Here is a 56,596-nt window from a genome sequence, read left to right on the forward strand (position 1 = left end):
GATGCCCAAAGTGTCAACCATGTCCCCGCCAAATCTGTCAACTATGTCCCCGGTCTATACACAGCAGCAAAGAAAGTTACCCCCGCCCCGGGGAGGGGCAGTGCTAATAGACCGATGCGAAAGCAGGATTTCATAGAAGCCCAAAACCAAAACCCCTCTCGCGGGCCACCGCGAACCATTTCGGCTATGATCAAACCCTACCCGCAGGAGTCAAAAAATGTTACAGATCGCTGATCCGGCGAATCTCGAAGTCCCATCGACCTCGTCGCAAAATAGCCCGATTTCCCTGCCGTGGATCGAACGGCTCATTTCCATCGATACGGTCAGCCGCAATCCGAATCTCGGCCTGATCGAAACCGTCCGCGACGAACTGCGCAAATCGGGCATCGAAGCAACCATCACCACCGACCCGCGCGGTCAGTGGGCGAACCTCTTCGCCACCGTCCCGGCACACGACGGCGAGACCCACGGCGGCATCGTGCTTTCGGGTCACACGGATGTGGTTCCCGTCGACGGGCAGGACTGGCAGAGCGATCCGTTCAAACCCGAAGTGCGCGACGGTCTGCTCTACGGACGCGGCTCGTGCGACATGAAAGGCTTCATCGGCGCCGCGCTTGCGATGCTGCCGAAGATGCAGGCGACGAAGCTCGCGAAACCCATCCACTTCGCGCTTTCCTACGACGAAGAAGTCGGCTGCGCAGGCGCGCCGATCATGATCGCCGACCTGCAAAAGCGCGGCCTGAAACCGGATGGCTGCATCGTCGGCGAACCGACATCGATGCGCCCGGTCATCGCGCATAAAGGCATCAACACGTATCACTGCTGCGTGCGCGGCTTCGCGGCGCACTCGTCGCTGACGCCGAAAGGGCTGAACGCGATCGAATACGCCGCGCGGCTCATTTGCCATATCCGCGATCTCGTCGACGAATTCCGCGCCAAAGGCCCCTTCGACGAGTTGTACGACGTGCCCTTCACCACCGGTCAGACGAGCACGATCAAAGGCGGTAACTCCATCAACACCGTGCCCGCCGAATGCAATTTCGAGTTCGAATTCCGCAATCTGCCGACGATCGATCCGGACCAGATTTACCGGCGCATCGAAGCGTATGCGCGCGAAACGCTGCTGCCGAAGATGCTGAAGGAGCACGGCAGCGCGGCCATCGAGTTCACGAAGCTCGCGTCCGCGCCGGGCCTCGACGCTACCGAGCAGGCCGCGATCACGCAGCTCGTGCGTGCGCTCACGGCGAATCAGGAGAAGCGCAAGGTCGCGTACGGCACCGAGGCCGGCCTCTTCGCCAACGCGGGCGTGCCGAGCATCGTCTGCGGGCCGGGCAATATCGAGCAGGCGCACAAGGCGAACGAGTACGTGTCGCTCGAGCAGCTCGCGCAATGCGAGGCGTTTCTCGGCAAGTTCATTCACAGCATGTCAGTCGAAGCTCAACCGCGCTGATCCACGCCCATGTCCACGTCCGCCCAGCATTCAGACAATACGATCGACGGCACGCCCATCCCGACGCTCGATGAAATCGCAGAGCAGCACATGGTGCTCACGCCCTGGGTTTCGCGCACGCCGACCTTCGAGCGCCACGACTTTCCGACGCTCGAAGGCACGCGGATCACGTTCAAGTTCGAGCTGCTGCAAGCGAGCGGTACCTTCAAGGCGCGCGGCGCGTTCTCCAACCTCCTCGCCTTGAGCGACAGCGAGCGTTCGGCGGGCGTCACGTGCGTGTCCGCAGGCAATCACGCGGTGGCGGTGGCGTACGCGGCGCAGCGCATGGACGTGGGGGCGAAGGTCGTCATCATCAAGAGTGCGAGCCCGGCTCGTGTCGCCCTGTGCCGACGATTCGGCGCGGAAGTCGTGTTCGCGGAGAACGTCGCCGAGGCGTTCGATGTCGTGCGGCGCATCGAAGCGGAAGAAGGCCGCGTGTTCATCCATCCGTTCAATGGCTATCGCACGGTGCTCGGCACGGCGACGCTCGGCTACGAATGGACATCGCAGGCGCCCGATCTCGAAGCGGTGATTCTGCCGATCGGCGGCGGCGGGCTGGCCGCGGGCGTATCGACGGCCATGCGTCTCGCGAATCCATCGTTGCACGTGTACGGCGTCGAACCCGAAGGATCGGACGCGATGCGGCGCAGCTTCGATGCCAATCACACGATCAAGATGGGCGCGATGCACGGCATCGCCGATTCGCTGATGGCCCCGCACACCGAGCAGTACAGCTATGAGCTATGCCGACGGCATATCGACGAGATCGTCACCGTGTCCGACGACGCGTTACGCCGCACCATGCTGCAGCTCTTCAGTGAGCTGAAGCTCGCGGTCGAGCCCGCGTGCGCGGCGGCCACGGCGGCCCTGCTCGGCCCGTTGCGCGAGCGTCTGCAAGGCAAGCGCGTCGGCGTGCTGCTGTGTGGCACGAATACCGATCCGGCCACGCTCGCGAAGCATCTGTCGAACGCCTGAAGCGAAAGCGGCCCCATTAGGGGCCGCTGTCTTGCAATCGCGCGGGTTACATCACCTCGGCCAGCCGTCTTCGTTCACTGCGCTGCATGAAGTAATTCGCAGCGATCACACCGATCGTCACGAGCGCGATGAACAGTGTCGCGAGCGCATTCATCTCCGGATTCAGACCGAGCCGCACGCGCGAGAACACGACGAGCGGCAGCGTCGTCGAGCCGGGGCCGGACAGGAACGCCGACAGCACCAGATCGTCGATCGACAGCGTGAACGACAATAGCCATCCTGCCACGAGCGCCTGTGAGATCAACGGCAGCGTGATCGAGAAAAACACGCGCAAGGGCGTCGCGCCGAGATCGAGCGCCGCTTCTTCCAGCGACGGATTCAGCTCCCGCACACGCGACTCCACGATGATCGCGACATACGAAATGCACAGCATCACGTGACCGATCCAGATCGTGAAGAAGCCGCGATCCGGCCAGCCGATCAGCTTCGACATTTCGACGAACAACAGCAGCAGCGAGATGCCCTGAATGACTTCGGGAATCACGAGCGGCGCGTTGATCATGCCCGTGTAGAGCGTGAAGCCCCTGAAGCGCCCCATGCGCGCGAGTACGAAACCCGCCCACGTGCCGATGACGACCGACGCGCACGCCGTGAAAAACGCGATGCGCAGCGAGAGCCATGCGGCGTTGATGAGCTCGTCGTCGGAGACGAGCGCGCGATACCACTTGAGCGACGGCTCGGTCCAGACCGTGACGAGCGGTGAGTCGTTGAACGAATAGACGATGAGACTCAGGATCGGGATATACAGAAACGCGAACCCGAGCCCGAGCGCGGTGATCTGCAACGGACGGCTGGGCTTGATCATCGCTTCTCCTCCAGTTGCTTCGCCTGGAAATGCTGGAAGAGCGCCATCGGCACGAGCAGCAGTAGCACCATCGCGCAGGTGACGGCGGAGGCCATCGGCCAGTCGGCGTTGTTGAAGAACTCGTTCCACATGACGCGGCCGATCATCAGCGTGTCCGCGCCACCGAGCAGCTCAGGAATCACGTACTCGCCCACCGCCGGAATGAACACGAGCAGACACCCGGCGATGATGCCGTTCTTCGACAGCGGCAGCGTGATCTGCACGAACGCCTTCCACGGTTTCGCGCCGAGATCATAAGCGGCTTCGAGCAAGGTCAGGTCCATCTTCACCAGATGCGCGTAGAGCGGCATCACGAGAAACGGCAGATACGAATACACCATGCCGATATATACCGCGATATTCGTGTGATACAGCTCGATCGGCGAATGCAGCAGGCCGATCGACATCAGGAAATTATTTAGGAGGCCGTTGTTCTTCAGAATGCCGATCCACGCATACACGCGGATCAGGAACGACGTCCAGAACGGCAGCATCACGGCCATCATCAGGATGTTGCGCGAGGCCGGATTCGAGCGCGCGATGTAATACGCCATCGGATAGCCGATGATCAGGCACAGCAAGGTGGACACCGCCGCGACCAGCAGCGAGTTCATGTAGGTCGCGAAGTACAGGCTGTCCTGGATCAGGAACGCGTAGTGAGCGAAGTCGAGCGCGATATGCATCACGCCCTCTTCCATCTTCACGAGATCCGTGTACGGCGGAATGCCGAGCTGGCTGTCCGAGAAGCTGATCTTCACGACAAGCAGGAACGGCACGAAGAACAGCAGCAGGAGCCACAGATACGGCCCGCCGATGACCAGCGAGCGCCCGCTCACGCCGAAACGATTGAGCAGCTTCATCATGACGTCAGCACCACGCCGGCCGATGCACTCCAGCGCACGTAGACTTCGTCGCCGAAGGTGGGCGAATCTATCTCGCCGATCGCGAGGCTCGACAGATTCGCGACGACCACTTTCCCGGAATCGAGCGTCACGTGATAGAGCGTGTAGCCGCCCATATACGCGATGTTCGTCACTCTGCCGCGGCCCCAGTTGTATGCGCCTTCGGGCGGCTTTCTCGTCAGCGCGATGCGTTCGGGGCGCACGGAAATCGTCACCGGCATGCCGAGCGGCCCGGTGATGCCGTGGCTCACATAGAGCCGCACGGGCAGCTCGGACGATTCGACGAACACATGATCCGGCTCGTCCTCTACGACATTGCCATCGAAGAGATTGGTCGAACCGATGAACTGCGCCGAGAAGCGCGTGTTCGGATATTCGTAGACTTCATGGGGCGTGCCGAGCTGCACGATCTGCCCTTCGCTCATCACGGCGAGGCGATTGGCCATCGTCATCGCCTCCTCCTGATCGTGCGTCACCATAATGCAGGTCACGCCGACCGTGTCGAGAATGTTCACGAGCTCGATCTGCGTGCGCTGGCGAATCTGCTTGTCGAGCGCGGACATCGGCTCGTCGAGCAGCAGGAGCTTCGGGCGCTTGACGAGGCTGCGCGCGAGCGCGACGCGCTGTTGCTGGCCGCCCGACAACTGATGCGGCTTGCGCTTCGCGTACTGCGCCATCTGCACGAGCTGCAGCGCGTTGTGTACGCGGTCCTTCAGCTCGCCGCCCTTTACGCCTTCCTGCTTCAGCCCGAACGCGACATTCGACTCGACGCTCATGTGCGGAAAGAGCGCGTAGGACTGGAACATCATGTTCACGGGCCGGTTGTATGGCGGCATCTTCGCGAGGTCTTCGCCGTCGATCAGGATCTGCCCTTCCGTCACCGACTCGAGTCCTGCGAGCATACGCAGAAGCGTCGACTTGCCGCAGCCGGAACTGCCGAGCAGCGCGAACAGCTCGCCCTTTCTCACCGACAGGTTGACGCCGCGCACGGCCGTCGTCTCGCCGAATTTCTTCACGACATCGACGATCTGCACGAAGTTGTCGTCCGTGGCCGGGGCCGCACCGGAACTGCCCGGCTCGCGCCGGCCGGAATTAGGCGCTGCCTTCAATGCGCTCGACTGCTCACTCATGATTGCCTGTTCGACTCCTTGCTTCCATATGTTTCGGGTGACTCGCCCGGCCCTGCGCCGCGGTCACGAACAAAGCCCCCGGAGGTCCGAGGGCTTCGTCGATTCAAAAGAATAGCCAGCTTGCCAGTTTCATCGGCCGGACTTGAATTCCGTCCAGAGCCGCGTCTGCAGGCGCTGGATTTCCGGCGGCAGCGGCTTCAGCAGGAACAGCGTCTTGATGACATCCTGCGGCGGATACACGGCCGGATCGTTCGCGACGTCCTTGTCCACGTACTTGCGCGCTTCGAGGTTCGCGCTCGGGTAATACACCGCGTTCGTGATGGCCGCGTGAACCTGCGGCGTTTCGATGTAGTTGATCCACTCGTGCGCGGCGTCCTTGTTCTTCGCATCCTTCGGGATCGCCATCACGTCGAACCACACCGGCGCGCCGCCCTTCGGAATGTAGTACTCGATCTTGAACGCCTTCTTCGCGTCGACCGCGCGATGCTTCGCGATCACGACATCGCCCGACCAGCCAAAAGTGAAGCAGATATCGCCGCCGACCATGTCGTTGATGTAGCCCGACGAGTTGAACTGCGTGATGTACGGGCGGATCTTCTTCATCATCGCGAGCGCTTCGCGATAGTCGGCCGGATTCGTGCTCATCGGATCCTTGCCGATGTAATGCAGCGCGGCCGCGAACATCTGGTCCGGCGCGTCGAGCACCGAGACACCGCACGCCTTCAGCTTCGAGATGTTCTCGGGCTTGAAGAGGATGTCCCAGTTGTTCAGCTCGGCGTTGGCGCCCAGGATCTGCTTCGCCTTGTCGACGTTATAGCCGAGGCCGGTCGTGCCGTACGCCCAGGGCACCGTGTACTTGTTGCCGGGGTCCGCGCCCTCGACGAGCTTCATCAGGTCGGGATCGAGATACTTGAGGTTCGGGAGTTTCGACTTGTCGAGCGGCGCGAAGATGTTCGCGGCAATCTGCTTGCCTGCATAGTTCGACGTCGGCACGACGATGTCATAGCCCGAGCGGCCGGTGAGCAGCTTGGCCTGGAGGGTATCGTCGCTGTCGTAGTTGTCGTACTTCACCTTGATGCCGGTCTGCTTGGTGAAGTTGGGAATCGTGTCCTTGGCGATATAGTCCGACCAGTTGTACACGTTCAACTGCGTGTCCTTCGCCGTTGCTGCGAGCGGAGTCAACATCGCGGCGCATGTCAGGGCGCCCGCCAGCTTGGCCATACGGCTCGCCAGTTTCTCGTTCATTTCGATTCTCCCTTGTTCCTGCTTGTTCCTGCGTGTCACGGCGTCGTGCCGCGCGATCTCTGCGCGTCGTTTCACGCCCCGATCGGGCTCGCGACTCCCCTTGAAACCCGGAAACTACCATTAAACACAAGCGCGACAAAAATTAATGCGCCGCCTGTCGCGCAAAATGTACACGCCCTTGCGTTGCACGGCCGGCAAGCCTCGCAGCACTTGCGGCGGGCGCGCACCCGCATCGCGGGCCGTCAGAAAGAGCGCGCATTTTAGCCCCTAATCGCTCCCGGCGGCACCTGATAAAACCACACTCGCATCGTGGCGCGCGGGCGCGTAAGGCCGATGCAATGTCATTATTCGTGATCGGCCGCCCGAAGCCCCGCAAGACGGCGTCCGAGCCTGACGAATAGCCAGCGGAACAGTTGTTGCGAGCCAATTCGACGTGCGCCGCGAACGGCGGCGTTTTGTGAACCGGCAACCCGTGCGCACGACTGATCGACGCCGCCGTTGCATCGCTATTCGAGGCCGCTTTCCGCATGAATACCAATCCGTCCGTGCTCGCCCAGCTTTCCGCCGCGAACTCCGGCGCGCAGTCGCCCGCGGCCGGCCGCGAGGATCGGCCGCGGGCGCCGCGTCCGCGCGGGCGGTGGTACTCGTTCGCGGGCGCGGGCGCGCTCGTCGCCGTGGGCTACATGGACCCCGGCAACTGGGCGACGGCGCTTTCGGGCGGCGCACGCTACGGCTACTCGCTGCTCTTCGTCGTCCTGCTCGCGAGCCTGATGGGCATGCTGCTGCAATGGGTCGCGTCGCGCGTGGGTGTCGTCACCGGGCGCGATCTCGCGCAACTGTGCCGCGAGCGCTACAGCCGCCGCACGACGCTCGTGCTGTGGATCGCGTGCGAAATCGCGATCATCGCGTGCGATGTGGCCGAGGTCGTTGGCAGCGCGGTGGCCTTACAGATGCTCTTCGGCCTCTCGCTCACTGCGGGCGTGCTGATCTCGGCGGTCGGAACTTTCGCGATGCTCGCGCTGCAAAGCCGCGGACGCCGACCGCTGCAGCGCGCCGTGACGACGCTCATCTTCTTCGTGAGCTTCTGCTTCGTGGTCGAGCTCGCGCTCGCGCATCCGGTCTGGGGCGAGGCGATGCGCGGGCTCGCGCCATCGCGCGAACTTCTGCGCGACGCCGGCATGCTCTGGCTCGCGGTGGCCATCCTCGGCGCGACGGTGATGCCGCACAACCTCTATCTGCACTCGGCGCTCGTGAAGGAGCACGCGGGCGTCCGGGACGATCCGAGCATCGGGCGCGCGCTGCACGGCGTGAACATCGACACGTTCGCGTCACTCGGGCTCGCGTTCATTGTCAACGCGTCGCTGCTGGTGGTCGCCGCGGCGGTGTTTCACACGAGCGGTCACATCGAGGTCGATGATCTCGCCGATGCGCACCGGCTCATCGCGCCGCTCGTCGGCAGTCATTGGGCGGGCGTCGTGTTCGCCGTCGCCCTGCTCGCTTGCGGCCTGAACGCGACGGTCACAGGCACGCTCGCGGGCCAGGCGGTGATGGAAGGCTTCCTGCGCCTGAAAATGGCCCGCTGGGCGCGCGCCCTGCTGACCCGCGGCCTCGCGATCGGGCCGGCGCTCGTCGCGGTCGGGAGCTTCGGCCAGCACGGCTCGAACGCGCTTCTCGTCGCGACGCAGGTCGTGCTGAGCCTGCAATTGCCGCTCGCCGTCATTCCGCTCGTGCGCTTCGCCTCCGACTTCGGACTGATGGGCCGCTGGCGCGTTGCACGCTTGCCGCTCGCGCTGGCGTGGGCTTGCGCGGGCGTGATCGTCGCGCTGAACGGCGCGATGTTGTGGCAGGCGATGTTTTCGGGCTGAGGCAGGCGATTCGGCGCCGATCTCGGGATCACGATGCCGGTTTCGCTGTCACACCGGGTTGCCGCCCGAAACAGGACACGAACTACATGGCTCAAGGCCCACGATCGATCTGGCCGAATTCCGGCTGCGCACGCACGTTCACGCTTCTTTTTGCGTTGCTCGGTTCAAGCGGCGCGGCCCACGCGACCGTCGCCGTGCTCCAGCCCGCGCGCGAAGCCGCCGCTTCGCAACCGCTGGAACTGACGCTGCTCTATACCGCCGACGATCCGACACCGCTGAGCGTCGAACTGCCGAAGCAACTCACGGTGAACCTGACCAACGGCGATCTGCCGCCCGCGCCGCTCACGCTCGCGCGCGATCCGAGCGTGCCCGACCGCCTGCGCCTCGCGCCCGGCCAATATCGCCGTGTGCGCTTTTCGGCGCCGTGGCCCGACGCGGCGCGCGGCACGGTGAAGATCGACCCGGTCGGTTTCGATGCATCGCCGATGCTTGTCACGATCAATCGCGGCGAATCGCAGACGGAGGTCGCCGCAGCCGAGCGGCGCGAAACGCAGGCCACGACGCCCGCACAGGTCGCGAGCGCGAGCGCCGCCGCGAACGCTGTGCCTTTGCCGATGTCCACCAGCGACACGATGCTCTCGGGCCGTTTCTCGACGTTCGATCCGATTTATTTCGCCGACGGCAAGAACGGCGACAACCTCGCCAAATTCCAGTTCAGCTTCAAATACCGTCTGCATCTGCCCGACGATCCGCGCTCGCGCGGCTTGCTGGACAATCTCTACTTCGGCTACACGCAGACGGCGATCTGGAATCTTTCCGCGGAGTCATCGCCCTTTCGCGACATCAGCTTCCAGCCGCAATTGTTCTATTACGTCGAGGACACCGGATGGAAGAGCCCGCTCTTCACGCGCATCGGCGTTTCCGCGGGTTTCGGGCACGAATCGAACGGCAAGAGCGGCGACGAATCCCGCTCCATCAATATCGCGTTCGTGCGTCCGACCTGGGATTTCGGCGATCTGAACGGCAATCACCTGACGCTCTCGCCGAAGTTCTATTACTACCTGTCGAAGGCCGGCAACGAGGACATCGCGGATTATCGCGGCTATGTGGACTTTCTCGTGAAGTACGGCAGCCCGGACGGCTGGCAGCTCGCGACCACGCTGCGCAAGGGCACGAAGCACTGGTACGGCAGCGTCGAGTCGCAGCTCACCTATCCGCTCGCGAAGCTGATCGGCAGCGCATGGGGCGGCTATTTGTTCGTGAGCTACTTCAACGGCTACGGCGAGGATATCCTCGATTACAACCAGCGAAATCACTGGATCGCGCGAATAGGCTACAGTATCGCGCGCTGAACTTTTTTACGATTTCGACCGCCCTGTTATCGCCCCTTTTTCGGACGATGACGCGGTCACGAGTGAATCCAATGTCTTCGAATCTTCACGATCTTCCCGACAGCCCCTGTATCGGCGTGTGCTCCACGCTTTTCGACGATGTGTGCAAGGGCTGCGGCCGCACAGCCGGCGAAGTATCCAACTGGGTGTTTCTCAACGATGAGGAGAAGCGCGCGATCTGGGAGCGTATCAAGCGCGAGGGCACGGCCATGCGGTTTCGCAACGACAGGCTGTGACCCGGCGCGTACCAATGAAAAAAGCCGCATACGCGGCTTTTTTCCATTCTGCTGGGTGACGGAGCGAGGTTACTGAATCCCCTGACTCGACAAGAAATCCTCGTAATTCCCGCCGAAGTCGCGCAGCGTGCCGTTCGTCTTCACTTCGATGATCCGATCCGCCAGCCCGCTCACGAATTCGCGGTCGTGCGAGACGAAGATCAGCGTGCCTTCGAACTTCTCCAGCGCGATCTGCAGCGACTCGATCGACTCCATGTCCATGTGGTTCGTCGGTTCGTCCATCAAGAGCACGTTGTGGCGGCCGAGCATCAGCTTGCCCCAGATCATGCGGCCCTTCTCGCCGCCCGACAGCACCTTCACGTTCTTCTTGATGTCGTCCGCATTGAAAAGCAGGCGGCCGAGCGTGCCGCGCATCATCTGCTCGTCGTCGCCTTCCTTGCGGTATTGGTCGATCCAGTCGGTCAGTGTCTCGTCCTTCGGAAACTCTTCGTAGGTGTCCTGCGGCATGTAGCCGACGTTCGCGTTCTCGGCCCACTTCACGGTGCCGTGATCGAGATCCAGCGCGCCCTTGAGCGACTTGAGCAACGTGGTCTTGCCGGCGCCGTTCTCGCCGATGATCGCGATGCGCTCGCCCGGCTGCACGGAGAGCGAGAGGTTCTGGAAAATCGTGCGGTCGTACTTCTTCGTGATGTCTTCCGCGACCACTGCGATGTTGTGCAGCTTCTTTTCATACTCGAAGCGGATGAACGGGTTCTGCCGCGACGAAGGCTTGAATTCCTCGATCTTGATCTTGTCGATCATCTTCAGACGGCTGGTCGCCTGACGCGCCTTCGACTTGTTGGCCGAGAAGCGGCGCACGAAGTCCTGAAGATCGGCGACACGTTCCTTCGCCTTCTGATTGGCGTTTTGCTGACGCTCGCGCGCCTGCGTCGACGCGAGCATGTAGTCGTCGTAATTGCCCGGCCAGATCTTCAGCGTGCCGTAATCCATGTCCGCCATGTGCGTGCAGACCTGGTTCAGGAAGTGCCGATCGTGCGAGATGATGATCATCGTCGAGTTGTACTGGTTGAGCACGTCTTCCAGCCAGCGGATCGAGTTGATGTCGAGGTTGTTGGTCGGCTCGTCGAGCAGCAGCACGTCGGGCTTCGAGAACAGCGCCTGCGCGAGCAGCACGCGCAGCTTCCAGCCAGGCGCGACGTTGCTCATCGGGCCATTGTGATCGTTGATGTCGATGCCGATGCCGAGCAGCAGCTCGCCCGCGCGCGCCTCGGCCGTGTAGCCGTCGTACTCGGCGAATTTCGCTTCGAGGTCGGCGGCGCGCATGTAGTCGTCGTCCGTCGCGTCGGGGTTCGCGTAGATCGCGTCGCGCTCGGTCATCGCGGCCCACATTTCCGTGTGGCCCATCATGACGACGTCGAGCACGCGCATGTCTTCGTATGCGAACTGGTCCTGGCGCAGTTTGCCGAGACGGATGTTCGGCTCCAGCATGACGTTGCCGGAACTCGGCTCGAGATCGCCGCCCAGGATTTTCATGAACGTCGACTTGCCACAGCCGTTCGCCCCGATCAGTCCATAGCGGTTTCCTTCGCCGAACTTGACCGAGATGTTCTCGAAGAGGGGCTTGGGCCCGAATTGCATGGTGATGTTGGCGGTAGACAGCACGGCGCGTCCTTTTGAATGGGGTACGACGAAAAACCTGAGATTTTAGCAGCTTTTGGCGGGGTTTTCCCGCGCTTCACCGGAGGCGGGCGCGCTCCGCGAAATCATCGCCCAGAAAAAAGGGCGCGGCCATACGGCCGCGCCCCGTGCGTTTCGACGAAGCTCCGCACGAGGCGGATGCGCCTCTCGCGTTATGTTCGATCGGCGACGAACGCCTTCACCACGCCCGCATCCGCGGGAACGATATCGAATCTTTGTGGCAGGTTTTCAAGTCCCACGAACGCCGAAGGCCGTTCCGGCTCGCGATTGAGCGCCTCGCGGATCGTCTCGCCGAACTTGATCGGCTGCGCAGTTTCCAGAACGATCATCGGCACGCCGGGTTTGAGGTTCTCGCGCGCAACCTTCACGCCATCGGCGGTGTGCGTGTCGATCATCGTCTGATAGCGCTCGAACACGTCGCGGATCGTTTTCACGCGATCGTCGTGCCCGCTCTTGCCCGACACGAAGCCGAACTGCTGCACGCGCGCGAAATCGCCGCTCGCCGCCAGATCGAAGCCGCCCTTCTCCTCGACATCACGGAACAGTTGCAGCACGCGCGCCGGATCGCGGCCCAGCAGGTCGAACACGAAGCGCTCGAAATTCGACGCCTTCGAAATGTCCATGCTCGGACTGGTCGTGTGATACGTCTCCGTCGCTCCGCGAACGCGATACACGCCCGTCTTGAAGAACTCGTCGAGCACGTCGTTTTCGTTGGTCGCGACGACGAGCTGATCGATCGGCAGACCCATCATGCGCGCGATGTGTCCCGCGCACACGTTGCCGAAGTTGCCCGACGGCACCGTGAACGACACGCGCTCGTCGTTGCTCTTGGTCGCGGCGAAATAGCCCTTGAAGTAGTACACGACCTGCGCGACGACACGCGCCCAGTTGATCGAATTGACGGTGCCGATCTTGTGCTTCGCCTTGAACGCATGATCGTTCGACACGGCCTTGACGATGTCCTGGCAGTTGTCGAAATTGCCCTCGACCGCGAGATTGAAGATGTTCGGGTCCTGCAGCGAGAACATCTGCGCGGTCTGGAACGCGCTCATCTTCTTGTGCGGCGACAGCATGAACACGCGCACGCCCGCCTTGCCGCGCATCGCGTATTCGGCGGCGCTGCCGGTGTCGCCCGAGGTTGCGCCGAGAATGTTCAGTTCCTCGCCGTGCTTCGCCAGTGCGTACTCGAACAGGTTGCCGAGCAGTTGCATCGCCATGTCCTTGAAGGCGAGCGTCGGACCGTTCGACAGTTCCAGCAGCGACAGCGTCGCGCCGTTTTCCACGCCGAGCGTCTTCAAGGGCGTGATCTGCGCCGCGCTCTCTTCGTGACGCACGTTGCTGTACACCTGAGCGGTGTAGGTCTTGCGCGTGAGCGAGCGCAGCTCGTCGGCGGGAATGTCGTCGCTGAATTTCGACAGCACTTCGAACGCGAGATCCGCGTACGACAGCGCACGCCAGCGCGCGAGTTCATCGGCGGATACACGCGGATAGTCCGCGGGCAGATACAGGCCGCCGTCTTTCGCGAGACCGCCCAGCAGGATGTCGGAAAACGTGTGGCGCTCGTTCTGGCCGGCGCCGCGCGTCGAGATGTAGTTCATCGTGCTAACCCGTGCTTAGTTGAGCGCTTCCATGCGCAGCTTCGTCACCTTCGAGACGACCGTGGAGAGCGCTTCGATGTCCGCGATCGCCGCGTTCACGTTCTTCTCCAGCGTCTCGTGCGTGATGAGGATGATGTCCGTTTCGCCCTTGTTCGCGCCGTCGACTTCTTCCGATTCCTTCTGCAGCAACGCGTCGATGGAGATGGCCTTGTCGGCGAGAATGCGCGTGATGTTCGCGAGCACGCCGGTCACGTCCGCCACGCGCAGGCGCAGGTAGTAACCGCTCGTCACTTCGTCGATCGGCAGGATCGGCGTGTTCGACAGGCTGTCCGGCTGGAACGCCAGATGCGGCACGCGATGCTCCGGATCGGCCGTATGCAGGCGGGTCACGTCGACGAGATCGGCGACGACCGCCGACGCCGTCGGCTCCGCGCCCGCGCCCTTGCCGTAGTACAGCGTGGTGCCGACCGCATCGCCGTGCACGACGACCGCGTTCATCGCGCCCTCGACGTTCGCGAGCAAGCGCTTCGCCGGAATCAGCGTCGGATGCGTGCGCAGTTCGATGCCCTTCTCCGTGCGCCGCGCGATGCCGAGCAACTTGATGCGGTAGCCGAGATCCTCGGCGTAGCGAATGTCGATGGCCGCGAGCTTGCTGATGCCTTCCACGTAGGCGCGATCGAACTGCACCGGCACGCCGAACGCGATCGCGCTCATGATCGTGACCTTGTGCGCGGCGTCGACGCCTTCGATATCGAAGGTCGGATCGGCTTCGGCGTAACCGAGCTCTTGCGCGGCCTTCAATGCGGTCGCGAAGTCGAGCCCGCGGTCGCGCATTTCCGAAAGGATGTAGTTCGTCGTGCCGTTGATGATGCCCGCGATGTACTGGATCTGGTTCGCCGTCAGCCCTTCGCGCAGCGCCTTGATGATCGGAATGCCGCCCGCCACCGCCGCTTCGAACGCGACCATCACGCCCTTCGCGCGCGCGGCTTCGAAGATCTCCGTGCCGTGCACCGCAAGCAGCGCCTTGTTGGCCGTCACGACGTGCTTGCCGTTCGCGATCGCGCGCAGCACGAGTTCGCGCGCGAAGCCCGTGCCGCCGATCATTTCGCACACGATGTCGATGGAAGGATCGTCGACGACCGCGTTGAAGTCGTCGGTGACGGCGATGCCCTGGGAAGCGGCAGCGTCGGCCTTCGCCGGCGTGCGCACCGCGACGCGCGCGATTTCGATGCCGCGTCCCGCGCGTCGTTTGATTTCTTCCTGGTTACGGCGCAGCACCGTGAAGGTGCCGCTGCCGACCGTGCCGAAGCCCAAGAGTCCTACTTTGATCGGTTCCATGCAGCGCGAGTCTTTAAAGAGAAATTAAGCGGAATGCCGTTTGCGATAGCCGTCGAGGAAGCGCGCGATGCGGTTGATCGAATCCGCGAGATCGTCGACGTTCGGCAGGAAGACCACGCGGAAGTGATCCGTCGTCGGCCAGTTGAAGCCCGTGCCCTGTACAAGTAAAACGCGCTCTTCGAGCAGCAGATCGGTGATGAATTGCTGGTCGTCCTGGATCGGGTACATCTTCGGATCGAGCTTCGGGAACATGTAGAGCGCGGCCTGCGGCTTCACGCAGCTGACGCCCGGAATGGCGGTGAGCATGTCGTACGCGAGCTCGCGCTGCTTGAAGAGACGCCCGCTCGGCACGATCAGGTCGTTGATGCTTTGATAGCCGCCGAGCGCCGTCTGAATGGCGTACTGGCCGGGCACGTTCGGGCACAGGCGCATCGACGCGAGAATGCCCAGCCCTTCCAGATAATCTTTCGCGCGGCGGCGGTTTTCTTCGATCAGCCCGGAAATCGCCATCCAGCCCGCGCGATAACCGCACGAACGATAGCTCTTCGACAGACTGTTGAACGTGACCGTGATCACGTCCTCCGAGAGCGCGGCCATCGACGTATGCGTCTTGCCGTCGTAGATGATCTTGTCGTAGACCTCGTCCGCGAAAATGATGAGGCCGTGCTCGCGCGCGAGCGAAATCAGGCTGCGCAGCAGCTCGTCCGAGTACAACGCGCCTGTGGGGTTGTTCGGATTGATGACGACGAGCGCCTTCGTGTGCGGCGTGATCTTCGCGCGGATGTCGTCCAGATCCGGCATCCAGCCGTTGCTTTCGTCGCACATGTAGTGGCGCGGCGTGCCCGACGAGAGGCTCACGGCCGCCGTCCACAGCGGGTAATCCGGCGCGGGCAAAAGCACTTCGTCGCCGTCGTTGAGCAGCGCCTGCATCGCCATGACGATCAGCTCCGACGCGCCATTGCCGATGTAGATATCGTCCAGCTCCACGCCCGCCACGCCCTTTTGCTGCGTGTAATGCATGATCGCCTTGCGCGCGGCGAACACGCCCTTCGAGTCCGAATAGCCCGAGCTGCCCGGCAGATTGCGGATCATGTCCTGGATGATCTCGTCCGGCGCGTCGAAGCCGAACGGCGCCAGATTGCCGATATTGAGCTTGATGATGCGATGGCCTTCTTCCTCGAGGCGCTTCGCGTGTTCGAGCACAGGCCCGCGAATGTCGTAGCAGACGTTTTGCAGCTTGTTGGATTTGAGAATCGGTTTCACGGCTGGCGCTCTGGGTCTGTTGTGAATGCGGACTGGTTTTCGGTAGCGGTCGGTGCGGCTCGGTATTCTGCGCAGCCAGCCACGCGCGCGGGCAGCCGACGGGCGTGATGCGAAAACCGAGGGTGAAGCCTGAAGGTGGCTCGCCCGGACGACTCGCGCGTTCCCGAGCGCCGAACGATGCATTTTAGACGCCGCGCCAGGTAAGGCATGGGCGATGCGGACCGGATTGCGTGTCGGAGGCGGCTTGTGGCTGGCACGCGAGCGCAACTGACGGCGCACGAGCAAGCCCGGCAGCCGAAAAGTTATAATTTACTGATTATGACTCAGTTCCGCAATGCACCAAAGGAACGCGGTTTTTCGTCGCGAAAGCGGGCGCAAAACGCCTGGCGCCGCCCGGAACCGCTTCTGCACCGAGTCTTCACTCTCTCCCTTGCCGGATCACTGTTTTGAAATTGCACCAGGATTCCAACAGAGCGCTCAACACCATAACAAGCTACGGAGACGGTTTCGTGGCGGTCAATCTCGAAAGACACGAAGGCAGTGTGATCGTCATGCCCGAGACGCCCGTCGCGACGTGGCCGGTGTCGTCGTTCGACGCGCTCACGCCCGAGCACTTCGCGGCGCTCGTCGAGGCCGCGCCGGAAGTCGTCATCTTCGGCAGCGGGTCGCGGTTGCGCTTTCCGCATCCGCGTCTCACCGCGCAACTCGCGAAGCACCGCATCGGCGTCGAGACGATGGATTTCGGCGCGGCGTGCCGCACCTACAACATCCTGATGTCCGAAGGCCGCCGCGTGGCCGCCGCGCTTCTTATCGAAGCCTGACAACCCGCCTAAGGGAGCGTTAAGGAAGCGCTGGCAGACTTCCGCCGACGCCAATATCTGCGCGCCGGCGCCTGCTTCTGGTCAAATTTGACAAACGTCAGCCGGGCGTGCGCTACACTCCCGCCCGCGTGCGTCTTTCCGGACGCCGGACTGGCATGTGAATGACCCGGCACGCCGGCACGGGCGAACTCGCAGCGAAAATGCGTGCCTGAGCATGCGCACGACGTCTCTTCGCGCCGCCCGCATCCAACGCCCATTTCGTTTCACTAGCGCCGCGCATCGCGGCATCGGACAGGTCGACTTCATGAACGATAAGCCTTCGCGGCTACCGCTCACGCATCTTTCGCTCATTCTTCTGGTTCTCGCGCTCGCGATCGTCTGGTTCGCGCCGCTCGGTTATCGTCATCTCATTCCGAGCGACGAAGGCCGCTACGCCGAAATGGCGCGCGAGATGTTCGTGACCGGCGACTGGATCACGCCGCGTTACAACGGCTACAAATACTTCGAAAAGCCGCCGCTGCAGACCTGGGCGAACGCGCTCACCTTCGCCTGGTTCGGCATCGGCGAATGGCAGGCGCGGCTCTATACGGCGCTCACGGGCTTCGCGGGCGTGCTGCTCGTCGGCTACACCGGCACGCGCGTGTTCAATGCGATGACCGGCTTCGCCGCCGCGGTCATCCTCGCGACCTGCCCGTTCTGGAATCTCATGGGGCACTTCAACGTGCTCGACATGGGCCTGTCGTTCTGGATGGAACTGACGCTCTGTGCGCTTCTGCTTGCCCAGCGCCCCGGCCTGCCGACGCGCGAAGTGCGTCTGTGGATGTGGCTCTGCTGGGCCGGCATGGGCGCCGCGGTGTTGTCCAAGGGGCTTATCGGCCTGATCCTGCCGGGCGCGATTCTCATCCTCTATTCGCTCGTCTCGCGCGACTGGGCGCTCTGGAGAAGGCTTTATATCGGCAGCGGGCTGATCGTGTTCCTGATCGTGACGGCCCCCTGGTTCGTGCTCGTGCAGATGAAGAACCCCGAGTTCTTCAACTTCTTTTTCATCGTCCAGCAGTTCAACCGCTATCTGACGCCCGAGCAGAACCGTCCCGGCGCGTGGTACTACTTCGTGCCCGTGCTGATCGTCGGTTTTCTGCCGTGGCTGTCGATTGCCTTTCAGAGTGTGCGACACGGCCTCAAGACGCCGCGTCAACCCAACGGTTTCGCGCCGGTCACGATGCTGCTCGTCTGGTCGGCCTTCATCTTCCTGTTCTTCAGCGCGTCGCACTCGAAGCTGCTTTCCTATGTCCTGCCGATGGCGCCCGCCCTCGCGCTCGTGCTCGGGCTTTATTTGCCGTCGCTGACGAAGACGCGCTACCGCATGCATCTGATCGGCTACGCGGTGTTTCTGATCGCGGCGGCATTCGGCGCGATTTTCATCGGGCGGGCGGGCAACGCGAGCAATCCGAACGCACTCTATCGCGAGTTCCAGGTGTGGGTGTACGCGGGCATCGCGGTGGCATTCGTCGTGACGATCTTCGCGATCTGGCTGAACCGGCGCAGCGTGCTCGCGGGCGCGGCGGGCCTGGGCGCGGCGTGGCTGTTGCTCGGCACGATCGCCGGCTCGGGCCATGATGTCTTCGGCACGCAGAGTTCGGGTGTGAAACTCGTGCCGGCGGTGAAGGCCGCGATGGCCAAACTGCCGCCCGACACGCCCTTCTATTCGATCGCGAAGCTCGATCACACGATGCCCTTCTACCTCGGCCACACGATGATCATGGTCCAGGAAGCCGACGAACTGACCTTCGGCGTGCAGACCGAGCCGCAAAAATGGGTGCCGAGCATCGACGACTGGGTGAAGCGGTGGGATGCGGAACGTTACGCGCTCGCGCTGATGCCGCCGAACCGCTACGACGAACTCGTGGCACGTCATGTGCCCATGCAGGTGATCGCACGCGATTACCGCCGCGTGATCGTCGAGAAACCGCAGCCTTGAGCGACACTGCGCCGCACGATCGTTCGGTATATCGAGATGAACCGAGTATCCTTGTTCCGTATTTGAAAAACGCGCGATGAACCCGATTTCCTTTATTTGCATCGTCATCGGCGTATTGTTGAACGCATGCGCCCAGCTTCTGCTCAAAGCCGGCGTGAACGCGGTGGGCCATTTCGATCTGACGCCCGCCAACATCTGGCCGGTCGGCATCAAGATCGCGACACAGTTGCCCATCATCGGCGGGCTCGCGTGCTATGTACTGAGCGTCGTCGTGTGGATCGTCGGGCTGTCGCGGGTGGAAGTGTCGATCGCGTATCCGATGCTCTCGCTCGGCTACGTCGTCAATGCGTTCGCGGCGTGGTATCTGTTCGGCGAAGTCTTGTCGATGCAGCGGCTCGTCGGCATCAGCATCATTCTCGTGGGCGTCGTGGTGCTCGCACGCGGCTAGCGGCACGCAGTCGAACGTTCGACCGGATCAACTCATTTTTAAGCGCATAGTCCATGACTCAAACAACGCGGCCGTTTCTGCCTTTCGTGAAGCCGGAAATCGACGAAGAAACCATTCAGGGTGTCGTCGACGTGCTGCGCTCGGGCTGGATCACGACCGGCCCGCAGAATCAGCAGTTCGAAGCCGAATTGTCCGCGTACGTCGGCGGTCGGCCCGTGCGTGCGTTCAACTCGGGCACCTGCACGATGGAAATCGGCCTGCGCATCGCGGGCGTCGGTCCCGGCGACGAGGTCATCACCACGCCGATGACCTGGGTGTCGACCGCGAACGTGATTCTAGAAGTCGGCGCGACGCCGGTGTTCGTCGACATCGACCCGGTCACGCGCAATATCGATCTCGACCTGCTCGAGCGCGCCATCACGCCGCGCACGAAAGCGCTCATGCCGGTGTATCTGGCGGGTCTGCCCGTCGACATGGACAAACTCTACGAGATCGCACGCGCCCACAAGCTGCGCGTGATCGAAGACGCCGCGCAGGCGTTCGGCTCCAGCTGGCACGGAAAACGCATCGGCGCGATCGGCGATATCGTGTCGTTCAGCTTCCACGCGAACAAGAACGTCACGTCGATCGAAGGCGGCGCGCTCGTGCTCAATAACGAAGACGAAGCGGAGCTCGCGCGCAAGTACCGGCTGCAGGGCATCACGCGCACGGGCTTCGACGGCATGGACTGCGACGTGCTCGGCGGCAAGTACAACCTGACAGACGTGGCGGCGCGCGTCGGCCTTGGCCAGTTGCGGCAGATCGAGCGCTTCACCGAAAAACGCCGCGAACTCGCACGCACCTATTTCGATGCGTTCGAAGGCGGCGCGGCCGTGAAGCTCGGTGTCGGCCTGCCGCTGCGCAACTTCAGCGACAGCAACTGGCACATGTTTCAGATCACGCTACCGCTCGACAAATTGAAACTCACGCGCGCGGAGTTCATGGCCGAGATGAAGGAGCGCGGTGTCGGCACGGGCCTGCACTATCCGGCGCTGCATCTTTTCACGCTGTATCGAGAGCGCGGGTTCAGGGAAGGCATGTTCCCGCACGCGGAGAAGCTCGGCGCGTCGACGGTCACGCTGCCGCTCTTCACGCTGATGAGCACGGACGATGTCGCGCACGTCGTGAAATCGATCGATGAAATTTGCGAACAGTTCGCGCACAACGGGTAACCAGCAAGGACACTCAGCCCAACATGAGTCATTTGGATTTTCCGGCGACCTCTCCCGAGCTTTCGGTGATCATCCCGGTCTACAACGAGGAAGACGGGCTCGCCGCCCTCTTCCAGCGCCTCTATCCGGCACTCGATGCGCTCGCCACGTCGTATGAGGTGATCTTCATCAACGACGGCAGCCGCGACAAATCGGCCGCGCTGCTCGCGCAGCAGTTTCACGTGCGGCCCGACACCACGCGCGTGATTCTGCTCAACGGCAATTACGGGCAGCACATGGCGATCCTCGCGGGCTTCGAGCAATCGCGCGGCGAGATCGTCGTCACGCTCGACGCCGACCTGCAGAATCCGCCCGAGGAAATCGGCAAGCTCGTCGAGAAGATGCGCGCGGGTTACGACTACGTCGGCACGATTCGTCAGCAGCGCCAGGACAGCCTGTGGCGCAAGAAGGCGTCGCGCGCGATGAACCGCCTGCGCGAGCGCATCACCAAGATCAAGATGACGGACCAGGGCTGCATGCTGCGCGCATACAGCCGCCATATCATCGATACGATCAACCGCTGCGGCGAAATCAACACGTTCATCCCGGCGCTTGCGTACACCTTTGCGCAGAATCCGATCGAAGTCGATGTCGCGCACGAAGAGCGCTTCGCGGGCGAATCGAAGTATTCGCTCTATAGCCTCATCCGCCTGAACTTCGATCTCGTCACCGGTTTCTCGGTCGTGCCGCTGCAATGGCTGTCGTTCATCGGCGTGATTCTGTCGGTAGGCTCGGCGGGCCTGTTCCTGCTGCTGGTGATTCGGCGCTTCATGTTCGGCGCGGAAGTCCAGGGTGTGTTCACCCTCTTCGCCATTACGTTCTTCATGCTGGGCGTGATCATCTTCGCGCTCGGGCTGCTCGGCGAATATATCGGGCGCATTTATCAACAGGTGCGCGCACGGCCGCGCTATCTCGTGCAGACGATCCTCGAGCAGCGCGACGGCCTGCCCTCCGCGGTCAGGCCGCCACAGGAAGCGCTGCACGTGGCGGTCGTCACGCGCGAGGAAGACGGCCGATGAAGCCGCGCGCAGTCGTCTTCGCCTATCACAACGTCGGCGTGCGCTGCCTGCAGGTTTTGCGTGCGCGCGGCGTCGACGTCGCGCTCGTCGTCACGCACGAGGACAGCGCGAGCGAGAACATCTGGTTCGGCAGCGTCGCGCAGGTCGCGGCGGAATACGGCATCGAAACGATCATGCCCGCCGATCCGAGGTCGCCCGAACTCCACGACACGGTGCAACGCATCGCGCCGGATTTCATCTTCTCGTTCTATTACCGGCACATGCTGCCCGTGTCGCTGCTCTCGCTCGCGAAGCGCGGCGCGTACAACATGCATGGCTCGCTGCTGCCGAAGTATCGCGGCCGCGTGCCGACGAACTGGGCCGTGCTCAACGGCGAAACCGAGGCCGGTGCGACGCTGCACGAAATGGCCGAGAAGCCCGACGCCGGCGCGATCCTCGCGCAGACGCCGGTGCCGATTCTTCCCGACGACACTGCGGCGCAGGTCTTCGACAAGACCGTCGTCGCCGCCGAGCAGACGCTCTGGCGCGTGCTGCCCGCGCTGCTCGCGGGCGAGGCGCCGCATCTGCCGAACGACCTCGCGTCGGGCAGCTATTACGGCGGACGCAAGCCGGAAGACGGCCGCATCGACTGGTCGCAGCCGGCGCAACGTGTCTACAACCTGATTCGCGCGGTGGCGCCGCCGTATCCGGGCGCGTTCACGGATATCGGCGCTGACCGTTTCATCGTCGCGCGGGCGCGGCTCGTGCCGGAAACGGGCGCGCCGGGCATCGTGCCCGAAAGACTCGGTGAGCTGCGACGTTTGCCCCCGGGCCTGAGCGTGACGGATAATGCGCTGTTTGGCGTCTGCGGCGACGGCCGCGTCATTGCCATCCACGAGTTGCGTCACCGGCCGCTCGATGCCGGGGGCGTCGCGTCGAGCGAAGCGCGCACCGTCGAACCCGCCGAATTCGGCCGCATCATTCAATCCTCTCGTCATTCATGAAAAAAGTCCTGATCCTGGGTGTCAATGGCTTCATCGGCCATCACCTGTCCAAGCGCATCCTCGAAACCACCGACTGGGAAGTCTTCGGGATGGACATGCAAACCGACCGCCTGGGCGACCTCGCGAATCACGAGCGGATGCATTTCTTCGAAGGCGACATCACGATCAACAAGGAGTGGGTCGAGTATCACGTGAAGAAGTGCGACGTGATCCTGCCGCTCGTCGCGATCGCCACGCCCGCGACCTACGTGAAGCAGCCGCTGCGCGTCTTCGAGCTCGACTTCGAAGCGAATCTGCCGATCGTGCGTTCGGCCGTGAAGTACGGCAAGCATCTGGTGTTTCCGTCGACGTCCGAGGTGTACGGCATGTGCACCGACGAGCAGTTCGACCCGGAAGAGTCCGTGCTCTCCTACGGCCCGATCAACAAGCCGCGCTGGATCTACGCGTGCTCCAAGCAGCTGATGGACCGCGTGATCTGGGGCTACGGCATGGAAGGCCTGAACTTCACGCTGTTCCGTCCGTTCAACTGGATCGGCCCGGGCCTCGACTCGATCTACACGCCGAAGGAAGGTTCGTCGCGCGTCGTGACGCAGTTTCTCGGCCACATCGTGCGCGGCGAGAACATCAGCCTCGTCGACGGCGGCGCGCAGAAGCGAGCGTTCACCGACATCGACGACGGCATCGGCGCGCTGATGAAGATCATCGAGAACAAGGGCGGCGTGGCGTCGGGCAAGATCTATAACATCGGCAACCCGACGAACAACTTCTCGGTGCGCGAACTGGCGAACAAGATGCTCGCGCTCGCGAACACGTTCCCCGAGTACGCGGACAGCGCGAAGAACGTGCAGCTCGTCGAGACCTCGTCGGGCGCGTACTACGGCACGGGCTATCAGGACGTGCAGAACCGCGTGCCGAAGATCGAGAACACGATGCAGGAACTCGGCTGGGCGCCGCAAGCCAGCATGGACGACGCGCTGCGCAAGATTTTCGAAGCGTATCGCGGGCATGTGGGCGAGGCCCGCAAGCTCGTGGAACAGGCGTAAAGAGGCGCGCGTGGCCCGCATCGTTCTCAAGATCGACGTCGATACCCTGCGCGGCACGCGCGAAGGCGTGCCCAATCTCGCGCGTCTGCTCGACAAATACAGCGCCCGCGCGACCTTCCTCTTCAGTCTCGGCCCCGATCACACCGGCTGGGCGCTACGGCGCGTCTTTCGGCCGGGCTTTCTGAAGAAGGTGTCGCGCACGTCGGTGGTCGAGCACTACGGCGTGAAGACGCTCATGTACGGCGTGTTGCTGCCGGGACCGGACATCGGCCGCGAAGCCGTGTCCGAAATGCGCGCGATCCACGAGGCCGGCTTCGAATGCGGCATCCATACGTGGGATCACGTCTACTGGCAGGACAACGTGCGTGCGCGCGATCGTGCCTGGACCGTCGCGCAGATGGAACAGAGCCACGCGCGCTTCATCGAGATATTCGGCGGGCCGCCTGTCACGCACGGTGCGGCTGGCTGGCAGATGAACGGCTATGCGTTCGAACAGATCGACGCGTGGGGCATGCGCTATGCGTCCGACGGGCGCGGCCACACGCCCTACATCCCCGTGCTCGACGGCCGCACGCTGAACCACATCCAGATGCCGACCACGCTGCCCACGCTCGACGAAGTGCTGGGCGTCGATGGCGTCGACGAGAGCAATGTCGCCACGCATCTGCTGCGTCATACGGCGAACAATCCGCACGATCAGGTGTTCACGCTGCACGCCGAGCTCGAAGGCCAGAAACTCGCGCCGATCTTCGAGCAACTGCTTGCCGGCTGGCGCGCGCAGGGACACAGCTTCGCCACGATGGGCGATTACCATGCGGCGCTGGACCGCACGACGCTGCCCACGTACCCTGTGACGTGGGGCGAAATCCCCGGCCGCGCGGGCGAGCTGATCGTCCAGCCGGGCTGAAAACGGCGCTTGGCCGCTGCCGGGTCTCGCCGTAGATTTCGTCGTCGTCTCACCAACGAACCATAACAATCGGAGAAACCTTCGTGTCAGTTGCAGTCGACCAGCCCGTACCCGACTTCACCGCACCCGCAACGGGTGGCGAGTTCACGCTTTCGAGCCTGCGCGGCACGAAAGTCGTGCTCTTTTTCTACCCGAAGGACAACACGCCGGGCTGCACGACCGAAAGCCTGCAATTTCGCGACCACTACGATCAGTTCAAGGCGGCCGGCGCGGAAATCGTGGGCATCTCGCGTGACAGCGTGAAATCGCACGACAACTTCAAGGCCAAGCTGGAGCTGCCTTACACGCTGGTTTCGGACGGCGACGAAGCCATCTGTTCCCTCTTCGATGTCATCAAGATGAAGAAAATGTATGGCAAGGAAGTGCGCGGCGTGGAGCGCTCGACCTTCCTCATCGACGCGAAAGGCGTGCTTCGGCGGGAGTTCCGCGGCGTCAAGGTGCCAGGCCACGTAGAGGCCATCGTCGAGGCTGTACAAGCGATTTGAGGCACGTTATATTGGACCGCAATGAACGCCTGTCCACCCCATTCCTGTTGTCTTTGCGTGAGCCGCCGTGTGCCTGTCGGCGCGGTCGGCATGGACCCGGGCTATGTGGAGTCGGCAAGGGAAAGGCGCTCTGAAACAGAAGTCAGCCGCTGGTTCCGCTAATCGGAGCAGCGGCTTTTTTATTTGGCGTCGCATGAAAACCACGCTGCTTCGGCTCATGCGCGACGCCTTGCACGCAACCTCCAAGGAGCAGATCGAAACTTAGGCGAACCGGCGATTTCGACAACGAAGCGCGCCACCGGGCGCAAACTGCAGGAACCGTATTGCTTCGAGGGCGTACGAGCAGGATGCGACAGGCGGCGCACGATACACGAACCCGATTCCTTTCGAGGGAACACCATGCCTTTGCCTACCGCCCCGGCCAAGCTCGGCCATCTCCTTCCGGCTGAAGAATACAAGGCCAAAGCCCGGCCTTCGAAACAGTCGAAAAAACAAGCCGCGGCGAGCGATGACGACGCCTTCGGCGCGGTCGACACCGTCGCCGCCGAGCGTCCCGCAGCCAACGCCGCGCACACGCTGCGCTCGATCGCGAGCGAAGTGCTGACCCAGATTCCTGCCGAAGCGCATGTCGAAGCGGTCGTGCCGCCGCCCGCGCCCGGCACCGTGCCGACGCGCGGCCGAAAATCGAAACAGACCGCGGCGCTCCTGCAGCCGGCGCCGTCTGCGCGCGAGACGCCCGACGAGGTCGTTGCCCGCGCGGAACGCGCGGAAACGCCCGTGGCGCCCGCACCAGCCGCCGCAAAGGACGAATCGCGCGTGCAGAGCAAACGCCGCAAGGGCGCGACCGCCGAAACCGAATTGCGCAAGCTTTTCGTGCTCGACACCAACGTGCTGATGCACGACCCGAGCTCGCTCTTCCGCTTCGAGGAACACGACGTCTATCTGCCGATGATGACGTTGGAAGAACTCGACAACCACAAGAAGGGCATGTCGGAAGTCGCGCGCAACGCGCGTCAGGTGAGCCGCACGCTCGATGCGCTGGTCGCGCACGCGGGCAAGATGACGGAAGGCATTCTGCTGTCCTCGCAAGGCAACCGCGATGCGCTCGGCCGCCTGTACTTCCAGACGACGCTCACCGATATCGAGCCGGTTCAGGGGCTGCCCGTCGGGAAGGCGGACAACCAGATTCTCGGCGTCGTGCGCGCGCTGCAGAAAGAGCGGCCGGATCGTCAGGTCGTGCTGGTGTCGAAAGACATCAACATGCGCATCAAGGCGCATGCGCTGGGTCTGCCCGCCGAGGACTACTTCAACGACCAGGTTCTCGAGGACAAGGACCTGCTGTACTCGGGCGTGCGCGCGCTGCCGCAGGATTTCTGGACGCGGCACGCGAAGGGCATGGAGAGCTGGCAGGACACGAAAACCGGCACGACGTACTACCGCGTGACCGGGCCGTTGTGCCCGTCGATGCTCGTCAACGAGTTCGTGTATCTCGAACCGCAGAACGGCGAGCCGTCGTTTCACGCGGTCGTGCGCGAACTCAACGGCAAGACCGCGCTGCTGCAGACGCTGCGCGACTACGGCCATCACAAGAACAACGTCTGGGGCATCACCGCGCGCAATCGCGAGCAGAACTTCGCGCTCAATCTGTTGATGAACCCCGAAGTCGATTTCGTCACGCTGCTCGGCCAGGCGGGCACCGGCAAGACGCTGATGGCGCTCGCGGCCGGTCTCGCGCAGGTGCTCGACGACAAGCGCTACAACGAGATCATTGTGACGCGCGCCACCGTGCCGGTCGGCGAAGATATCGGTTTCTTGCCGGGCACAGAGGAAGAGAAGATGCAGCCGTGGATGGGCGCATTCGACGACAACCTCGAAGTCCTCCAGAAAACCGACGACGCCGCCGGCGAATGGGGCCGCGCCGCGACGCAGGAGCTGATCCGTTCGCGTCTGAAGGTGAAGAGCATGAACTTCATGCGCGGGCGGACCTTCGTCGACAAATACGTGATCATCGATGAAGCGCAGAACCTGACGCCCAAGCAGATGAAGACGCTCGTCACGCGCGCGGGTCCAGGCACGAAGATCGTGTGTCTCGGCAACATCGCGCAGATCGACACGCCGTATCTGACCGAAGGCAGTTCGGGGCTGACGTACGTCGTCGACCGCTTCAAGGGCTGGACGCACAGCGGTCACGTGACCCTCGCGCGCGGCGAGCGTTCACGTCTCGCCGACTACGCGTCGGACATCCTGTAGCGGCGGTTTTTCATCGCGACAAACGGCCCGGCGGCGCAATCCGTCGGGCCGTTTTTTTCGTCCCGACGTTTTCCGGCTGCAACACTTACGGCACAAACTTCATGTGAATCCTCAAGACATCTTGCCGCACGGCCGTTCGGCGGGCTAGTATCGGCACACTGCCCTTCCTGGCGAGTTTTTGCTCGCCGATTGCAATGCGTCGAATCTGGCTGCCGCTTCTCGTGACCGTCCTGCTTGCCGCGTGTGGAACCGCGCCGCAGCAGACTGCGCGCAAGCCTACCGCCAGCACGAACGCCAACCGTACCTACAAACCGCCGCCGGGCTTCCCGACTTTCGTCGATCACAGCATCGGGCGCGAGGAAATTTCCATTCAGGCGATGTCGCTCGTCGGCGTGCCGTACCGCTGGGGCGGCAACACGCCCGACGCGGGCTTCGATTGCAGCGGGCTCGTGCGATACGTCGTCGATCGCGCGGCGTCGGTCAATCTGCCGCGCACGACGGCGGAAATGAGTTCGCGCGGCGATTCGGTCGAGCCCGATGAAATCGCGCCCGGCGATCTGATCTTCTTCAACACGACCGGGCGGCCGCATTCGCACGTGGGGATTTACGTCGGCAAATTGCGCTTCGTGAATGCGCCGTCGACGGGCGGCACCGTGCGGCTCGACTATCTGACGAACCCGTACTGGGCGAAGCGCTTCGACGGCATTCGACGCGTCGCGCCGCCGAAAACCGCGCCGACACCTTTCGATGCGCCGACGTATCTCGCGTCGCCCGCGCCCGCATCCGCGCCCGTGCAAGCGCCGCCCGCAGCGGCATCGGCCTACGCGCGTCAGGCGACGCCGCCAACGAACGTCGACGCCTTCGAGCCGCCGCCTCCGACGCTCTCCGCGGAGCAACGGCAATCGCAAGCCGCCAGCGCGACGGCGCCATCGGTCGCGCCCGATCCGATTCAGGCCGCCGCCGATGCGTTCGAACCGCCGCCGCCGACATCGCGCGCGGCACGCCAGCAGGCCCGCGCGGCACAGGCAGTCACCGACGATCCCGCCGAACCGCCCGTGCGCGTGATGCGCGCTTCCACCGGCTCGCTCGCCGCGCCCCGCCCCGCGCAAAACGACGATCCCATCGCCCGCTTCGCGACCGGTACGAACTGACGCGCGCGGCGCGTCTCTGCTATCGTGTTTCGATCATTCGTCGACGGAGCGAAACATGGACCTGGGACTCGCGGGCAAAGTCGTCCTGATCACGGGCGGCAGCAAGGGAATTGGATTTGCCTGCGCGAAAGCGTTCGCGAGCGAGGGCGCGAAAGTGGCCATCGTCTCGCGCGATGCCGCGAATCTTGCCCGCGCCCGTGAACAACTGGCCAGCAACGGATATCACGTGCATCTCGCGCGCGCCGATCTGCATGAGGCGCACAGCGCCGAGGATGTCGTCGAGGAAGCGAGCGCCGCGCTCGGGCCCATCGACATTCTCATCAACAGCGCGGGCGCCGCGCGCCGCTACGATCCCGATACGCTCGACGCCGCCGCGTACAAGGCGGCTATGGACGCCAAGTACTTTTCCTACGTCTATCCGCAGCAAGTCGTGCTGAAGCGCATGGCCGAGCGCCTGCGCAGCGAGCCGGGCGCGGAGCCGGGCGCCATCGTCAATATTGTCGGGATGGGCGGGAAAATTGCGACGGACATCCATATCGCGGGCGGCGCCGCGAATGCGGCGCTGATGCTCAACACCGTCGGCCTCGCGCACCATTACGCGAAACTCGGCATTCGCATCAACGCGATCAATCCGGGCGCGACGCTCACGGAGCGCGTCGAGGAAGCACTGGAACTGGAAGCGAAGCGGCAAGGCGTCACGCGCGATCAGGTGCTCGCCGAGAGCCAGGCGAAAGTGCCGCTTGGACGTTACGCGAAACCCGAGGAAATCGCCGACGTGGCGCTCTTCCTGGCGAGCCGCCGCGCGAGTTATGTTTCGGGCGCCATCATTCCGATGGACGGCGTGTCGTCGCCCATCATCTGACACGCGCCCGCGGGCGCGTGGTGCGGCTCAAAGGAAGCGATGACCGACCCACCAGCCCGCAGCCGCGAGCGCGGCGGATGCCGGGATCGTCAGAATCCACGCCCACACGATATTGCCCGCCACGCCCCAGCGCACCGCGCTGAACTTCTGCGTCGCGCCCACGCCGACGATCGCGCCGGTGATCGTGTGCGTCGTGGAAACCGGAATGCCGAGGAACGACGCGACGAAAAGCGTGATCGCCCCGCCCGTCTCTGCGCAAAACCCGCCGACCGGCTTCAGCTTCGTGATCTTCTGGCCCATCGTGCGCACGATGCGCCAGCCGCCAAACAGCGTGCCGAGACCCATCGACAGATAGCAAAGACCGATGACCCAGACAGGCGGCGCATCGGCGGTGGCGGACGCGTAGCCCGTCGCGATCAGCAGCATCCAGATGATGCCGATGGTCTTCTGCGCGTCGTTGCCGCCGTGGCCGAGCGAATAGAGCCCCGCCGAGACGAGCTGCATGCGGCGAAAACGGCGGTCGACCTTCGAAGGCGGCGTGCGGAAATACAGCCACGACACGAGCAGCATGAAGAACGAGCCGAGCACGAAGCCCAGCACCGGCGAGATGAAGATGAACGCGACGGTCTTGAGCAGGCCGTCCCAGTTGAGCGACGCCCAGCCCGACTTGGCGAGCGCCGCGCCGACGAGACCGCCGATCAGCGCGTGCGACGAACTCGACGGAATGCCGTAGATCCACGTAACGATATTCCACCCGATCGCCCCGACGAGTGCGCCGAAGATCACGTAGTGATCGACGATTTCGGGATCGATCGTGCCCTTCCCGACGGTGGCCGCGACTTTCAGGTGAAAGACGAAATACGCGATGACGTTGAACGCGGCGGCAAATGCGACCGCCTGCTGCGGCTTGAGCACGCCAGTCGAGACGACCGTGGCGATGGAATTGGCGGCGTCGTGAAAGCCGTTCATGAAGTCGAACGCGAGTGCGACTATGACGAGCAAGGCGACTGCCCAGATGGCGAGTTGAATCGAATGCATCAGTTGGTGTTTTTTCTGCCGGCGCGCGAAGACCGCGCGGGTTGTCTGTCGTCGTTACCCGCGTCGCGTCGTGCGTCGCGGGCTCGGGCGGCATGATCAGGCGTTTTCCAGCACGATGCCTTCGATGATGTTCGCGACGTCCTCGCACTTGTCGGTGATCGTCTCGAGCAGCTCGTAGATGGCCTTCAGCTTGATGAGGGTCTTCACGTCGTCTTCCTCGCGGAAGAGCTTCGACATGGCCGAGCGCAGTACGCGGTCCGCGTCCGACTCCAGGCGGTCGATTTCCTCGCAGATCTTCAGGATTTCGCTCGCGCGCTTCATGTCGGCCAGCAATTCCACGGCCTGCTGCACGCGCGTGACCGTGCCCGTGCAGATATGCGCAAGCTGGCTCGCCTCCGATGTCACCGCACGCACGTCGTAGAGTGAAATGGCGGTCGCGACGTCCTCCATCAGATCGAGGATGTCGTCCATCGTGGTGATGAGCTTGTGGATTTCGTCGCGGTCGAGCGGCGTGATGAACGTCTTGTGCAGCAGGTCGATGGTTTCGTGCGTAAGCTTGTCGGCGCGCTTTTCGTTTGCCTGAACGTTCTGCTTGTGAACCTCTGCGTCGTCGAGATTATCGATCAGCAGTTCGAGCTCGCGGCTGGCATCGACCATGCACTTAGCGTGCTCGTTGAAGATCTCGAAGAATTTGCCCTCGGTGGGCATGAAACGACCGAACATGAAAATCCCGGTAAATGGGTCAATCTGAGATAGACATCAAACCGACATATTGTACCCGCGCGCACCCACAGGCGCACCGCGCGTGAACGACGCGCAGCGGCGGATGTCGCGAGGAATTGACAGTCGATGCGTCGAGAGGCTTATTCGCCGCCGTAGAAGTTCTGCGCGCCGGCGAAGTTATCGAATTTCGTGTACTGGCCGTGGAAGGTCAGACGCACCGGGCCGATCGGACCGTTACGCTGCTTGCCGATGATGATTTCGGCGGTGCCTTTGTCGGGGCTGTCCGGGTTGTAGACTTCGTCGCGATAGATGAAGAGAATCACGTCCGCGTCCTGCTCGATGGCGCCCGATTCGCGCAGATCCGACATGATCGGCCGCTTGTTCGGCCGCTGCTCGAGGCCGCGGTTCAACTGCGACAGCGCTATCACGGGCACGTCGAGTTCCTTCGCGAGGCTCTTGAGCGAACGCGAGATTTCGGAAATTTCGGTCGCGCGGTTTTCGCCGCCGCCCGAGCCCGACATCAGCTGAAGATAGTCGACGATGATAAGGCCGAGCTTGCCGCATTGCCGCGACAGGCGCCGCGCGCGCGAGCGCAGTTCCATCGGATTGAGGCCGCCGGTTTCATCGATGAAAAGCTGCGCCTCGCTCATTTTCTGCACGGCGTGCGTGAGCTTCGGCCAGTCTTCGTCCGTGAGACGGCCCGTGCGCATACGGTGCTGGTCGAGCCGGCCGACGGAGCCGAGCATACGCATCGTCAGTTGCGTGCCGGGCATTTCCATCGAGAATACCGCGACCGGCAAGCCGTACTCCACCGCGACGTATTCACCGATATTCATCGAAAACGCCGTCTTACCCATCGACGGACGGCCCGCGACGATGATCAGTTCGCCGCCGTGCATGCCCGAGGTCATGCGGTCGAGGTCGACGAAGCCGGTCGGCGTGCCGGTCACATCGCTCGGATTGGCCGTGTGATAAAGCGTGTCGATGCGCTCGACGACCTGCGTGAGCAGTGGCCCGATTTCGAGGAAGCCCTGCGTGCCGCGCGCGCCGTCTTCGGCGATCGAGAACACGCGCGCTTCGGCTTCGTCGAGAATCTGGCGAACTTCCTTGCCTTGCGGATTGAAGGCATCGGCGGAAATTTCATCGGCGACGGAGACGAGACGGCGCAGCACCGCGCGATCGCGCACGATCTCGGCATAGCGTCGGATATTCGCCGCGCTCGGCGTATTCTGCGCGAGCGCGTTCAGATACGCGAGCCCGCCCACTTCCTCGGCCTTGCCGGCCATCGTGAGCGCTTCGTAGACGGTGATGACGTCGGCCGGACGCGTCGCCGCGATCAGCTTGCCGACGTGCTCGTAGATGATGCGATGGTCGTAGCGATAAAAATCGCTCTGATGCATGACATCGGCGATACGGTCCCATGCGGCATTGTCCAGCAGCAGGCCGCCGATCACGGATTGCTCGGCTTCGATCGAATGCGGCGGGACCTTCAGCGCGTCGAGTTGCGGGTCTTTGGACGGAGCGTTCATGGGGTGGAATTATCGAACAATGCAGATGGGCGGACAATAAAAAATGGCAGGAGCCTTTGCAGCTCCTGCCATTTCTCGACCTGCTCGCGAGGCCCAAAGCCTCGCTTAGCCTCGCTTCGAACTTACGCGTGCTCGCCGAGCACGGACACCGTGACGTCGACCAGCACGTCCGTGTGCAGCGCCACTTGAACCGGATGGTCGCCGACCATCTTGAGCGGGCCTTCCGGCAGACGCACTTGCGCCTTTTCCACTTCCGCGAAGCCTTGCTTCTTCAGCGCATCAGCGATGTCCGCGTTCGTGACCGAACCGAACAGACGGCCGTCGACGCCAGCCTTCTGCGAGATCTGAACCGTGAAACCGCTCAGCTTTTCGCCTTGCGCTTGCGCAGCCGACAGCTTTGCAGCAGCGACCTTTTCGAGTTCGGCGCGGCGAACTTCGAATTCAGCGATGGCGTCCTTGGTCGCGCGGCGAGCCTTCTTGCCGGGGATCAGGAAGTTACGTGCGTAGCCGTCCTTGACCTTGACGATATCGCCGAGGTTGCCCAGGTTGACGACCTTTTCCAAAAGGATGATTTGCATTTTTGGCTTTCCTTAGTGCGTCGTCTGATTAGGCCTTGTGCAGGTCGGTGTACGGCAGGAGCGCGAGAAAACGCGCGCGCTTGATCGCCGTGTCGAGCTGGCGCTGATAGTGCGCCTTCGTGCCAGTCAGACGAGCCGGCGTGATCTTGCCGTTTTCGCCGATGAAGTCCTTCAGCGTTTCCGTGTCCTTGTAGTCGATGTGATCGACACCGGCTGCCGTGAAACGGCAGAACTTCTTGCGCTTGAAGAGCGGGTTTTGTTGCTGACGACGCTTGTCGAATTTCTTACCAGTCGGGCGGGGCATGATTAGTCCTTTCCAATGTCCTGCAATTCTGTGATGTGAAACACCAGGGTTCGCGCGTTACGGCTTTTCTTCGCCAGAAAGCCGGTGAAGCGTGTTTCGACGCCCATCGGACAGCTTTCCAGCTTGCCGCTCGCTTCGCCGGCCGCAACCGCCTGCATGGTCAGTTCGATCTTTCGGGCGATGCCCGCTTCGACGACTTCCGCCGCGTGTTGCAACGTGCAGCTTGCGATCGGGATGCCGGCGGGCGTGTACCGCACCGGTTCGCGTTCCACGACGCTTGCTGTCAGTTGCAGCCGGTTCACTTAAAGTGTTCGTTCCCTGATGGCTTGACAGTGTTGAACTGTCTTTAAGCCTGCGCTTCGGACGGCTGGCTGGCCGCCTTCTTGGCTTCTTCGCGCTGCACTTCCTTCATCATCGGCGACGGGCCGGTTTCGGCCTTCTTCATCTTGACGATGAGGTGACGCAGAACGGCGTCGTTGAACTTGAACGCGTGCTCGAGCTCTTCGAGCGTAGCCTGATCGCATTCGATGTTCATGCAGACGTAGTGAGCCTTCGCGAGTTTCTCGATCATGTAGGCCAGTTGGCGACGGCCCCAGTCTTCGATGCGGTGGATCTGGCCACCGTGCGACGTGATCGTGCTCTTGTAGCGCTCGATCATGGCGGGCACTTGCTCGCTCTGATCGGGGTGCACGATAAATACGATTTCGTAATGACGCATATTCACTCCTTGTAGCTACTTGTGGATTGAAGCCACCCGGGCGTCGGACCGGTGTGGCAAGTGAGAAGCCCGAAACTATATCGCGTTTCGTTTGGTCGGGCAAGCCAAATCGTCGGATTTTCAAGCAGTTAGCGTGCGGGCGCGGGTTCCGTGCGCGGTTCGCCCGGAAGCGTGAGCGGGCGGCTCCAATAACCGGTCTGAGCGTAGGTTTCCTTAAGATAATCAATGAAGTAGCGCACGCGCGCCGGTACGTAGCGCTGCTGCGGATAGACCGCGAGGATGTCGTAATCGGGCAGTTCGAATTCGTCGAGCACGGTTTCCAGTTCGCCCGCTTCGAGTTGCCGCTGGATTTCCCACGTCGAGCGCCAGCCCAGTCCGAGCCCTTCCGAGGCCCAGCGGTGCAGCAATTCGCCGTCGTTGCAATCGAGCGTGCCGGAGACGCGCACCGTTACGACCTTGCCGTTGCGCCGGAAATACCAGCCGCGATTCTGGCCGCCCTGAAGATTGAACGCGAGGCAATTGTGATTCGGCAGATCTTCGAGCGTTTTCGGCCGGCCGTGCTTCCTGAAATACGCAGGCGTGCCGCACACGACGCGCCGGTTGCTCGCAAGTTTCACCGCGACGAAGTTCGGATCGACCGCCCCGCCGATGCGTATCGACAGGTCATAGCCCTCGCGCACGAGATCCACGACGCGATCCGTCAGATTGAACGACATCTGCAGTTCGGGTTTGTCGACGACGAACGCCGGCGCGTGAGGCGCCACGTGCATGCGTCCGAACGCCGCCGGCGCCGACACAATCAGATGCCCGCCCACCGCGCGCCGTCCCGCCGCGAGTTCGTTCTCCGCCTGATCCCACTCGGACAGCAGATTTTTGCAACGATCGAGAAACGCCGCGCCCTCTTCGCTGACGACGAGCCGTCGCGTCGAGCGATACATCAGCTTCACGCCCAGGCGCTTTTCCAGCGCATCGATACGCCGTCCGAGGATCACCGGCGACACGCCCTCTTCCAGCGCCGCCGCCGCGAGACTGCCCGCCTCGGCGACGCGCACGAAGGTCTCGATCTGCTTGAAACGGTCCATCTCCTGCCTCCAATCCGCCCGGCGTCGTCATTCGAAACTTTTTGTACGGGATAAAGCGACTCCGACTGATCTTATCAAACCTTTTTAACACTCTTAAAGTGCAACTGAACCCTGCTTCACATGCAGACAGCGATTACGTATAGAGACCCCAGGAAGGAGACAATCATGCCCAAGATGAGAGCCGTTGACGCAGCCGTCCTCGTGCTGGAAAAAGAAGGAATCGATACCGCGTTCGGTGTGCCGGGCGCGGCCATCAACCCGTTCTACTCGGCGATGAAGAAGTCGGGCGGCATCAGCCACGTGCTCGCGCGTCACGTCGAAGGCGCATCGCACATGGCCGAAGGTTATACCCGCGCGGCGCCGGGCAACATCGGCGTTTGCATCGGCACGTCGGGCCCGGCCGGCACCGACATGATCACCGGCCTGTATTCCGCTCAGGCCGATTCGATCCCTATCCTCGCGATCACCGGCCAGGCGCCGCGTGCGCGTCTGTACAAGGAAGATTTCCAGGCGGTCGATATCGAGTCGATCGCGAAGCCCGTCACGAAGTGGGCCGTCACCGTGCGCGAGCCGGCGCTCGTGCCGCGCGTGTTCCAGCAGGCCTTCCATCTGATGCGCTCGGGCCGTCCGGGTCCGGTGCTGGTCGATTTGCCGATCGACGTGCAGATGGCCGAGATCGAGTTCGACATCGACACCTACGAGCCGCTGCCGGTCTACAAGCCGAAGGCGACGCGCGCACAGATCGAAAAAGCGCTGACGATGCTCAACGACGCCGAAAAACCCCTGATCGTGTCCGGCGGCGGCGTGCTGAACGCGGCGGCGGAAGATCTGCTCGTGCAATTCGCGGAAACGCTCGGCGTGCCCGTGATTCCGACGCTGATGTCCTGGGGCGCGATCCCCGACGATCATCCGCTGATGGCCGGCATGGTCGGCTTGCAGACGTCGCATCGCTACGGCAACGCGACGATGCTCGCCTCCGACTTCGTGCTCGGCATCGGCAATCGCTGGGCGAATCGCCACACGGGCAGCGTCGAGGTTTACACCAAGGGCCGTAAGTTCGTGCACGTGGATATCGAGCCGACGCAGATCGGCCGCGTGTTCGGACCGGATCTCGGCATCGTGTCGGATGCGAAGGCCGCGCTCGAACTGTTCGTCGAAGTGGCGAAGGAATGGAAGGCCGCAGGCAAGCTGAAGGACCGCGGCGCGTGGGTCGCGGATTGCCAGCAGCGCAAGCGCACGCTCCAGCGCAAGACGCACTTCGATAACGTGCCGATGAAGCCGCAGCGCGTCTACGAAGAAATGAACCTCGCGTTCGACCGCGACACGTGCTTCGTGACGACGATCGGTCTGTCGCAGATCGCGGGCGCGCAGTTCCTGCACGTCTTCAAGGCGCGCAACTGGATCAACTGCGGCCAGGCCGGCCCGCTCGGCTGGACGATTCCCGCCGCGCTCGGCGTGCGTGCCGCCGATCCGCAACGCAAGATCGTCGCGCTTTCGGGCGACTACGACTTCCAGTTCATGATCGAAGAGCTCGCCGTCGGCGCGCAATTCAAGCTGCCGTACGTGCACGTGGTCGTGAACAACTCGTACCTCGGCCTGATCCGTCAGGCGCAGCGCGGTTTCGACATGGATTACTGCGTGCAGCTCGCGTTCGACAACATCAACGCGCCTGAACTCGAAGGCTATGGCGTCGATCACGTCGCGGTGGCCGAAGGCCTCGGCTGCAAGGCGCTGCGCGTGCACAAGCCGGAAGACATCGCCCCGGCGCTGAAGCGGGCGCAGGCGTTGGCCGCCGAGCATCAGGTGCCGGTCGTCGTCGAGATGATTCTGGAACGCGTGACCAACATTGCGATGGGCACCGAGATCGACGCGATCAACGAGTTCGAAGAGCTTGCCGAAACGAAGGCCGATGCTCCGACCGCCGTCACGCCGCTCGACTAAAACCCGAGTGATTCCACTGACCGACCATCAGGAAAGAACAATGCCGAAATTTGCCGCGAATTTGACCATGCTGTTCAACGAAGTCCCGTTCCTCGACCGCTTCGCGGCGGCGGCGAACGCGGGTTTCAAGGCGGTCGAGTTCCTGTTCCCTTACGCGTTCTCGATCAGCGATATCCAGCAGCGCCTGAAGGACAACGACCTGCGGATCGTGCTGCACAACCTGCCCGCGGGCAACTGGGAAGCGGGCGAGCGCGGCATCGCCTGCCTGCCGGATCGCGTCGCGGAATTCCGCGAAGGCGTGCCGCGTGCGATCGAATACGCGAAGGCGCTGAACGTGCCGCAACTGAACTGCCTCGTCGGCATTCCGACGGCGGGTGTATCGGCGGAACAGGCGCGCACGACGATCATCGAAAACCTGCGCTTCGCCGCGGATGCGTTGAAGAAAGAAGGCATCAGGCTGCTCGTCGAGCCGTGCAACGCGTATGACATTCCGGGCTTTGCGCTGAACAAGTCGAAGGAAGGTCTCGACGTCATCAAGGCTGTCGGCTCGGACAATCTGTTCCTTCAGTACGACATCTATCACATGCAGCGCATGGAAGGCGAGCTCGCCGCGACGATCAAAAAGAATCTGCCGCAGATCGCGCATATCCAGCTCGCCGACAATCCCGGCCGCAACGAACCCGGCACCGGCGAAATCAACTACGCGTTCCTGTTCGGGCTGCTCGACGAGATCGGCTATCAAGGCTGGATCGGCTGCGAGTACAAGCCGCTGAATGGCACCGAAGCGGGCCTCGGCTGGCTGCAGAGCATCGGCGGCGTGAAAGCTGCCGCCACCGCATAAAGCAACGTTAAGCAACGTTAAGGAGGAGCACAAAGTATGGCAACGATCGGTTTCATCGGACTCGGCATCATGGGCGCGCACATGGCGCGCAACCTCATCAAGGGCGGCCACTCGCTCGTCGTGAACGGCAAATTTCCGGTGCCCGACGATATCCGCGCGCAGACGAAAGTCGTCGAAGATTCGAGCGCGGTTGCGCAGGCGAGCGAAATCGTCATCACGATGGTGCCCGACACGCCCGATGTCGCCAATGTGCTGTTCGCCGATGACGGCGTCGCGAAGGGTCTGTCGAAGGGCAAGCTCGTCATCGACATGAGCTCGATCGCGCCGCTGGAAACGCAGGAGTTCGCGAAGAAGATCAACGCGCTCGGCTGCGACTATCTCGACGCACCGGTTTCGGGCGGCGAAGTCGGCGCACGCGAAGCGACGCTCACGATCATGGTCGGCGGGCCGGAGAAGTCGTTCAACATCGCCAAGCCCCTCTTCGATCTGATGGGCAAGAACATCTCGCTTATCGGCGATAACGGTGCGGGCCAGACCTGCAAGGTCGCGAACCAGATCATCGTCGCGCTGAACATCGAGGCCGTCGCCGAGGCGCTGCTGTTCGCGGCACGCTCGGGCGCCGATCCGGAGCGCGTGCGCAAAGCATTGATGGGCGGCTTCGCGTCATCGCGCATCCTCGAAGTGCATGGCGAGCGCATGACCAAGCGCACGTTCAATCCGGGCTTCCGTATCGAACTGCATCAGAAGGACTTGAATCTCGCGCTCGACGGCGCGCGCAAGATGGGCCTCGCCCTGCCCCACACCGCGAGCGCGCAGCAGCTTTTCAGCGTGTGCGCGGCGAACGGCGGCAAGGCGTGGGATCACTCGGCGCTCGTGCGCGCGCTCGAGATCATGTCGAACTTCCAGGTGGCGGACGAGCCGCAGCAAGCCAAGGCTGCGTGAGGCCGTTCAGCACCTGAACCGTGGGGCGTTCCGCGTATGGGCACGCGGGACAAATGCCGCTCTGGGCTGAGGGCGGCAAGTGGGGTCCGAGAAGCGGCACCCGGCGGTGCGCCGGGTAAGCCTTGGTCGGTCAGACGGTTTGTCGTCGGGTGTCCGCGTCGGATTGTTGCACATTGTGTCCTACCGCTGACGCATGAGCGGTGCTACAAATCCTTTTGTTGAAACTCAGAACTATCTGGTGGTGATCGCGACTAATCTGCCTAGACTTCGCGGGCCTTTCAATCACCGTCGTTAATCAAGGAGTTGAACAATGGGTATCCTCAGCTTTATCAAGGAAGCAGGCGAGAAACTCTTCGGCGCAGCCACGCCGAGCGCGCAGGCGGCCCCGGCTGCCGCGCCCGTCGATGTCGCCGCGCTCAACCAGAAAGCGGGCGAAGCCATCGCGACGTATATCCGTTCGCAAGGTCTCAACGCGGACAATCTGCAAGTCACGTATGACGGCGCATCGCATACGGTGACCGTGTCCGGTCAGGCGCCGGACCAGGCCACGAAGGAAAAGATCCTCGTCGCCGCGGGCAACGTGCAGCACGTCGACAAGGTCGACGATCAGCTGACCGTGCCGAATTCCGAGCCCGAGTCGCAGTATCACACCGTCGTGTCGGGCGACAATCTCTGGAAAATCGCGGAGAAGTATTACGGCAACGGTTCGAAGAACGATGTGATCTTCGAAGCCAACAAGCCGATGCTGAAGAGCCCGGACAAGATCTATCCGGGTCAGGTGCTGCGTATTCCCGCGGCCTGATTCTCTCTGAAGCCTGAATGAAAAAAACGCGAACTTCCGTTCGCGTTTTTTTGTTTCTCAGTAGGTGTCGAAGATCCGCTGGAGGTCTTTCACACCTGCCGCCAGCGCCAGCATCAGCAGCACGCGCGCCTTGTACGGATTGAGCGTGCCCGCGCTGATCGTGCCGAGTGCATCGTCGTTGGCCGCGCCGTTGCGCATCACGTGTCCCGAGCCCACGCGCGACGCGCGCACCACCGCCACGCCCTGCTTCACCGCATCCCCGAGCGCGTGCGTGAGCGTCGCGTGCATCGAGCCGTTGCCCGTGCCCGCGACGACGATGCCCTTCACGCCTGCCGCGACGAGCGCATCGACCATCACGCGCGATGCATCGGCGTGGCTCGTGACGATTTCCACCATCGGCCATTGATCAACCATGGCGAACTCGCTCGCGCTCGTGTGCGGCCGCACGACCGTACGTTGAAATTCCACGCGGCCGTCCTGCACGAAGCCGAGCACGCCGGTTTCGGGCGAGCGAAACGCATCGACCGCGTAGGTGCTCGTCTTGGTGACATCGCGCGCGCTGTGAATCTGGTTGTTGAACGCGACGAGCACGCCTTGCCCTTTGGCGCTCGCGGACGCCGCAACAGTGACGGCGTTGAGCAGATTCAGCGGGCCATCGGCGGACAGCGCGGTCGATGGCCGCATCGCCGCCGTCAGCACGACGGGCTTCGCGCTTTTAACCGTGAGATGCAGCAGGTACGCGGTTTCTTCGAGCGTGTCGGTGCCGTGCGTGACGACGACGCCGTCGATATCGTCCTGTGCGAGCAACGCGTCGATACGGCGCGCGAGCGTCGTCCAGAGCGCGGCGCTCATGTCCTTGCTGTCGATGCTCGCGATCTGTTCGGCCTGAATGCGCGCGACGGACGACAAGGCAGGCACGGCATCGAGCAGTTTGTCGACGCCGACGACGCCCGCCTTGTAGCCCGCCGTCTTCGATGCATCGCCGGCTTGTCCGGCGATGGTGCCGCCCGTTGCCAGCACGGCGATGCGAGGGAGAGAAGATGGTTTCATGCCGGCGATTGTAAATCAGCCGACGCGTGATTTAAGCCGCTTCGCGAAGCTGCGCGGCGATCTGCGCTTCATCGAGCTGCGGCGCGAACATTTCGATCAGCCGATACGCATACGCGCGCAGAAACGCGCCCTTCCTCAGGCCGACGCGCGTCGTGCTGGCTTCGAACAGATGCTGCGTATCGAGCGCGACGAGCTCGGTGTCGCGCTTCGCGTCGTAGGCCATCGCCGCGACGATGCCGATGCCCATGCCGAGCTCGACATACGTCTTGATGACGTCGGCGTCGATCGCGGTCAGCACGATATCGGGAATCGCGCCCGCGCTCGCGAACGCCTGGTCCACATGCGAGCGGCCGGTGAAATCGGTGTCGTAGGTGACGATCGGATATTCGGCGATCTGTTCGAGCGTGATGTTCTCGACGCCGACGAGCGGATGATCCTTCGGCACCACGACCGTGTGATGCCACGAATAGCACGGGAACGTCACGATATCCGGATAACGGTCGAGCGCTTCGGTCGAAATGCCGATGTCCGCTTCGCCGTTGATGATCATCTGCGCGATCTGCTGCGGGCTGCCCTGACGCAGCGCGAGATGCACTTTCGGGAAGACTTCGGTAAAGCGGCGGATGACCTTGGGCAGCGCGTAACGCGCCTGCGTGTGCGTCGTCGCGACGACGAGATGGCCGTTGTCCTGATCCGCGAACTGGCGCGCGACGCGCCGCAGATTCTCGGCATCGAGCAGCATGCGTTCGATCAGCTGATGCACCTGCTTGCCCGGCTCGGTGAGACCGGTGAGACGCTTGCCGCGGCGAATGAAGATATCGACGCCGAGTTCGTCCTCGAGATCCTTGATCTGCTTCGACACGCCCGACTGCGACGTGTACAACACGTTGGCGACCTCCGTCAGATTCATGTTCTGACGCACGGCCTCGCGCACGAAGCGCAACTGCTGGAAGTTCATGTGAGCCTCTCTATTTTTATGATGTTGTCATTGCGCGGGAAATACGCGCAAGGCGCGCGGCACGGCCGTAACGCCATCGCCGATATCGAGCTTCAGCGCGCGCCACGCCTCGCGATCCAGTTCCGCCTCGATCACGCCGCTGCTGCCTTCGAGCTCGACGCGCACCGAGCCGCCCAGCGTCACGACACGTCGCACGCCGACCGTGATGCCGTCGCGATGCGCGCCATCGGCAGGATAGAGCGCTAGATCGTGGGGACGCACATATGCGAGCGCCCGGCCGCTGAAATGCGCGCTCGCGGCGATCGCGGAAATCGGACTTGCGGCGCCATCGGCGATGAAGCCGTTCGCATCGACGTTACCCTGCAGCCGGTTCGCCGCGCCGAGAAACTCGTAGACGAACGACGTCTGCGGATGATCGTACACGTCTTGCGGACTGCCCACCTGCTCCACACGCCCGTGATTCATCACGACGATGCGGTCCGCCACTTCGAGCGCCTCTTCCTGGTCGTGCGTGACGAAGAGCGTCGAGATATGCAGATCGTCGTGCAGACGGCGCAGCCAGCTTCGCAATTCCTTGCGCACTTTCGCGTCGAGCGCGCCGAAGGGCTCGTCGAGCAGAAGCACTTTCGGCTCGACGGCAAGCGCGCGCGCGAGCGCGATACGCTGCCGCTGCCCGCCCGACAGTTCCGACGGAAACCGCTCCGACAACCAGTCGAGCTGCACGAGTTTCAGAAGCTCGTGCACCTTCTCGCGAATGACGGATTCCGAAGGCCGCTCGCGGCGCGGCTTCACGCGCAGACCGAAGGCGACGTTTTCGAACACGGTCATGTGGCGGAACAGCGCGTAATGCTGGAACACGAATCCGACCTGCCGCTCGCGCGCGCCGACTGCCGCGACGTCCTCGCCGTGCAGCACGACCTGGCCCGCATCGGCGAATTCAAGGCCCGCGATCACGCGCAGGAGCGTGGTCTTGCCGCAGCCGGAAGGCCCGAGCAGCGCGACGAGTTCGCCCGCCGGGAAATCGAGCGTGACGTTGTCGAGCGCGGTGAAATCGCCGAAGCGTTTTTGCAGATTGCGAACGATGATGCTCATGATGGTGTCGGCCTATTCAATTCTGTGCGGTGGCTTTGGCTTCGGTGACGGCTTGCGTCATGCGCCGCTCCGCGAGGAGCTTCAGCGCGAGCGTCACGAGCGCGAGCAGCGCAAGCAGCGACGCCACCGCGAACGCGGCCGAGAAGTTGTATTCGTTGTAGAGAATTTCGACGTGCAGCGGCATCGTGTCGGTCTGCCCGCGGATATGGCCCGACACCACCGACACCGCGCCGAACTCGCCCATCGCGCGCGCGTTGCAGAGAATCACGCCGTAGAGCAAGCCCCACTTCACATTGGGCAAGGTCACGCGCCGGAAGATCTGCCAGCCCGACGCGCCGAGCACGTGCGCCGCTTCTTCTTCATCGTTGCCTTGCGCCTGCATCAGCGGAATCAGCTCGCGCGCGACGAACGGGAACGTGACGAAGATCGTCGCGAGCACGATGCCGGGCACCGCGAAGATGATCTGCACGTCGTGCGCGGCGAGCCACGGGCCGAACCAGCCCTGCGCGCCGAACATCAGCACGTAGATGAGACCGGAGATCACGGGCGACACCGAAAACGGCAGGTCGATGAGCGTCGTCAGCAGCGCACGGCCCTTGAACTCGAACTTCGCGATCGCCCACGACGCCGCGAGCCCAAACACGACGTTCAGCGGCACGGCGATCGCGGCGGTCATCAACGTGAGCTTGATCGCGGACCACGCGTCCGGGTCCTTCAGCGACTCGAAGTAATAATCGACGCCCTTCGCGAACGCCTGCACGAACACCGCGACGAGCGGCACGACGAGAAAGAGCGCGAGAAACGCGAGCGCGATGCCCGTGAGCAGCCAGCGCACAGCGCGCGGCTCGGTGACGGGATTGAGGCTTTGCACATCGCGGCGCGTCGCCGTCTGCAACGGAAGAACCTTGCTCATGCCGTTTCTCCCGCAGTCAGCGCGACGCTTGCGGGCGCGGCGCCGGTCTTGCTCGTGCGCCGTTGCAGGAACCACTGCAGCGTGTTGATGAGGAGCAGCATCAGGAACGACACGCACAGCATCACCACGGCGAGCGCGGTCGCGCCGGCGTAATCGTATTGTTCGAGCTTGGTGATGATGAGCAGCGACGTGATCTCGGACTTCATCGGCACGTTGCCCGCGATGAAGATCACCGAGCCGTATTCGCCGAGCGCACGCGCGAACGCGAGCGCGAAACCGGTCAGGAGCGCGGGAAAGAGCGAAGGCAGCACGACGCGGCGGAACGTGAGCCAGCGCGTCGCGCCGAGGCACGCGGCGGCTTCTTCCTGCTCGCGCTCGAAGTCTTCGAGCACCGGCTGCACCGTGCGAACGACGAAGGGCAAGCCGATGAACGTCAGCGCGACGAGCACGCCGAGCGGCGTGAACGCGACCTTGATGCCGAGCGGCGCGAGATACTGCCCGATCCAGCCGTTGCCCGCATACACGGCTGCGAGCGAAATGCCGGCCACCGACGTGGGCAGCGCGAACGGCAGATCGACCATCGCATCGACGATGCGCTTGAACGGGAACGTGTAGCGCACGAGCACCCACGCGACGAGAAAGCCGAACACCGCGTTGATGAGCGCGCCACCGAGCGCCGCACAGAACGTCAGCCGATAAGAGGCCAGCACGCGCGGCGATGTCACCGCGCGCACGAACTGCGGCCAGTCGAGCGTCGCAGTCTTCGCAAAGGTTGCGGCAAGCGGAATCAGCACCACGAGGCTCAGGTACGCCACCGTGATGCCGATCGTCAGGCCGAACCCTGGAAGCGCGCTTGGCTTCCTGAATGTGAGGGTCGTCATCCTTGATTCATCCTTGTTTGCGCGCCGGGGTCGTGGCGCGTTGCTGCTTCAGGGCGCGCGGCATCATGGGTGCGCCGCGTCGCCCGTTCATGTCTTATTGCGGTTGATAGATCGAATCGAACACGCCGCCGTCCGCGAAGTGCGTCTTCTGCGCCTTGGTCCAGCCGCCGAAGGTGTCGTCGATGGTGTAGAGCTTCAGCTTCGGAAACTGCTTCGTGAGCTCGGCCGGAACCTTGTCCGAGCGCGGCCGATAGAAATTGCGCGCGGCGATCTGCTGGCCTTCGTCGCTATACAGATACTTGAGATAGGCTTCCGCGAGTTTGCGCGTGCCGTGTTTGTCGACGACCTTGTCGACCACGGCGACGGGCGGCTCCGCGAGAATGCTCACCGACGGCACCACGATCTCGAACTTCTCCGGCCCGAACTCCTTCAGCGACAGGAACGCCTCGTTTTCCCACGCGATCAGCACGTCGCCCTGCCCGCGCTGCACGAAGCTCGTCGTGGCACCGCGTGCGCCAGAATCGAGCACGCCCGCGTTCTTGTAGAGCTTCGTCACGAAGTCCTTCGCCGTTTGCTCGTTGCCGCCCTGCTTGTGCTGCGCATAGGCCCACGCTGCGAGATAGTTCCAGCGCGCCCCGCCTGATGTCTTCGGATTCGGCGTGACGATGGAGACACCCGGCTTCGTGAGATCGTCCCAATCCTTGATGTGTTTCGGATTGCCCTTGCGCACGAGGAACACGATCGTCGACGTGTAAGGCGACGCATTGTCGGGCAGGCGCTTTTGCCAGTCCGCACCGACGAGGCCCTTGCCCGCAAGCGCGTCGATGTCGTAGGCGAGCGCGAGCGTCACGACATCGGCCTGCAGGCCGTCGAGCACTGCGCGCGCCTGACCGCCGGAGCCGCCGTGCGACTGTTTGAACGTCACCGTCTCGCCCGTATCGGCCTTCCATTTCTTCGCGAACGCCTGATTGAAGTCCTGATACAGCTCGCGGGTCGGGTCATAGGAGACGTTCAGAAACGACGCCTGCGCGTGAGCCTGCGTCGCCATGCCGAAGCCCGCCGCCATCAGCGCCGCCGCTGCGAACAAGCGTCGCGCGCCCTTGCCCAATCCCAGTCTGATGCTTTGCATTCCCCGTTCTCCGTCTTATCGAATTGACGGAATCAGTCTATCGGCGCGTCTATATGATTAGAAATAATCGTTCTTCACTTTTTTATACGTAAATCTGCTAAGAACCATATTCCCGGACGGAAAAAGCGTCGTCAGCGCTGGCGCGGTCCCGCACGGCCGAACTTAAAGTAAAGCTTGAAAAGTGCCGAATACTGTATAAAAATACAGTTACCTGTCCATTCATACAGTGCATCAGGGGCCCGAGCCAGTGACCAGAACATCAAAACTTACCGCGCGGCAACAGCAGGTTTTCGAGCTGATCCAGCGCGCAATCGACCGTACGGGCTTTCCGCCCACGCGCGCCGAGATTGCGGCGGAGCTTGGCTTCAGTTCGGCGAACTCGGCCGAGGAGCATCTTCGGGCGCTGGCGCGCAAGGGCGTGATCGAGCTGGCGGCGGGTTCGTCGCGCGGCATCCGTCTGCTCGGCGACGCATCGCGCATCGATCGTTCGGAAGAACTGCCGCATCAGCTCACGCTGCCGCATCAGAGCATCATGCAGCTGTCGCTTCCGCTTGTCGGGCGCGTTGCGGCGGGTAGCCCGATCCTCGCGCAAGAGCACATCTCGCAGCACTACGCGTGCGATCCCGCGTTCTTTTCCAGCAAGCCGGACTATCTGCTGAAGGTGCGCGGCCTTTCGATGCGCGATGCCGGCATTCTCGACGGCGACCTGCTCGCCGTGCAGAAACGCAACGAAGCGAAGGACGGGCAGATCGTCGTAGCGCGTCTCGGCGACGACGTCACCGTGAAGCGCTGGAAGCGCCGTCCGGACGGCGTCGAACTTATCGCCGAGAACCCGGATTACGAAAACATTTTCGTGCGGTCCGGCAGTAGCGATTTCGCGCTGGAAGGCATCGCGGTCGGACTGATCCGCTCGGGCGAGTTCTGACGGCCCGGTCAAAGCGTTGGGAGGCGCGGGCGGCAGCAAACAAATGATGATCCGCTGGTCGCAAGGAGACAGAAAATGTCTCGGTAAGCGCGGAATATCACCTCACCAACTGCTTCGAACGCCCCAAGGCGTCTCAAACACAACCAGCATGACGGCCACCGCGCGCGGTGCGCCGCGGTGCATCCTATCGACTGGAGAGTCATCATGGAACGTTTTGCCCGTCTGCTGCCCTTCCGTCAGTTCGGCCGCCTGCGCCATCTGCGCACGCTGATCACGTGCGGCATGCCGCGCGCCGAAACGACGCCCGACCTCTTCGACGAAATGCCCGCGCTTCCGTCGCGCCAGCCGGCTTTCGCGCGCGTGTCGCTGAACAGCGCGGTGCACGCGGAGCCCGAACAGCGCGCACCGGTGCGGGTCTATCGCGGACAATCGCGGGTGATTTTCGTGGGCAAGATCGATGAAGTGTCGCGCATGATCGACCGTTGCATCGCCGAGGAAAGCGCGGGGCTCACCGGCGGCATTCTGGCTTGAATCGTGGCGGATGTACGCAGAACGTGAAGTCCCGGGATTTATCGCGCGCCTGCGTGGTCAATTCCGGATTCACGTTATGCAAGAGAGGCTTCGCCGTCGCATGTCACGCACTTCCCGTTCTGTCGCCACCGCGCTCGTCGTTCTGATTCTCGTCGCGGCGCTCGGTTTCGTTTATGCGTCACCGTATATCGCGTTGAATCGCGTCAAGCGTGCCGCCGATGCGCGCGACGCGCAGACCGTCAACGAATACGTCGATTTTCCCGCGCTTCGGGCGAGCCTCAAGGATCAGGTCGCGGCGCTGCTCACACGCCGCATCGATATCCAGAAGAGCGGCAATCCGCTCGCGATCATCGGCGCGATGATCGGCGCGGCGCTCGTCGGTCCTTTGGTGGATTCATATGCGACTCCGGACGGTGTCGCAGCCATTCTGAACGGCATTCCGCCGCGTGGCGATCCGGGCGAGCGTCCGCCGCCACAAGCGAACAACGGCACGTCGGCGAATCCGGCGGCGAGCTCGTCGAATGCGCCTTCCTCGGGCGTGGCTACCGCGCAACAGCCGCCCCGAGAGCCGCCGCAGACCACGGCCGGATACCGTGACCTGAACACGTTCGTCGTCACGTATCAGCACGGGGCCGGCGATGCGCGCTACTCGGCGATCTTCCGTCGTTACGGGCTCGTGTCGTGGAAGCTCGCCGCCGTCGATCTAAACGGTTGACCCGTCAAGCGTCTCCGCTCAGGCGCCGGCTTCGGCCTTGACCGGCTTCGCCGCGTAAGCCGCTTCGTCTTCCGCCTCGGCCGATTCGCCCGCCTGACAGACGGCGACCAGAATGCTGCACTTCACGCGGTCGAGCAGCGGCGTGTTGCCCGCGCCCATCCACCAGCGCGCGAGGCCGCTGCGGCAGCGATGACCCACGACGACGAGATCGACCTGAAGGCTCTCCGCGAGCGCCGCGATCTCGTCGATCGGATGCCCGAACGCGAAGTGCCCCTGCGCCTGCAGGCCGCGCTCGCGCAGCCATTCGACGCCTTCCTGCAGAATATCGCGCGCGGCTTCTTCGAAACGTCCGCAGGCCATGTCGGTCAGCAGTCCGGCGCTTTGCGCAATGCTCGAGCGCATGTCGACCACCGCGAGGACGTGCGTCTCCGCATTCAGGTCGAGGGCGAGATTCGCGCCCTGCCGAAGCGCCTTGCGGCCCTCTCTGGAGCCGTCGTAGCAGAGCAGGATTTTTCGATAGCTTTCCATCATGACCTCCCTGGCCGAATGCCGTTCGCGCCCGCGCGGGCCCGGGCGCGCCTTCATCTTCGTGTGTCGCTCCATGCGTGACAACGCTGGAAAACGCTAACCGACGCGGACACGCTAGCTCGCACCGTGCCAGAACCGCGATCTGCCCGAAAGACAAGCCTCTGGCACTATCGGCCGGAACCGGTTCAACTCGCTCCGCACAATGTTCGACCCGGCGCGCCGCTTGCGGTTGCACGCCGAGCGCCGTGCCGGTGCAATGGATTACACTGCCCGCTGGATTTCCCTATGCGGCTTTCCCCGTATCGAATGCATGACTGATCAAATATTGCAGCGAGCGAAACGCACCGCGGCCGATGAAACCGGTGCGCCGCCCGCCATCGAATTCACTGAAGTAAGGAAGCGTTACGGTGAGCGCACGGTCGTCGATGGCCTGTCGTTCGACGTGCGGCCCGGCGAATGCTTCGGACTGCTCGGCCCGAACGGCGCGGGCAAGACGACGACGCTCAAGATGCTCCTCGGCATCACGTCGCCGGATGACGGCGCGATCCGGTTAGTCGGCGAGCCGGTGCCCGCGCGTGCCCGTTTCGCACGCGAGCGCGTGGGCGTCGTGCCACAGTTCGACAACCTCGATCCCGATTTCACGGTGCGCGAAAATCTGTTCGTCTTTGGCCGTTACTTCGGCCTGCGGGGCGCGCGCATGGATGCGCTCGTGCCGTCGCTGCTCGAATTCGCGCGGCTGGAGAGCAAGGCCGATGCGCGCGTGGGCGAGCTGTCGGGCGGCATGAAGCGGCGCCTTACGCTCGCGCGCGCGCTCGTCAACGATCCCGATGTCCTCGTGATGGACGAGCCGACCACCGGCCTCGATCCGCAGGCGCGACATCTGATCTGGGAGCGCTTGCGCTCGCTACTCGCGCGCGGCAAGACGATTCTCCTGACGACGCACTTCATGGAAGAAGCCGAGCGTCTGTGCGACCGTCTCTGCGTGATCGAGGAAGGCCGCAAGATTGCCGAAGGACGGCCGCACGATCTGATCGAATCGGTGATCGGCTCGGACGTGATCGAAATCTACGGCCCCGATCCGCAGGCGCTCGCCGCGGAGCTCGCGCCCTTCGTCGAGCGCATGGAAGTGAGCGGCGAGACGCTCTTTTGCTACGTCGACGATCCGCAGCCCGTGCATATGCGCGTGAAAGGCCGCGCCGACGTGCGCTATCTGCATCGGCCGGCGAATCTCGAAGATGTGTTCCTGCGCCTCACGGGGCGCGAGATGGTGGACTGAGCTCATGGATACGCTCGAACAATCGCGCGTCGACCGGAAACGCGCGCGCACGCAGCCGAAGCATTCGGACAATCTGTCGCCCCTGTCCAACGCGCTGCCCGCGAACGCCACGCACTGGATGTCGGTGTGGCGGCGCAACTATCTCGTCTGGAAGAAGCTCGCGATCGCCTCGATGATCGGCAATCTCGCCGACCCGATGATCTATCTGTTCGGCCTGGGACTCGGCCTCGGGTTGATGGTCGGTCGTGTCGATGGCGTGTCGTATATCGCGTTTCTTGCGGCGGGCACGGTGGCATCGAGCGTGATGATGTCGTCGAGCTTCGAAGCGATGTACTCCGGCTTCTCGCGCATGCACGTGCAGCGCACGTGGGAAGCGATCATGCACACGCCGCTCACGCTCGGCGATATCGTGCTCGGCGAGATCGTCTGGGCCGCGAGCAAGTCGGTGTTGTCGGGCGTGGCGATCATGCTCGTCGCGGGCGCGCTCGGCTATGCGGAATTTCCGTCGATGCTGATCGCGGTGCCTATCATCGTGCTGACGGGACTCGCGTTCGCGAGCACGGCGATGGTCGTCACCGCGCTCGCGCCGAGCTACGACTTCTTCATGTTCTATCAGACGCTCGCGCTCACGCCGATGCTGCTGCTCTCCGGCGTGTTCTTCCCGATTGCGCAGTTGCCCGCGCTCGCCCGGCACGTCACGCAGGCGCTGCCGCTCTATCATGCGGTGGAACTGATTCGCTGTGCGATGCTCGCCCGCCCGTTCGACGGCGTGGCGCTGCATGTCGGCGTATTGATCGCGTATGCGATCGTGCCGTTCTTCGTGTGCGCGTGGCTCTTCCGGCGGCGCATGATGAAATGAAAACGGCGATGGACTGTGAAAGTCCATCGCCGTTTCTGCATCGTCGAACAGAAGCGTTACTTCACCGGAAACTCGTGATGCCCGCCGAAGCCGAAGCGCATCGCCGACAGCATGCGCTCGGGGAACGATTCGGCGTCGCGTGAGCGAAAACGCGTATAGAGCGCCGCCGACAGCACCTGCGCGGGCACTGCTTCCTCGATAGCCGCCTCGATCGTCCAGCGCCCTTCGCCGCTGTCCGCGACTTCGGTCGAGAAGCGTTCGAGCGTGCCGTCGGTGGCGAGCGCGCCCGCGGTCAGATCGAGCAGCCACGAGGACACCACGCTGCCGCGACGCCACACCTCCGCCACATCCGCGAGATCGAGCGAATAGCGCTCGCCTTCCGCAAGCTCCTTCGAGTCCTTGTGCCTCAGGATGTGAAAACCCTCGGCATACGCCTGCATCAATCCGTACTCGATGCCGTTGTGGACCATCTTTACGAAGTGCCCCGAGCCGACCGGGCCGCAATGCATATAGCCGTTCTCGACGCGCGAATCGCGCCCTTCGCGTCCCGGCGTTTCGGGAATGTCGCCGCGTCCGGGCGCGAGCGTCGCGAGAATCGGATCGATGCGCTTCACCACCGCCTCATCGCCGCCGATCATCATGCAATAGCCGCGCGTCAGGCCCCAGACGCCGCCCGACGTGCCGACATCGACATAATGAATGCCCTGCTCGCGCAACTGCGCGGCGCGGCGGATGTCGTCCTTGTAGAAGCTGTTGCCGCCGTCGATGATCACGTCGTCCGCGCCGAGGATCTTGCGCAGATCGTTGAGCGTGTCCTCCGTGATCTTGCCGGCAGGCAACATCAGCCAGACGACGCGCGGCGCGTCGAGCTTTGCGACGAGGTCGCCCAGATCCCTGGCGCCGGTCGCGCCTTCGCTCGCCAGCGCCTGGGTCGCTTCAGGGGCGTGGTCGTACACGACGCACGTATGCCCGTCGCGCATCAGGCGCCGCCCGATGTTGCCGCCCATACGACCCAGTCCCACGATGCCGATCTGCATGATGGTTCACTCCTTGCCGTTGGATTTGACGCGTTCGATCTGTTTCTTCGCGGCGTCGTAGACCGCCTCCGGCGTGAAGCCGAACTTCGTCTTGAGCGCCTTGAGCGGCGCCGACGCGCCGAACGTGTGCATCACGATCTGCGATCCCAGGCGGCCGACATAGCGGTCCCAGCCGATCGTCGCGGCCTGCTCGACGCAGACGCGGGCATGCACGTCGGGCGGCAGCACCGATTCCTTGTACGCCCGGTCCTGCTGCTCGAAGATGTCCCACGAGGGCATCGACACGACGCGCGCCGCGACGCCTTCGGCCTTCAGCTTCTCGTAGGCCTCGACGCACAGCGAGACTTCGCTGCCGGTCGCGAGCAACAGCACTTCGGGCTTCTTGCCGCCTTCCGTATCGGCGAGCACGTACGCGCCGCGCCGTACCCCTTCCGCCGATGCGTATTTCTTGCGATCGAAGGTCGGAAGCGCCTGCCGCGTCAGCACGAGACACGACGGTTCCCTGGTGTGCGACAGCGCGACGCGCCATGCTTCGCCGACCTCGTTGGCATCGGCGGGACGCAGCAGGCAGAGGCCCGGCACCGCGCGCAAGGTCGCGAGCTGCTCGATCGGCTGATGCGTCGGGCCGTCTTCGCCGACGCCGATGGAATCGTGCGTGAACACGTAGATCACCGGCACTTCCATGATCGCGGATAGGCGGATCGGCGGCTTCATATAGTCGCTGAAAATCAGGAACGTCGATCCGTACGCCCGCAGATTCGACAGCGCGAGGCCGTTGCAGACCGCGCCCATGCCGTGCTCGCGTATGCCGAAGTGCAGGTTGCGGCCGCCGTAGCTGTCGTGCTCGAAGCTGCCCGCGCCTTCGAACTTGAGATTGGTTTTCGTCGATGGCGACAGGTCCGCCGCACCGCCGATGATCCACGGAATGCGCTGGGCGATCGCGTTGAGCACCTTGCCCGACGAATCGCGCGTGGCGAGCCCCTTCGGGTCCGCTTCAAATGTCGGAATCGCACTTTCCCAGCCTTCGGGCAGCTCGTTTCGCAGCATCATCCACGCTTCTTTTGCGAGCTCGGGCTGGGCCTTTTCATAGGCATCGAAACGCTGCTTCCATTCCGTGTGCGCCTTCTTGCCGCGCGCGCCCATGCCGTCGGCAAAATGCTGCATCACGCCGTCTGGCACGTAGAACTGCTTGTCTTCCGGCCATCCGTAGAACTTCTTCGCGAGCTTCACTTCCTCTTCGCCTAACGCCTCGCCGTGCGCGCTCGCGGTGTTCTGCTTGTTCGGCGCCCCCCAGCCGATGATGCTCTTCACGACGATCAGCGTCGGCTTGTCCGTGTGCGACTTCGCCTTGTTGATGGCGTCTTCGAGCGCCTGCGCATCGTTGGCGTCATCGACATGCAGCGTGTGCCAGTTGTAGCCGTGAAAGCGCGCTTCGACGTCGTCGCTGTACGCGAGCTCCGTATGGCCTTCGATGGTGATCGTGTTGCTGTCGTAGATCCAGATCAGGTTCGAGAGCTTCAGATGCCCCGCGAGCGACGCCGCTTCGTGCGACACGCCTTCCATCATGTCGCCGTCGCCGCAGAGCGCGTAGACGCGGTAATCGAAGATCGTGTCCTTGCCCTTGTTGAAGCGCGCTTCCTTCCAGCGCGCGGCCATCGCCATCCCGACGCTGTTGCCGAGCCCTTGCCCGAGTGGCCCCGTGGTCGTCTCGACGCCCGTCGTCAGGCGGAATTCCGGGTGGCCGGGCGTTTTGCTGTCGATCTGGCGGAACTGTTTGATGTCGTCGAGCGAGACGGCGGCGTTGCCGGTCGGCTTGCCGTCGTCGTCGACTTCCTTCACGCCCGCGAGATGCAGCAACGAGTACAGCAGCATCGACGCATGACCGACCGACAGCACGAAGCGGTCGCGATTCGGCCAGAGCGGCGCGTCCGGATCGTAGCGAAGATGGTTCTGCCAGAGATGGAATGCGACGGGCGCGAGCGCCATCGGTGTGCCGGGATGGCCGGAATTGGCCTTTTGCACGGCGTCCATCGAAAGCGTGCGGATGGTATCGATCGTGAGGCGATCGAGATCTTTGTCCTGCGATGATGCTTGAGACATGAGCGACGACTCCTTTGCAAAGAGCGCGCTGTGGCGAAAGGCGCCGCAGCGGGCAACCAGGACCATCGAGCAAGTGTAGTGCCTTGGTGCCGGCACTGCACCGCGGGTGACACGAGGAGCGCGCCGCGAATCCCGCATTGCAGGATTCGGGCGGCATTACGGCAGAGTACGGGCCAAAAGTGAGTCCGGCGTTACCAAGCGATATCGGACGAAGACGCGAACGTCAATGCTGACACATCCGCGCCCGATCCATGCGATTCTCCGTCAAATCGTTGAGCGCACAGGAAATTTCACGGGGCCGGGTTCGGCTGACGTTCGTGCAGCGCGTCGATTTCGGCCAGAATTTCTTCCGACAGTTCGACGTTCACGCTCTCGATGTTCTCCTTCAGCTGCGCGATCGACGTCGCGCCGATCAACGTGCTGGTCGTGAACGGCCGCGTGTTGACGAACGCGAGCGCGAGTTGCGTCGGCGTGAGTCCGTGGCGCTTCGCCAGTTCGACGTAAGACGTGATCGCCGCGAGCGCCTGCGGCTTGCTGTAACGCTGGAAGCGCTCATAGAGCGTGATGCGCGCGCCCGCCGGACGTGCACCGCCTTCGTACTTGCCGGACAGCCAGCCGAACGCAAGCGGCGAGTACGCGAGCAGCCCGACGCCTTCCCGGTGCGTGAACTCCGACAGGCCGAATTCGTAGGTGCGGTTCACGAGACTGTACGGATTCTGAATGCTGACGATCTTCGGCAGCCCCGCCTTTTCGGCTGCGCGCAGGAATTGCGCGACGCCCCAGGGCGTTTCGTTCGACACGCCCACATGACGGATCTTGCCCGCCTTCACGAGATCGGCGAGCACGGCGAGCGTTTCCTCGATAGGCACCGTGTACTCGTCGTCGATATACGGATACGACGGGCGGCCGAAGGTCATCGTGTTGCGGTCGGGCCAGTGCAACTGATACAGGTCGACGTAATCGGTTTGCAGGCGCTTCAGACTGCCGTCGATGGCTTCATTCAGGTTCTTGCGATCGAACTGATTGCCCGCGCCGCGGATGTGACGCGGATTGTGCGGCTGGCGCGCGGGTCCGGCGATCTTCGTCGCGAGCACGATATCGCCGCGTTTCGCGGGATTCTTCGCGAGCCAGGTGCCGATGTATTGCTCCGTGCGGCCCTGCGTTTCGGGACGCGGCGGGACCGGGTACATTTCGGCGGCATCGATCAGATTCACGCCTTCGCCGAGCGCGTAATCGATCTGTTCGTGCGCTTCGCTCTCGGTGTTCTGCTCGCCCCAGGTCATGGTGCCGAGCCCGATCAGGCTGACGTCGACACCCGAATCACCCAGTTTCCGAAACTTCATGTGCTCTGTCCTCATTCTTGTTGGCTTGTTGTTTGCGCGCTGTTGGCATCGCGTTGGCGCATTGTCGGAAATGACTTCTGGCTGGTTTTCCGGCAATCGCAAAACCTACCATAGCCGCGAAAGCTCTGCTGTCGCGGCTAGAATGGCAGCCTTCCCGATACACGAAGAGGAGTGCCCGTCCGATGCCGTCCGCCAGCGATCGCGAGAAGAACAAGAGCTCGTCGCTCATCGTCATGCTCGTCGCGGCGACGTTCTTCATGGAGAACCTCGACGGCACGATCATCGCCACCGCTTTGCCGCAGATGGCGCGCTCGTTCAACGTGCATCCCGCGGACATGAGCCTCGGCATCACGGCGTATCTGCTGACGCTCGCCGTCTTCATTCCGATTTCCGGCTGGGCCGCCGACCGCTTCGGCCTGCGCACGGTGTTCGCCAGCGCGATCGCGGTATTCACGGCGGCGTCCGTGCTGTGCGCGACGACCTCGACCCTGCCCGCCTTCGCGGCGGCGCGCGTGCTGCAGGGCATCGGCGGCGCGATGATGGTGCCGGTCGGCCGCCTCGCCGTGCTGCGCGCGACGCCCAAGGAAGGCCTGATGCGCGCGATCGCGATCATCACGTGGCCGGGGCTCGTCGCGCCGGTGATCGGCCCGCCGCTCGGCGGCTTCATCACGACGTATTCGTCGTGGCGCTGGATCTTCTATCTGAACGTGCCGCTCGGTCTGATCGGCCTCTTGCTGACGCTGCGCCATATCGACAACGTGCGCGAGGACGCGAAGCGCCGCTTCGATCTGCCGGGCTTCGCGCTCTGCGGCATCGCGTGCACGACGCTGCTCTACGCGATGGAACTCGTCGGCCGCAGCGATGCGGACTGGCGCTTCGTCGGCGTGCTCGTCGCGGTGGGTGTGGTGGCGGGCCTCGCGTCGTGGCGGCATTTGCGGCGGGCGGCGCAGCCGGTCGTCGATTTGTCGGCGCTGAAGGTGAAGACTTTCGCCGTCGCGATGGGCGGCGGCTCGCTCTTTCGCATCGCGATCAGCGCGGCGCCGTTTCTGCTGCCGCTGATGTTCCAGGTCGGGTTCGGCATGAACGCGTTCGAATCGGGTTTGCTCACGCTCGCGGTGTTCGCGGGCAATCTGTCAATGAAGCTCGTGACGACGCCCGTGATGCGCCGGTTCGGCTTCCGTCCGGTGCTGATCGTCAATGGCGTGATCGCCGCGCTGTCGCTCGCCGCGATGAGCCTGCTCACGCCGGCGACGCCCAGGCTCCTGATCGTCGTCGTGCTGTTCGCGAGCGGCTTGTCACGTTCGCTGCAGTTCACCGCGCTGAACACGCTCGCTTTCGCCGACGTGCCGACAGCGCAGATGAGCGGCGCATCGGCGCTGTCCAGCACGCTTTTCCAGATGACGATGGGCATCGGCGTCGCGATCGGCGCGATCGCGCTGCGCGTCGGCGAGTGGTTTCATGGCCACGATG

Annotated in this window: 53 protein-coding genes (1 of these 53 cut by a window edge); 27 read left to right on the forward strand and 26 right to left on the reverse strand. The window is 63.2% G+C overall.

Annotation, left to right across the window (positions count from 1 at the left end; genetic code table 11):
• Positions 1–217 precede the first annotated feature (217 nt).
• Complete coding sequence (argE, locus tag AWB74_RS27510) at positions 218–1,450, forward strand: acetylornithine deacetylase (protein WP_061149820.1); 1,233 nt, start codon at positions 218–220, stop codon at positions 1,448–1,450.
• A gap of 9 nt (positions 1,451–1,459) precedes the next feature.
• Positions 1,460–2,464 carry a threonine/serine dehydratase gene (locus AWB74_RS27515; protein WP_061149821.1) on the forward strand — a complete coding sequence of 335 codons (1,005 nt, stop codon included), beginning with the start codon at positions 1,460–1,462 and terminating at the stop codon, positions 2,462–2,464.
• Between the two features lie 46 nt (positions 2,465–2,510).
• Here AWB74_RS27515 and AWB74_RS27520 read toward each other — a convergent pair whose 3' ends face one another.
• From AWB74_RS27520 to AWB74_RS27535, 4 genes are all read right to left on the reverse strand, one after another.
• Positions 2,511–3,326: an ABC transporter permease subunit gene (locus AWB74_RS27520; protein WP_061149893.1), complete on the reverse strand. Its 816-nt coding sequence runs from the start codon at positions 3,324–3,326 to the stop codon at positions 2,511–2,513.
• Entirely contained in the window at positions 3,326–4,231 is a 906-nt protein-coding gene (locus AWB74_RS27525; RefSeq protein ID WP_061127575.1) for an ABC transporter permease subunit, read from the reverse strand. Before AWB74_RS27525 ends, AWB74_RS27520 begins: the two co-directional genes overlap by 1 nt.
• Positions 4,228–5,400 (reverse strand): ABC transporter ATP-binding protein, encoded by a 1,173-nt coding sequence (locus tag AWB74_RS27530; protein ID WP_061149822.1) that lies wholly within the window; start codon positions 5,398–5,400, stop codon positions 4,228–4,230. The genes AWB74_RS27525 and AWB74_RS27530 overlap by 4 nt, the downstream gene beginning before the upstream one ends.
• 129 nt (positions 5,401–5,529) lie before the next feature.
• Positions 5,530–6,621, reverse strand: a complete 1,092-nt coding sequence (locus AWB74_RS27535) for a polyamine ABC transporter substrate-binding protein (RefSeq protein WP_407642472.1) — start codon at positions 6,619–6,621, stop codon at positions 5,530–5,532.
• Between the two features lie 551 nt (positions 6,622–7,172).
• Between AWB74_RS27535 and AWB74_RS27540 the strand changes: the two genes are divergently transcribed.
• From AWB74_RS27540 to AWB74_RS27550, 3 genes are all read left to right on the forward strand, one after another.
• A complete protein-coding gene (locus tag AWB74_RS27540) occupies positions 7,173–8,510 on the forward strand; it encodes an Nramp family divalent metal transporter (RefSeq protein WP_061149824.1) in 1,338 nt (445 codons plus the stop codon).
• Positions 8,511–8,596: 86 nt separating this feature from the next.
• Positions 8,597–9,862, forward strand: coding sequence for a phospholipase A (locus AWB74_RS27545; protein WP_061149825.1), 1,266 nt, complete (start codon positions 8,597–8,599; stop codon positions 9,860–9,862).
• Between the two features lie 71 nt (positions 9,863–9,933).
• A complete protein-coding gene (locus AWB74_RS27550; RefSeq protein WP_061127580.1) occupies positions 9,934–10,137 on the forward strand; it encodes a DUF1289 domain-containing protein in 204 nt (67 codons plus the stop codon).
• A 69-nt stretch (positions 10,138–10,206) separates the two neighbouring features.
• Here the strand turns inward: AWB74_RS27550 and AWB74_RS27555 are convergent, their stop codons facing one another.
• The 4 genes from AWB74_RS27555 to AWB74_RS27570 all read right to left on the reverse strand — a co-directional run bounded on the left by AWB74_RS27555 (position 10,207) and on the right by AWB74_RS27570 (position 16,034).
• Complete coding sequence (locus AWB74_RS27555) at positions 10,207–11,799, reverse strand: ABC-F family ATPase (RefSeq protein WP_061149826.1); 1,593 nt, start codon at positions 11,797–11,799, stop codon at positions 10,207–10,209.
• A 188-nt stretch (positions 11,800–11,987) separates the two neighbouring features.
• Positions 11,988–13,433, reverse strand: coding sequence for a threonine synthase (gene thrC, locus AWB74_RS27560; RefSeq protein ID WP_061149827.1), 1,446 nt, complete (start codon positions 13,431–13,433; stop codon positions 11,988–11,990).
• A gap of 15 nt (positions 13,434–13,448) precedes the next feature.
• Positions 13,449–14,771: a homoserine dehydrogenase gene (locus tag AWB74_RS27565; RefSeq protein WP_061149828.1), complete on the reverse strand. Its 1,323-nt coding sequence runs from the start codon at positions 14,769–14,771 to the stop codon at positions 13,449–13,451.
• A gap of 24 nt (positions 14,772–14,795) precedes the next feature.
• Positions 14,796–16,034, reverse strand: coding sequence for a pyridoxal phosphate-dependent aminotransferase (locus tag AWB74_RS27570; protein ID WP_061149829.1), 1,239 nt, complete (start codon positions 16,032–16,034; stop codon positions 14,796–14,798).
• A 446-nt stretch (positions 16,035–16,480) separates the two neighbouring features.
• Between AWB74_RS27570 and AWB74_RS27575 the strand changes: the two genes are divergently transcribed.
• From AWB74_RS27575 to AWB74_RS27635, 12 genes are all read left to right on the forward strand, one after another.
• The gene (locus tag AWB74_RS27575) at positions 16,481–16,855 is read left to right on the forward strand and encodes an Mth938-like domain-containing protein (RefSeq protein WP_061149830.1); all 375 of its coding nucleotides are present in this window, start codon (positions 16,481–16,483) and stop codon (positions 16,853–16,855) included.
• Between the two features lie 304 nt (positions 16,856–17,159).
• Positions 17,160–18,833, forward strand: coding sequence for a glycosyltransferase family 39 protein (locus tag AWB74_RS27580; RefSeq protein ID WP_061149894.1), 1,674 nt, complete (start codon positions 17,160–17,162; stop codon positions 18,831–18,833).
• A gap of 76 nt (positions 18,834–18,909) precedes the next feature.
• Entirely contained in the window at positions 18,910–19,281 is a 372-nt protein-coding gene (locus AWB74_RS27585; protein ID WP_061149831.1) for a DMT family transporter, read from the forward strand.
• Between the two features lie 53 nt (positions 19,282–19,334).
• Positions 19,335–20,492 (forward strand): DegT/DnrJ/EryC1/StrS family aminotransferase, encoded by a 1,158-nt coding sequence (locus AWB74_RS27590; protein ID WP_061149832.1) that lies wholly within the window; start codon positions 19,335–19,337, stop codon positions 20,490–20,492.
• A 23-nt stretch (positions 20,493–20,515) separates the two neighbouring features.
• On the forward strand, positions 20,516–21,550 hold the full coding sequence (locus tag AWB74_RS27595; protein WP_061149833.1) for a glycosyltransferase: 1,035 nt from the start codon (positions 20,516–20,518) through the stop codon (positions 21,548–21,550).
• Positions 21,547–22,533, forward strand: coding sequence for a formyltransferase (locus AWB74_RS27600; RefSeq protein ID WP_061149834.1), 987 nt, complete (start codon positions 21,547–21,549; stop codon positions 22,531–22,533). The genes AWB74_RS27595 and AWB74_RS27600 overlap by 4 nt, the downstream gene beginning before the upstream one ends.
• The gene (locus AWB74_RS27605) at positions 22,530–23,576 is read left to right on the forward strand and encodes a bifunctional UDP-4-keto-pentose/UDP-xylose synthase (protein WP_061149835.1); all 1,047 of its coding nucleotides are present in this window, start codon (positions 22,530–22,532) and stop codon (positions 23,574–23,576) included. Before AWB74_RS27600 ends, AWB74_RS27605 begins: the two co-directional genes overlap by 4 nt.
• A 10-nt stretch (positions 23,577–23,586) precedes the next feature.
• Complete coding sequence (locus AWB74_RS27610; RefSeq protein WP_061149895.1) at positions 23,587–24,483, forward strand: polysaccharide deacetylase family protein; 897 nt, start codon at positions 23,587–23,589, stop codon at positions 24,481–24,483.
• Between the two features lie 83 nt (positions 24,484–24,566).
• The gene (locus tag AWB74_RS27615) at positions 24,567–25,028 is read left to right on the forward strand and encodes a peroxiredoxin (protein WP_014191241.1); all 462 of its coding nucleotides are present in this window, start codon (positions 24,567–24,569) and stop codon (positions 25,026–25,028) included.
• A gap of 399 nt (positions 25,029–25,427) precedes the next feature.
• Positions 25,428–27,278 carry a PhoH family protein gene (locus AWB74_RS27625; RefSeq protein WP_061149836.1) on the forward strand — a complete coding sequence of 617 codons (1,851 nt, stop codon included), beginning with the start codon at positions 25,428–25,430 and terminating at the stop codon, positions 27,276–27,278.
• Between the two features lie 194 nt (positions 27,279–27,472).
• Positions 27,473–28,429 (forward strand): C40 family peptidase, encoded by a 957-nt coding sequence (locus tag AWB74_RS27630; RefSeq protein ID WP_061149837.1) that lies wholly within the window; start codon positions 27,473–27,475, stop codon positions 28,427–28,429.
• 55 nt (positions 28,430–28,484) lie between these two features.
• Positions 28,485–29,291: an SDR family oxidoreductase gene (locus AWB74_RS27635; protein ID WP_061149838.1), complete on the forward strand. Its 807-nt coding sequence runs from the start codon at positions 28,485–28,487 to the stop codon at positions 29,289–29,291.
• A gap of 27 nt (positions 29,292–29,318) precedes the next feature.
• On the opposite strand, the gene AWB74_RS27640 is transcribed toward AWB74_RS27635, so the two are convergent.
• From AWB74_RS27640 to AWB74_RS27675, 8 genes are all read right to left on the reverse strand, one after another.
• Positions 29,319–30,329, reverse strand: coding sequence for an inorganic phosphate transporter (locus AWB74_RS27640; RefSeq protein WP_061149839.1), 1,011 nt, complete (start codon positions 30,327–30,329; stop codon positions 29,319–29,321).
• 96 nt (positions 30,330–30,425) lie between these two features.
• Positions 30,426–31,052, reverse strand: a complete 627-nt coding sequence (locus tag AWB74_RS27645) for a DUF47 domain-containing protein (RefSeq protein WP_061149840.1) — start codon at positions 31,050–31,052, stop codon at positions 30,426–30,428.
• Between the two features lie 140 nt (positions 31,053–31,192).
• A complete protein-coding gene (locus AWB74_RS27650; RefSeq protein ID WP_061127598.1) occupies positions 31,193–32,581 on the reverse strand; it encodes a replicative DNA helicase in 1,389 nt (462 codons plus the stop codon).
• A gap of 122 nt (positions 32,582–32,703) precedes the next feature.
• Positions 32,704–33,159: a 50S ribosomal protein L9 gene (gene rplI / locus AWB74_RS27655; RefSeq protein WP_061149841.1), complete on the reverse strand. Its 456-nt coding sequence runs from the start codon at positions 33,157–33,159 to the stop codon at positions 32,704–32,706.
• A gap of 28 nt (positions 33,160–33,187) precedes the next feature.
• Entirely contained in the window at positions 33,188–33,463 is a 276-nt protein-coding gene (gene rpsR, locus AWB74_RS27660) for a 30S ribosomal protein S18 (protein ID WP_061127600.1), read from the reverse strand.
• 2 nt (positions 33,464–33,465) lie between these two features.
• The gene (gene priB, locus AWB74_RS27665; RefSeq protein ID WP_061149842.1) at positions 33,466–33,765 is read right to left on the reverse strand and encodes a primosomal replication protein N; all 300 of its coding nucleotides are present in this window, start codon (positions 33,763–33,765) and stop codon (positions 33,466–33,468) included.
• 44 nt (positions 33,766–33,809) lie between these two features.
• Positions 33,810–34,181 carry a 30S ribosomal protein S6 gene (rpsF, locus tag AWB74_RS27670; protein ID WP_061117413.1) on the reverse strand — a complete coding sequence of 124 codons (372 nt, stop codon included), beginning with the start codon at positions 34,179–34,181 and terminating at the stop codon, positions 33,810–33,812.
• A gap of 128 nt (positions 34,182–34,309) precedes the next feature.
• Complete coding sequence (locus tag AWB74_RS27675; RefSeq protein ID WP_061149843.1) at positions 34,310–35,263, reverse strand: LysR family transcriptional regulator; 954 nt, start codon at positions 35,261–35,263, stop codon at positions 34,310–34,312.
• A 165-nt stretch (positions 35,264–35,428) separates the two neighbouring features.
• Here AWB74_RS27675 and gcl point away from each other — a divergent pair, with 165 nt between their 5' ends.
• From gcl to lysM, 4 genes are all read left to right on the forward strand, one after another.
• Positions 35,429–37,204 (forward strand): glyoxylate carboligase, encoded by a 1,776-nt coding sequence (gcl, locus tag AWB74_RS27680; protein WP_061149844.1) that lies wholly within the window; start codon positions 35,429–35,431, stop codon positions 37,202–37,204.
• 40 nt (positions 37,205–37,244) lie between these two features.
• The gene (gene hyi / locus AWB74_RS27685) at positions 37,245–38,045 is read left to right on the forward strand and encodes a hydroxypyruvate isomerase (RefSeq protein WP_061149845.1); all 801 of its coding nucleotides are present in this window, start codon (positions 37,245–37,247) and stop codon (positions 38,043–38,045) included.
• Positions 38,046–38,081: 36 nt separating this feature from the next.
• On the forward strand, positions 38,082–38,987 hold the full coding sequence (locus AWB74_RS27690; RefSeq protein WP_061149846.1) for a 2-hydroxy-3-oxopropionate reductase: 906 nt from the start codon (positions 38,082–38,084) through the stop codon (positions 38,985–38,987).
• A gap of 310 nt (positions 38,988–39,297) precedes the next feature.
• Entirely contained in the window at positions 39,298–39,789 is a 492-nt protein-coding gene (lysM, locus tag AWB74_RS27695) for a peptidoglycan-binding protein LysM (protein WP_061149847.1), read from the forward strand.
• Positions 39,790–39,846: 57 nt separating this feature from the next.
• Here lysM and AWB74_RS27700 read toward each other — a convergent pair whose 3' ends face one another.
• The 6 genes from AWB74_RS27700 to AWB74_RS27725 form a co-directional block, all read right to left on the reverse strand.
• Entirely contained in the window at positions 39,847–40,839 is a 993-nt protein-coding gene (locus AWB74_RS27700; RefSeq protein ID WP_087039219.1) for an asparaginase, read from the reverse strand.
• Positions 40,840–40,870: 31 nt separating this feature from the next.
• Positions 40,871–41,797 carry a CysB family HTH-type transcriptional regulator gene (locus tag AWB74_RS27705; protein ID WP_061124712.1) on the reverse strand — a complete coding sequence of 309 codons (927 nt, stop codon included), beginning with the start codon at positions 41,795–41,797 and terminating at the stop codon, positions 40,871–40,873.
• Between the two features lie 27 nt (positions 41,798–41,824).
• Complete coding sequence (locus AWB74_RS27710; RefSeq protein WP_061149849.1) at positions 41,825–42,889, reverse strand: sulfate/molybdate ABC transporter ATP-binding protein; 1,065 nt, start codon at positions 42,887–42,889, stop codon at positions 41,825–41,827.
• A gap of 16 nt (positions 42,890–42,905) precedes the next feature.
• The gene (gene cysW, locus AWB74_RS27715; protein WP_061149850.1) at positions 42,906–43,802 is read right to left on the reverse strand and encodes a sulfate ABC transporter permease subunit CysW; all 897 of its coding nucleotides are present in this window, start codon (positions 43,800–43,802) and stop codon (positions 42,906–42,908) included.
• A complete protein-coding gene (gene cysT, locus AWB74_RS27720; protein ID WP_061149851.1) occupies positions 43,799–44,683 on the reverse strand; it encodes a sulfate ABC transporter permease subunit CysT in 885 nt (294 codons plus the stop codon). Before cysT ends, cysW begins: the two co-directional genes overlap by 4 nt.
• Positions 44,684–44,777: 94 nt before the next feature.
• On the reverse strand, positions 44,778–45,812 hold the full coding sequence (locus AWB74_RS27725; RefSeq protein WP_061149852.1) for a sulfate ABC transporter substrate-binding protein: 1,035 nt from the start codon (positions 45,810–45,812) through the stop codon (positions 44,778–44,780).
• 247 nt (positions 45,813–46,059) lie between these two features.
• Here AWB74_RS27725 and lexA point away from each other — a divergent pair, with 247 nt between their 5' ends.
• The 3 genes from lexA to AWB74_RS27740 all read left to right on the forward strand — a co-directional run bounded on the left by lexA (position 46,060) and on the right by AWB74_RS27740 (position 47,983).
• Positions 46,060–46,737, forward strand: a complete 678-nt coding sequence (lexA, locus tag AWB74_RS27730) for a transcriptional repressor LexA (protein ID WP_061149853.1) — start codon at positions 46,060–46,062, stop codon at positions 46,735–46,737.
• A gap of 204 nt (positions 46,738–46,941) precedes the next feature.
• Positions 46,942–47,268 carry a hypothetical protein gene (locus AWB74_RS27735; RefSeq protein ID WP_061124707.1) on the forward strand — a complete coding sequence of 109 codons (327 nt, stop codon included), beginning with the start codon at positions 46,942–46,944 and terminating at the stop codon, positions 47,266–47,268.
• Between the two features lie 100 nt (positions 47,269–47,368).
• Positions 47,369–47,983 carry a DUF2939 domain-containing protein gene (locus tag AWB74_RS27740; protein WP_061149854.1) on the forward strand — a complete coding sequence of 205 codons (615 nt, stop codon included), beginning with the start codon at positions 47,369–47,371 and terminating at the stop codon, positions 47,981–47,983.
• A gap of 18 nt (positions 47,984–48,001) precedes the next feature.
• Here the strand turns inward: AWB74_RS27740 and AWB74_RS27745 are convergent, their stop codons facing one another.
• The gene (locus AWB74_RS27745) at positions 48,002–48,511 is read right to left on the reverse strand and encodes a universal stress protein (RefSeq protein ID WP_041731023.1); all 510 of its coding nucleotides are present in this window, start codon (positions 48,509–48,511) and stop codon (positions 48,002–48,004) included.
• 310 nt (positions 48,512–48,821) lie between these two features.
• Here AWB74_RS27745 and nodI point away from each other — a divergent pair, with 310 nt between their 5' ends.
• Positions 48,822–49,787 carry a nodulation factor ABC transporter ATP-binding protein NodI gene (gene nodI, locus AWB74_RS27750; RefSeq protein WP_061149855.1) on the forward strand — a complete coding sequence of 322 codons (966 nt, stop codon included), beginning with the start codon at positions 48,822–48,824 and terminating at the stop codon, positions 49,785–49,787.
• Between the two features lie 4 nt (positions 49,788–49,791).
• Positions 49,792–50,646, forward strand: a complete 855-nt coding sequence (locus AWB74_RS27755; RefSeq protein WP_268811207.1) for an ABC transporter permease — start codon at positions 49,792–49,794, stop codon at positions 50,644–50,646.
• A 56-nt stretch (positions 50,647–50,702) separates the two neighbouring features.
• On the opposite strand, the gene gnd is transcribed toward AWB74_RS27755, so the two are convergent.
• The 3 genes from gnd to AWB74_RS27770 all read right to left on the reverse strand — a co-directional run bounded on the left by gnd (position 50,703) and on the right by AWB74_RS27770 (position 55,126).
• Positions 50,703–51,683: a phosphogluconate dehydrogenase (NAD(+)-dependent, decarboxylating) gene (gene gnd / locus AWB74_RS27760; protein WP_061149856.1), complete on the reverse strand. Its 981-nt coding sequence runs from the start codon at positions 51,681–51,683 to the stop codon at positions 50,703–50,705.
• A gap of 6 nt (positions 51,684–51,689) precedes the next feature.
• On the reverse strand, positions 51,690–53,783 hold the full coding sequence (gene tkt, locus AWB74_RS27765) for a transketolase (RefSeq protein WP_061149857.1): 2,094 nt from the start codon (positions 53,781–53,783) through the stop codon (positions 51,690–51,692).
• A 290-nt stretch (positions 53,784–54,073) separates the two neighbouring features.
• Positions 54,074–55,126, reverse strand: coding sequence for an NADP(H)-dependent aldo-keto reductase (locus AWB74_RS27770; protein ID WP_061149858.1), 1,053 nt, complete (start codon positions 55,124–55,126; stop codon positions 54,074–54,076).
• A 182-nt stretch (positions 55,127–55,308) separates the two neighbouring features.
• On the opposite strand from AWB74_RS27770, the gene AWB74_RS27775 reads away from it, so the two are divergent.
• On the forward strand, positions 55,309–56,596 hold the 5' portion of the coding sequence (locus AWB74_RS27775) for an MFS transporter (protein ID WP_061149859.1). Its footprint extends 140 nt past the window's final position; the window shows 1,288 of its 1,428 coding nt (coding positions 1–1,288); it begins with the start codon at positions 55,309–55,311; its stop codon lies off the right edge, out of view.

It is taken from the genome of Caballeronia arvi (assembly GCF_001544695.2).
GTDB lineage: Bacteria > Pseudomonadota > Gammaproteobacteria > Burkholderiales > Burkholderiaceae > Caballeronia > Caballeronia arvi.

What these genes read in the sequence shown, in the direction of transcription:
- argE (WP_061149820.1), top strand. Translation starts at nt 218, where the DNA reads ATGTTACAGATCGCTGATCCGGCGAATCTCGAAGTCCCATCGACCTCG.
- AWB74_RS27515 (WP_061149821.1), top strand. Translation starts at nt 1,460, where the DNA reads ATGTCCACGTCCGCCCAGCATTCAGACAATACGATCGACGGCACGCCC.
- AWB74_RS27525 (WP_061127575.1), bottom strand. Translation starts at nt 4,231, where the DNA reads ATGATGAAGCTGCTCAATCGTTTCGGCGTGAGCGGGCGCTCGCTGGTC.
- AWB74_RS27530 (WP_061149822.1), bottom strand. Translation starts at nt 5,400, where the DNA reads ATGAGTGAGCAGTCGAGCGCATTGAAGGCAGCGCCTAATTCCGGCCGG.
- AWB74_RS27535 (WP_407642472.1), bottom strand. Translation starts at nt 6,621, where the DNA reads ATGGCCAAGCTGGCGGGCGCCCTGACATGCGCCGCGATGTTGACTCCG.
- AWB74_RS27540 (WP_061149824.1), top strand. Translation starts at nt 7,173, where the DNA reads ATGAATACCAATCCGTCCGTGCTCGCCCAGCTTTCCGCCGCGAACTCC.
- AWB74_RS27545 (WP_061149825.1), top strand. Translation starts at nt 8,597, where the DNA reads ATGGCTCAAGGCCCACGATCGATCTGGCCGAATTCCGGCTGCGCACGC.
- AWB74_RS27550 (WP_061127580.1), top strand. Translation starts at nt 9,934, where the DNA reads ATGTCTTCGAATCTTCACGATCTTCCCGACAGCCCCTGTATCGGCGTG.
- thrC (WP_061149827.1), bottom strand. Translation starts at nt 13,433, where the DNA reads ATGAACTACATCTCGACGCGCGGCGCCGGCCAGAACGAGCGCCACACG.
- AWB74_RS27565 (WP_061149828.1), bottom strand. Translation starts at nt 14,771, where the DNA reads ATGGAACCGATCAAAGTAGGACTCTTGGGCTTCGGCACGGTCGGCAGC.
- AWB74_RS27580 (WP_061149894.1), top strand. Translation starts at nt 17,160, where the DNA reads ATGAACGATAAGCCTTCGCGGCTACCGCTCACGCATCTTTCGCTCATT.
- AWB74_RS27585 (WP_061149831.1), top strand. Translation starts at nt 18,910, where the DNA reads ATGAACCCGATTTCCTTTATTTGCATCGTCATCGGCGTATTGTTGAAC.
- AWB74_RS27590 (WP_061149832.1), top strand. Translation starts at nt 19,335, where the DNA reads ATGACTCAAACAACGCGGCCGTTTCTGCCTTTCGTGAAGCCGGAAATC.
- AWB74_RS27595 (WP_061149833.1), top strand. Translation starts at nt 20,516, where the DNA reads ATGAGTCATTTGGATTTTCCGGCGACCTCTCCCGAGCTTTCGGTGATC.
- AWB74_RS27600 (WP_061149834.1), top strand. Translation starts at nt 21,547, where the DNA reads ATGAAGCCGCGCGCAGTCGTCTTCGCCTATCACAACGTCGGCGTGCGC.
- AWB74_RS27605 (WP_061149835.1), top strand. Translation starts at nt 22,530, where the DNA reads ATGAAAAAAGTCCTGATCCTGGGTGTCAATGGCTTCATCGGCCATCAC.
- AWB74_RS27625 (WP_061149836.1), top strand. Translation starts at nt 25,428, where the DNA reads ATGCCTTTGCCTACCGCCCCGGCCAAGCTCGGCCATCTCCTTCCGGCT.
- AWB74_RS27630 (WP_061149837.1), top strand. Translation starts at nt 27,473, where the DNA reads ATGCGTCGAATCTGGCTGCCGCTTCTCGTGACCGTCCTGCTTGCCGCG.
- AWB74_RS27635 (WP_061149838.1), top strand. Translation starts at nt 28,485, where the DNA reads ATGGACCTGGGACTCGCGGGCAAAGTCGTCCTGATCACGGGCGGCAGC.
- AWB74_RS27640 (WP_061149839.1), bottom strand. Translation starts at nt 30,329, where the DNA reads ATGCATTCGATTCAACTCGCCATCTGGGCAGTCGCCTTGCTCGTCATA.
- AWB74_RS27645 (WP_061149840.1), bottom strand. Translation starts at nt 31,052, where the DNA reads ATGTTCGGTCGTTTCATGCCCACCGAGGGCAAATTCTTCGAGATCTTC.
- AWB74_RS27650 (WP_061127598.1), bottom strand. Translation starts at nt 32,581, where the DNA reads ATGAACGCTCCGTCCAAAGACCCGCAACTCGACGCGCTGAAGGTCCCG.
- rplI (WP_061149841.1), bottom strand. Translation starts at nt 33,159, where the DNA reads ATGCAAATCATCCTTTTGGAAAAGGTCGTCAACCTGGGCAACCTCGGC.
- rpsR (WP_061127600.1), bottom strand. Translation starts at nt 33,463, where the DNA reads ATGCCCCGCCCGACTGGTAAGAAATTCGACAAGCGTCGTCAGCAACAA.
- rpsF (WP_061117413.1), bottom strand. Translation starts at nt 34,181, where the DNA reads ATGCGTCATTACGAAATCGTATTTATCGTGCACCCCGATCAGAGCGAG.
- AWB74_RS27675 (WP_061149843.1), bottom strand. Translation starts at nt 35,263, where the DNA reads ATGGACCGTTTCAAGCAGATCGAGACCTTCGTGCGCGTCGCCGAGGCG.
- gcl (WP_061149844.1), top strand. Translation starts at nt 35,429, where the DNA reads ATGCCCAAGATGAGAGCCGTTGACGCAGCCGTCCTCGTGCTGGAAAAA.
- hyi (WP_061149845.1), top strand. Translation starts at nt 37,245, where the DNA reads ATGCCGAAATTTGCCGCGAATTTGACCATGCTGTTCAACGAAGTCCCG.
- AWB74_RS27690 (WP_061149846.1), top strand. Translation starts at nt 38,082, where the DNA reads ATGGCAACGATCGGTTTCATCGGACTCGGCATCATGGGCGCGCACATG.
- lysM (WP_061149847.1), top strand. Translation starts at nt 39,298, where the DNA reads ATGGGTATCCTCAGCTTTATCAAGGAAGCAGGCGAGAAACTCTTCGGC.
- AWB74_RS27700 (WP_087039219.1), bottom strand. Translation starts at nt 40,839, where the DNA reads ATGAAACCATCTTCTCTCCCTCGCATCGCCGTGCTGGCAACGGGCGGC.
- AWB74_RS27705 (WP_061124712.1), bottom strand. Translation starts at nt 41,797, where the DNA reads ATGAACTTCCAGCAGTTGCGCTTCGTGCGCGAGGCCGTGCGTCAGAAC.
- AWB74_RS27710 (WP_061149849.1), bottom strand. Translation starts at nt 42,889, where the DNA reads ATGAGCATCATCGTTCGCAATCTGCAAAAACGCTTCGGCGATTTCACC.
- cysW (WP_061149850.1), bottom strand. Translation starts at nt 43,802, where the DNA reads ATGAGCAAGGTTCTTCCGTTGCAGACGGCGACGCGCCGCGATGTGCAA.
- cysT (WP_061149851.1), bottom strand. Translation starts at nt 44,683, where the DNA reads ATGACGACCCTCACATTCAGGAAGCCAAGCGCGCTTCCAGGGTTCGGC.
- AWB74_RS27725 (WP_061149852.1), bottom strand. Translation starts at nt 45,812, where the DNA reads ATGCAAAGCATCAGACTGGGATTGGGCAAGGGCGCGCGACGCTTGTTC.
- AWB74_RS27735 (WP_061124707.1), top strand. Translation starts at nt 46,942, where the DNA reads ATGGAACGTTTTGCCCGTCTGCTGCCCTTCCGTCAGTTCGGCCGCCTG.
- AWB74_RS27740 (WP_061149854.1), top strand. Translation starts at nt 47,369, where the DNA reads ATGTCACGCACTTCCCGTTCTGTCGCCACCGCGCTCGTCGTTCTGATT.
- AWB74_RS27745 (WP_041731023.1), bottom strand. Translation starts at nt 48,511, where the DNA reads ATGGAAAGCTATCGAAAAATCCTGCTCTGCTACGACGGCTCCAGAGAG.
- nodI (WP_061149855.1), top strand. Translation starts at nt 48,822, where the DNA reads ATGACTGATCAAATATTGCAGCGAGCGAAACGCACCGCGGCCGATGAA.
- AWB74_RS27755 (WP_268811207.1), top strand. Translation starts at nt 49,792, where the DNA reads ATGGATACGCTCGAACAATCGCGCGTCGACCGGAAACGCGCGCGCACG.
- gnd (WP_061149856.1), bottom strand. Translation starts at nt 51,683, where the DNA reads ATGCAGATCGGCATCGTGGGACTGGGTCGTATGGGCGGCAACATCGGG.
- tkt (WP_061149857.1), bottom strand. Translation starts at nt 53,783, where the DNA reads ATGTCTCAAGCATCATCGCAGGACAAAGATCTCGATCGCCTCACGATC.
- AWB74_RS27770 (WP_061149858.1), bottom strand. Translation starts at nt 55,126, where the DNA reads ATGAAGTTTCGGAAACTGGGTGATTCGGGTGTCGACGTCAGCCTGATC.